Source organism: Nostoc sp., from assembly GCF_036919555.1.
Taxonomy (GTDB): Bacteria; Cyanobacteriota; Cyanobacteriia; order Cyanobacteriales; family Nostocaceae; genus Nostoc.
Window position 1 is genome coordinate 57672 of sequence record NZ_JBALCS010000073.1, and the last position, 57671, is coordinate 115342.

Consider the following 57671-nt stretch of genomic DNA (forward strand, 5'->3'; position numbering starts at 1 on the left):
TGAAATACAGTTTGCCAAGGAAGACCAAATCCATCGCCAAAGTTACGCATATACATGACTTTCTTTTGAATGAAGCGATCGCGGATAGTTGGATTAATCCGCTCAAAAACTTTTCGACAACTACCAATTGGGGTTTCTCCTCCCTCCTGCGCTGGACTCATACAAAAGAAGAATATTTTTAACGGAAAGGTAGGAGAGTAAGCGTGTTCATTGTGAGGAAAGATACTTTGCTCAGGAGGGTAGTCAGTTGAAGTATAAATTCTACCGCCTACTTGAGTTCGTGGAGATGCCCGATAACGATACTCCATTGCTTCTCCACAAATAGCTGCGATGATTTGCTCTAATTCCTCTACTGATTTAACTTTAAAATCCCGAAAAAGTATAGCTCCATATTTCAACAATTCGGTTTTGACAAATTGACAATTGTTCTTAGCCCAGTTTTCCAGATTCACACCTTTGATGCTAGGTTTTATCACTAAAGGAAAGTTAGTGTCAGACTGAATAAACTCTGTTTTTATTAAGTTTTCTGGCGATAGATTGACACTCTTACGTCTGACTATTCCTAAATGATTGATATTGTATCCTTGAGATTCAGTTCTTGTCATAATTTGTATTTCCTTAAGCTTATAATCTGCTATTAGTTCTGCGTTTAACGTTCATTAATTTTTGTTGAATAGTGTTTTGATAAACTTGTTCTTGGGCGAGATTATGCTGCTTGTCTGCTTCAGAGAGAATTGTTTTTAGCTCATTCAATTTAGCTTCTGGATGTGTCGAAATCTTGCCTAAAAGTATTTCAAAATTTCTCGACATCTGGACAATACTGGCAGTGTCAAATAGCTCTGTATTATATTCCCATACACCAAATAGTCCTTTCTCTGTCTCATTTAGCTCTAGGAGCAAGTCAAACTGCACTGTTTTATTTTCGACCTTTAAGGAGCTTATAGTCAGATTTGGAAGTTCTAAAGACGGGGTTTGGGTATTTTCCAAAACTAGCTTTACCTGAAACAACGGTGAGCGATTCAACTCCCGTTTCGGATTCAGAGCATCTACCAGTTTGTCAAAGGGCAGATCCTGGTGAGCATAGGCTTCCAGGGTCATTTCGCGGACTCGTTCTAATAACTCTAGAAAGGTAGGATTTCCTGATAAATCGGTACGCAATACCAGTTGGTTGGCAAAGAACCCGATCAATCCCTTGGTCTCGGCTTGGTTGCGGTTGGCGATGTCAGTACCCACGACGATATCTTCTTGCCCTGTGTACCAGGAAAGCAAAGTCCCAAACGCTGCAAGTAGTATCATAAATAGCGTAATACCTTGCCGTTGATTCAGAGCTTTAAGCTTGTCGGATAAGGTTTTGGGTAACGCTAGAGATTCGCTTGCTCCTGAGAAAGTCTGAATTCTTGGTCGGGGACGGTCAGTGGGTAGTTCGAGTGTAGGTAGGCTATCACCCAATTCCTGCTTCCAGTAAGCAACTTGAGTTTCTAGTTGCTCTCCTTGTAACCATTGTCGTTGCCAAACGGCAAAGTCTGCATACTGGATGGATAGTTGAGGAAGTGGTGAGTGTTTTCCCAGAGAAAAGGCTTCGTAAAGGGTTGCGATCTCACAAATAAGCACGCCTAATGACCAGCCATCAGAGATGATGTGATGCATGGTCAACAATAACACATGATCTGTCTCCGTTAGCCGCAGTAGAGTAACTCGCAGTAAGGGACTTTTGGCTAAGTTGAAAGAGTGTTGAGCTTCTTCATGAGCCAGTCGTATAACCTCAACTTCCCTCTTGTCTTTGGGAAGTTGTTGCAAATCTACCACTAGTAGTCTGAAAGTAGGGGTCGGAGCAATAACTTGTATCGATTGACCATCCACTGTAGTGAATGTGGTTCTTAAAACTTCGTGACGCCTCACTACTTCTTTGAAGCTTTGCTCCAACGCCCCCAGATTTAGCCATCCTACCACACGCATGGACTGGAAGATGTTGTAGGCGCTATGACCAGGCTGCAACTGGTCGAGAAACCACAGGCGCTGCTGGGCAAAGGATAGGGGAAACGAGTTGGACTCGCGACTTTGAGGGACTATTTGCGATCGCAATAAGACGTCCCCTTTTTTATTGTTAAGCCGTTCCAGAAGAAGCTTGCGTTTCTCCGGCGAGAGAGCGGCAATTCGTTGGGAAAGGTCACTCATTTACTTAGTTTTCCAAAGCAAGTATTCTGTAATTAATGTAATCAGCAATAGTCGTTGCTCCCTGATTTTCTGTGCTGTCTTCTTTCACGTTAACTGTGATTGCTCCATATTTTGACCTGAAGAAATCAAAAATCCACTTTGTCATGGCTGTCCAGTCTTTCATCGCGTCAGTGATGATGACTGGCTTACCAACAAACGCATACTCCTTGACAAATTCATCATCCGAAAGGTTACTGCGACGCTCAACAGAATCAATTGGCATCCATACCAACTTACATTTAGTCTTGTGCCACGTTCTCTTCAGCAGATATATGACTAAACGCGTGACAACAATCAGCCCAATTGTCAAAAAACTCAACCCAATAATTTCAGAGAAAGAAAGTGGTGATTCAATAGTCATATCAAACTCAGTTAATTACTTAAGTTTTGTAAAGCAAGTATTGTCTGCGCCTCATCTTCTGATAGTTGTTCAATATCTGCTAAAGCTCTAGTTAAATCTTCCAAATCAGTCTGCTCTGCCAGCTTTTGTACAATAACCTCAGCTAACTCAGCTACTGTCGGCTGATTAAAAAATCCCTTATAAGAAAGTTCTATTTGGAAAGTTTTGCACAGTTGAAAAACTAATTGAGTGGCAAATAAAGAGTCTCCTCCCAATTCAAAGAAGTTGTCGTGAATGCCTACCTGTTCAATACCTAAAAGTTGTTGCCAAATGTCAGTAAGGTTTCGCTCAATTTCATTGCGAGGAGCAACATAAGCATTCGCAAGATTAGGGCGGGAGTGGGTTGATTTGGATTGACTCAGCTGGGCTAATTTTTCCTCTAAGGACTTAGCTGATTCCTTTGGCTTCATCAGGCTGGAAAAATCTTGAGTTGATACAATCACCTGAGGAACTGTGGTACTGCACAAAATACGTTTAAACGCTTCAATCCCCTCAAAAGAAGTCATTCCTCCTGTCAATTCTTCTCCTGTTATCTCCTGATGGCGTGCTTCGACCGGAACTGCCATTCCTAAACTGTTCCATCTATCCCAGTTAATAGATTTGATGAATGTGCTATGTTTGGAAGCACTGTACTGAGCGAAGGAATCAAGGAAGGCATTCTCGGCGGTATAATCTACCATCCCGGATGACCCAATAAATGAACTCATTGATGAACACAAAACAAAGAAATCCAGCTTGGTTTCTTTGAAGAGAGCTTCGAGTACTCGTGTTCCCTGAACTTTCGGTGCTAAAGCATTTGCTGCATCTTCTTTTGTTTTTAGTTGAATCATGCCTCCGCCAAGGACTGCTGCTGCATGAATTACTCCATTGATCTGACCAAATCGTTGATTGACTTTTGCGATCGCTACTGACATTTGTTCAGAGTCAGCAACGTCAGCACTAATGGTCATAACTTGTGAACCCAGTGCTTCTAGGCTTTGCAATTTGCGAATTTTAGAACTTATGGGATCTTGTTCATCATGAGTGCATAGCCATGTTTCCCACTCGCCTGGTTCCGGGAAAAGCGATCGCCCCAACAAGACTAATTTTGCCTTTACGCTCTGTGCTAAGTATTCTGCTAGTGTTAAACCAACTCCCCCCAATCCACCAGTGATCAGATAAACTCCTCTTTCTCTTAATTGAGGATTTTCGGCAACGGTTGCATCTAATCGGACTGGTTCAAAATCTTGCACCCAGCAGTGGAGTCCACGGTAAGCAATAATTTGGTTGGAAGGTTGGCTCACTAGTTCCGCTAGGAGTTGCAGGATAAGTTGCTGCTGTTGCCTACTTTCAGATTTTGGAACAACAATATCAATGCTACGGCAGCTGATGTTTAGATACTCTAACGGTATGACTTGACATGCTCCAAGAACTAGTGCCTTCTCTGGACACAGCACCTCTGCACCCGTTACTGCCTGCATATTGTTTGAGATAACTGTAACTTGAAAGGAATCAGCTGGATTGTGTTCTCCAATTGCCTGGGCAAGAAACAGTAAACTGTAAAAGGCAAGTGCCTCTATCTTCTGGTGTAACTCAATTTCTGATTCTGGTTCAATTTCGGGTGTGACGTTCCATAAGTGAACTATTTTGTTGGGAATCTTATTTAGTTTACGCAGTTCTTTAAACAGAGTATTGTAGTCATCCCGTTCTTGAGGATTAATCGTATATCTGCACTCACTCTCACGCTCAAATTGCTGCCCGATTTTTACAGTAACTACATTCTGACCCGCAAGTGCTAGCTGCTGCACCATTTTTTCGCTCAAGCCGCACTCATCCATAAATATTAACCAGTATCCCGATTGATTTTTCCCAATTGCAGGTATAAATGGTTGCGGCGGCATGGAGCGCTTCCAGGAAGGAATGTAAAACCAGTCGGCAAGATCAGGTCTTTTGTCTGGAGATAATTGAACATCTTCAGGTTGAAGCAAAACTGTAAATGCAGTAGGTGCTGAATCAGTTGTTGAAGCTCTAGCCAGAAATATTTCTTCCTCGAAAACTTCTGTTTCTGAGAAAACAGTGACCTCACCAAACCCATGCGATCGCAGTTTTTCTTGCCATTGCTCTTTGGACAAAAATGGATTACCTCGGCTGCGTTCTTCATCCTCTAAGGGATTCATCAGCAGACCGTCTGTGATGTCAAAATCTAATTGAGGTTTAGTTATCTCCCAGAGCAACAAAAATCCTCCAGGAGCTAACAAAGAGCGTAGGTGCTCTAGAGTTTCTGCAATATTACGGGTCACATGTAATACATTTACAGCAATGATAACATCAAAGCCGTGACTGGAGTAACCTTGCTCAGTGGGAGATTTTTGAATGTCCAGGAAACGATAATCGACGAAAGGATAAGCAGCAAATTTTTCTTTGGCTCGGTTCAAGAACAAACCACCCACATCCGTAAAGGTGTAGTTTGTTTGTTTTGGAGGTAATATAGGCAATAATTCTGTCGTGGCAATACCCTGTCCACCACCGATTTCCAAGATTCTTAAGTTCACGTCTTCCGGTAAGGACTTCACCACTTGTTCCAGACTTGCCCGGAGAATTCGTTTTAAGTAGGTATTTACAGAGAATTCAGATTCTGATGTTTTTGCCTTTTGATCTGCCGTAGCAAAGTACAACTCTAACGGTTCTTTTTCCCCCATCAGCAGGGCTGGCAGATTTTCGCCACACTGCTTAATTAAATCTAAATCTACCATTTGGGATGTGTCTGCCCATCTGTGGTTAATTTCTTCTAGCAGAGTATTTAAATACTCGGTAGAAAATGGCACAAACTTAGTAAACAGTTTCTGATCTTGCTGTAAGTGGCCTTGCTCTACCAACACATCCAAAAAGCGACATAACAATTGCTGATAGCGAGGAATAATATGGCATTGCTCAAATAACTCTTCAAAAGAATACTTGTCATCGGAGTTACCAAAAGCACCTAAACGTCTCAGAGCAAGGTTGATGTAGGCTGTACATAAACTATTCAACCACTGTTTGTTTTCCTGGTAGGTTTGAGCGTCAAACTCAGCTATTCCGGCACTAGCTTGGTTCTGACTTGCTTTTACCAGAAATTGCCAAAGCTCTGTTGCTTGCAACTGTTTTTTTGGAAGTAGCTGTTTTTGTTCTTCAATCCAAAAGCGCTGGCGCTCAAATGGATAGGTCGGCAAAGGGATATGATGGCGTTGTTCATTTGTATAAAAACCAGACCAATCTACTTTGACTCCTAAAAGCCAGAGCCGACCTAAAGTGTTGAGTAAAAATGCGACATCGGACTGTTGCTCTTGTGGATGGCGTATTGAGGTCAGTACCACAAGTTCATCTTTTTGATGTGCAAGTGCGAAAGTACTTAAAGTCCGCCCTGGGCCGACTTCCAGCAAGATGCGCTCAGGTGTTTTGACCAACTCAGCAATTCCTTCGCTAAAGCGCACAGTTTCCCGTATATGCTTTGCCCAATAATTGGGGTCTGTTGCTTCTGCTACAGTAATCCAAGTGCCACTAACGTTAGAAATAAATGGAATTTGGGGAAGATTGAGCTTGACTTTTTCTAGTTGCTGTGTATATGGCTCAATGATCGAGTCCATCATCTGGGAATGAAAGGCATGGGATGTATGCAGTCGCCGACAGATAACTCCTTTTTCCTCTAACTTTTGTTGCAATTCATCTACTGCCTCAGTCAGACCTGAAACCACACATGAAGATGGTGCATTGCTTCCTGCTATTTGTAGAGATGTTCCAGAGAACGTCTCTACATCCAAAAGGAGTTGAACCTCCGACTCCCTAAGTTGCACGGAGAGCATAGCGCCAGGAGCAAGTTGCTGCATCAATCGTCCTCGCTTCGCTACTAGCGCTAAGGCATCTTCCAAAGAGAAAACTCCAGCAAGAGTTGCTGCCACATATTCCCCAATACTGTGACCAATCATCGCTTCGGGACGCACACCCCAAGCCATCCACAATTCCGCCAGAGCATACTCAATCACAAACAGCGCCGGCTGGGTAATATGAGTCTGTGTCAATTGCTGTGCTGTTTCTTGCGCTTGTGCTTCACTTGGATACAGCAGAGAACGCAAATCAAGACCCAGATGCAGTTTGAGTAATTCTGCACACTTATCGACTTGTGAAGTGAAGATAGGCTCATTCTGGTAAAGTTCCAAAGCCATGTTCACGTACTGAGCGCCCTGTGGAGAAAACATAAACACTATGGGGCGATGACAGGGCTTTTGGTAATGTGTCAAAACTCGTTGATGCTCTGGAGATTTCAGGGACTTTACAGCATCCTCAAGATTCTGGCACACCAAAATTCGGCGATGATCGAAAGCTTTACGACCGACACCAAGAGTGTGAGCGACATCAGCGATATTCAATTCAGAATCTTGCTGTAAGTAATCTGCCAAATTTGCCGTGGCGGTTTCCAATGCTGTACTCGTCTTGGTAGAAAGTAACAACAATTGCCAGGTTCGAGAGGGGCTAGAGGCTTTGACGGCAGGAGCTTCTTCAATAATCAGATGGGCATTAGTCCCGCCAATGCCAAAGGAACTAACACCAGCACGGCGAGGAGTGCCATTAGTCTTCCACTCAGCAAGGAAAGTATTGACGTAAAAAGGACTGTTAGCAAAATCAATTTCGGGATTGGATTCCTGAAAGTGCAAGCTTGGTGGTATCTGTTTATGCTTGAGAGCTAGGACGGTTTTAATCAAACCTGTTACGCCAGAGGCGGCATCTAAATGCCCGATGTTGGTTTTTACCGAACTAATTGCACAGAAGCCCTTTTTCTCAGTCCCGATGCGAAAAGCTTGTGTGAGAGCGGCGATTTCAATGGGGTCTCCTAGTGATGTTCCTGTGCCATGAGCCTCAATATAGGTAATGGTTTCGGGTTCAACCTCAGCAACAACTTGAGCGGTTCTAATTACCTTGGCTTGACTATCTATACGAGGTGCGGTGTAGCTAACCTTAAAAGATCCATCGTTATTGATAGCGGAACCTTTGATGACTGCATGGATGGAATCTCCATCTGCTAGAGCATCTTCTAATCTCTTCAAAACCACAATACCGACACCTTCGCCGCTAACAGTTCCCTGTGCCTTGGCGTCAAAGACGCGGCAGTGTCCGTCAGGAGAGCCAATTCCTCCCTCTTTGTAAAAATAGCCACTTTTTCTGGCAGAACTTATGGAAACACCACCTGCTAAAGCCAGATCACATTCACCATTCAGCAGGCTTTGGCAGGCTAAGTGAACAGCAACTAATGAAGTTGAGCAAGCGGTTTGAACTGTATAACTTGGCCCGGTTAAGTTAAGTTTGTAAGAAACACGTGTTGTGAGATAATCTTTGTCACCTGCGATCGCAAGTTGGTGAGAATCTATAGAGCTAATAATATTTGGGTTTAAATAAACATTAAGTAAGTAGCTACTTAAGCTAGTTCCGGCATAAACTCCAATCGAACCTTTGTAGGTTTCTGAGTCATAACCGGCATCTTCAAGGGCAACACACGCACATTCCAAAAAAATCCGGTGTTGCGGATCGGTGATTTCGGCTTCTTTGGGATTGAAGCCGAAGAATGAAGCATCAAAAAGTTCTACATCTTCTAATACAGCCCGTGCTTTGACAAATTTGGGGTCATTGAGTATGGCTGGTTCTACCCCTGAAGATAACAGTTCTTCATCAGTAAAAAAAGAAATTGACTCTATGCCATTTTGGAGATTTTCCCAAAATTTATCAACATTTTTGGCTCCAGGAAAACGTCCGGCTATACTAATGACCGCTATTTCTGAACCATTTCTCGATGCAGATTCTATCTGAGTACTCATTCTTATTTAACTCCTTGATTATTCATTGACTTCATTTTATTCAGGCGTTTTTGTTGTTGAGATTTGCCAGCAGATATTTTTTCTATTTGAATATGAGTTTCATTTAAAGATGATGTTAGATTTTTCCCTTGATTGAAGAATTCTGCGAGAGAGCTGATGGTCGGGTATCTAAACAAATCGAGCAATGATAAATCGGTTTTGAACATTTGATGTAATTGAGTATGAACCCTAACCATAAGTAAGGAATGACCACCGAGTTCAAAGAAGTTATCGTGAATGCCTATCTTCTCGACATTAAGAGATGTTTGCCAAACAGTGGCGATGGCCTGTTCTATCTCAGTTTGTGGCATTACATAAGCAACTTCCAAGTCTGGGCGCAGACTTTCTGGTGCAGGTAGCGATCGCCAATCAAGCTTTCCGTTGGGCAAGAGCGGCAAGGTTGGGAGTACAATGAAAGCCGAGGGCACCATGTATTGTGGTAGCTTCTCCTGAAGAAAGCCACGCAGTTCAGTGACTGTAAGTGTCTGCTCTAGATGAGGGCTGACATAGGCTACTAAGTGCTTATCACTCTGCTCGTCTTCCCAAGCCAGTACTAACGCTTCCCGAACTTTAGCGTGTTGGCTCAATTTCGATTCAACCTCGCCTAGTTCGATGCGGAAACCACGGACTTTGACTTGATGGTCAATTCGTCCAATGTACTCAATCACTCCATTAGGCAGATGGCGTGCCTGATCTCCAGTTTTGTACAGACGTGTCGCCAGTTGTTCGCTAAAAGGGTTAGGAATAAATCTTTCTGCTGTTAGCTCAGGACTGTTTAAATAGCCCCTGCCCACCCCCACACCACCAATATACACTTCACCTGTTACGCCCACAGGAACAGGGTTTAGATGCCGATCAAGCAGATAAATCTGGATATTGGCAATTGGATGACCAATGGGAACTATCTTTTGATGGATGGCGCTATTTTCTTGGTTACTACTTTGTTGCACGCACGCCCAAAAGGTGACATCTACAGCGGCTTCAGTTGGACCATAGAGATTGTGCAATTCAGCATCCAGACGATCAAAGAAGCGTTTTTGAAGTTGGGCAGACAACACCTCACCACTCGTTATTACCCGTTTGAGAGACTTACAAGTTTCCAGACTTTCTGCTTCCAGAAATACTTGCAGCATCGAAGGAACAAAATGTAAAGTAGAAATTTGCTGCTGTCTAATTAAATTTACTAAATAGCTACTGTCTCGATGTCCCTCTGGTTGGGCTACCACTAAAACCGCACCCGTCATTAACGGCCAGAAAAATTCCCAGACTGACACATCGAAGCTAAAGGGTGTCTTCTGCAAAACTTTATCTGTTGCTGTCAACTGGTAAATGTCTTGCATCCAAAGTAAGCGATTGCAGATTCCCTGGTGGGTATTCATTGCTCCCTTTGGTCTACCTGTAGAGCCGGAGGTGTAGATGACGTAAGCAAGGTTATCGGAGGTGATGTTGCAGACAGGGTTTATTATCCTCTCAAGGGCAATAAGTTCCCAGCTGCCGTCTATGCAAATTACTTTAGCACTGTGAGTTGGTAGACTCTCTACTAGATGCTGTTGTGTTAATAATACCTTTGGTTGAGAGTTTTCTAACATGAAAGCTAATCTTTCTGCGGGATAGCTTGGGTCTAGTGGTACATAAGCACCACCCGCTTTGAGAATCCCCAAAAGTCCGATTACCATTTCGAGCGATCGCTCCACACAAATTCCCACCAGTACCTCTGGTCTCACTCCGAGAGATCGCAAATAATGCGCTAGTTGATTCGCTCGCTGGTTCAGTTCCTGGTAGGTCAACTGTTGGTCTTCAAAAACCACAGCAATGGCATCAGGCGATCGCTCCACCTGAGTTTCAAACAACTGATGAATGCATTGGTGTTGAGGATACTCAACCGAGGTATCATTCCACTCCACAAGCAGTGTCTTCTCAGCTTGAGTTAACAGTGATAACTGCGACAGGCGCTGCTGTGGATTGGCAACAATCCCAGAGAGCAACATTTGCAAATGCCCTACCATCCGGCAAATGGTACTTGACTCGAATAAATCAGTGTTGTACTCCAGAGTTCCAACTAGCCCCTGTACCGTTTCTGTCATATCCAGAGTTAAATCAAACTTGGCAGTGCTACTCTCACTTGCCAAAGGACTGAAAATCAAACCAGGCAACTCTAATGCTGACATCGGTGCATTCTGGAGCACAAACATTACTTGAAAGAGTGGTGTGTGACTCAAGTCTCGCGGTGGTTGCAGTTCCTCTACCAGCTGCTCGAAAGGCAAATCTTGGTGAGCATAGGCTCCTAGTGCCAATTCCCGCACACGAGTTAGTAGCTCCCTAAAGGTGGGATTACCTGCCATGTTAGTTCGCAGTACCAATGTATTGACAAAAAAGCCAATCAACCCTTCTATATCTGCACGGTTGCGGTTAGCTATAGGCGAACCCACCACAATATCTTCTTGTCCTGTGTAACGCCATAGCAGGGTCTGGAAAGCTGCCAACAGGGTCATAAATAAGGTAGCCCCTTCGTGCTGGCTCAATTTCTTCAGGGCAACAGATAGCTCAACAGATAGCTCAAATGAACACGTAGCACCCTGAAAAGTCTGAGTGGCGGGTCGCGGATGGTCAGTAGGTAACTCCAGTAATGTTGGTGCACCGTCTAAGTGCTTGAGCCAGTAAGATATCTGCGATTGTAGTACCTTTCCTTGTAACCATTGCCGCTGCCAAGCTGCGAAGTCTACATATTGGATTGGCAGTTCAGCTAACGGTGAGGGTTGCTCATCACAGAAGGCTTGATAAAGTTTTGTTATCTCACGCACCAGCACGCCTATTGACCAACCGTCAGAGGCAATGTGGTGCATTGTTAGTAGTACTATGTACTCTTCTTCCCCAAAGCGCAGTAGTTTCACCCGCAGCAGGAGGTCACTGTTGAGGTCAAAGGGTTGTTGCGCTTCAAAGTCTGCCAGTTGTCTGACTTCGGCTTGTTGTTGATTTGAAGGTAACTTACTGATGTCAAATACGGGCAACACTAGCTGTATGACTGATGAGATAATTGCTACGGGTTGCCCTTCTACGGTCTGGAAATTCGTTCGCAATGCTTCGTGACGACGTAGAATTTCATTAAAACTCTGTTGTAGGGCCTCTAGGTTCAATGATCCTTGTAGGCGAACAGCAGCAGAAATATTGTAGAAGGGACTGTTTGGTTCTAGCTGAGTAAGAAACCATAACCGCTGCTGAGCAAATGACAGGGGTAACTTTTGCGATCGTGAAATCCGCTCAATCTTAGGTGCTTCGAGTCCTAAACTTACCTTTCTGGTTTTTGCTATGTCTTTGGCTAGCCCAGCTATTGTTGCTTGTTCAAATAAGCGACGTAAAGGAAGCTCTTGCTGAAAAACTTGCCGCACTTGGGAAATCACGCGAGTTGCAAGTAGAGAGTGTCCTCCCAACTCAAAAAAGTTATCGTGAATACCTACTTTGTCAATACCAAGCACCTCTGCCCAAATTCCGGCTAGAATCTCTTCAATTGGTGTGGAAGGAGCGGTAAAATCGGATTCTGATAATAGCTGTGTTAACTCAAGTCGAGTTAGTGCTTTGCGGTCTATCTTGCCGTTAGGGGTGAGTGGTAGTGCTTCTAGCATCACAAAAGCTGCTGGCATCATGTAGTTTGGCAGCTTCAACTCTAAGAAGCTCCGCAGTTCAGTAATTGTTAGTGTTTGCTCTGTTTCGAGGACGACATAGGCGACTATTCGTTGTAAATCTGCTGAATCTGAGCGAACGATAACTACAGTTTCTCGTACTGCTGGGTGTTGGCTGATGAATGCTTCAATTTCTCCAAGTTCAATGCGGAAACCACGAACTTTCACTTGGTGGTCGATGCGGCCGATGTATTCTATTTCTCCATTCGGCAGATAGCGTGCTAAATCTCCTGTTTTGTACAGACGTGTCGTCGGTTGTTCGCTAAAGGGGTTGGGGATGAATTTTTCAGCAGTTAGTTCAGGGCGGTTTAAATAGCCACGAGCTAGTCCGTCCCCACCTATGTGTAATTGACCCGGTACACCAACAGGAACGGGTTGTAAATCTTGATCCAACAAATATATCTGTGTGTTGTTAATAGGACGACCAATCGGCAGAATATTGCTGGCACCCTTCTGTATCCAGGCAAATGTCGAATAAGTTGTATCTTCGGAAGGCCCGTAAAGGTTAAAAACTTGTCCTATATTATCCCACTGATAAAGTTGCTGTACAAGCTTATTCTGGAGTGGTTCACCAGCTATATTAATCGTGTACACTGAAACTGGAATACCGTCAGTCCTTAATAACTCTGCAATCACACTGGGAACTGTGTTGATTAAAGTTACACTTTTGGCTACAGATAAAGTTGGTAAATAGAGTGCATTGTCTATCAAGATGACTTTCCCCCCGCACCCCAAAGGAACAAATATCTCGAAGATTGAAAGGTCAAAGCAAATCGAGGTTGACGCCAAAACTCCAAGCAAAGCTTCAGCCGCAAAGATTTTTTTTGCCCAATCCAACATAGCAACCGTGCTATGGTGTTTGATCATTACACCCTTGGGTTTCCCAGTCGAGCCAGAGGTATAGATGACATAAGCCAAGTTGTCAGTAGTTACCTGAGTGACTGAATTTTCCTTACTTTCTTGGGCAATAGCCTGCCAATCAGCATCTAAACAAACGACTTGGGCTTTGTGTTCAGGCATTCCCTTCATGAGCCGTCTTTGAGTCAGCAGCACTGCCACTTGGGCGTCTTCTAGTGTAAAAGCTAATCGCTCTTGGGGATAAGTAGGGTCTAGCGGCACATAAGCGCCACCCGCCTTGAGGATACCTAATAACCCGATGACCATTTCGAGCGATCGCTCCACACAAATTCCCACCAGTACCTCTGGACTGACGCCAAGCGATCGCAAGTGGTGTGCCAGTTGATTAGCTCGCTGGTTCAGTTCTTGGTAGGTCAACTGTTGGTCTTCAAAGACAATAGCAATGGCGTCAGGCGATCGCTCCACCTGAGTTTCAAACAACTGATGAATGCACTGGTTTTGAGGATAGCCAACTTGAGTATTATTCCACTCTACCAACAATTGATGTCGCTCAGGTTCAGTCAACAGTGTTAATTCGGACAGCTGCTGCTGTGGATTTGCGACCATCCCCTCTAACAATGTTTTTAGATGCCCTAACATCCGGTTGATGGTGTCGGCATCATAGCGTTCATTACCATCGGAAGTAATTTTAAGCAACAACTCCTCAGCTGGGTTTACGCTTAGAGTCAGGGGATAGTTTGTCCTTTCAAATGCGCTAAAACTTTTAATCTCTAAGTTTAGATCCAGTTTCCGTAAGGAAGCGTCTACAGGATAATTCTCAAAAACCACGATACTCTCGAACAGAGGCAGACTTCTAGGAACTTCACTCCATCCCTGGACTTTTAGCAATGGACTATATTCATACTGACGTGTTTCAATTTGTTGAGTTTGGATCTGTTTGAGCCAAGGTAGAAGAAACTCTTTTGGTGATACTTTTACTCTTACTGGTAGAGTATTGATAAACAGCCCTACCATAGACTCTGCTTTGGCTAAGGTGGAGGGACGACCGGAAGTAGTAGCCCCAAAAACTACATCTTCCTCACCACTATAACGGCTTAATAGCAAAGCCCAAGCTCCCTGTACCAGTGTATTGAGCGTTAGCTGGTGCTGCTGTCCTAAAAATTGCAATGCTGCGGTTTTTTCTACTGAAAGCTTAATTTCTTGCTGATTATTGCCATCTTTTGAACTGAGCAATTGCCCAAAACCTTTGTCTACCCATAGCCGTGTTGGAGTTGTAAAACCCTTGAGCAGTTGCCGCCAGAATGCTTCAGCCTGGGATAGGTTTTGCTGCTGTAGCCAGACGATGTAATCCCGATAACAACGAATCGGCTCCAGGTATACGTCTTGACCTTTACTGAAGGCTTTGTAACAGTCAAAAATCTCTTTAAAGATTGTGGCATTAGACCACCCATCGATCAGCAGATGATGATGGCTCCAAGTGAAGTGATAATAGTTTTTTGCCAGATGGTGAAGTGTCAAACGTATCAACGGTGGGCGGGTCAGTTTAAAACCAACAGAGCGATCGCTTTTCAAAAAAGCTTCCAGCTGTTGTTGCTGTTCGACTGAAGAGAGATGCCGCAAGTCTAGCAGCACCCACGGTAGCGTCACTTGCCGATGCACAACTTGCACTGGTTCTTTTAAACCTTCCCAAACAAAGCGCGTTCGTAGAATTGAATGCCGTTCTACAATCTGCTGCCAAGCTTGCTGAAATGCCGCAATGTTGAAGTTTCCTTCCAGAGTCCAACTCAATTGCTCAAAATAAACTCCGGATTCAGGAGCAGCAATACTATGGAATAAAATGCCCTGCTGCATGGGCGATAGCGGATAAAAATCTTCGATGTTTTTATTTTTCACACTCATATCACATATCTCCAATTGCTCCTGTAATGGCATCAAGGTCGGCTTGACTCCATTGGCTTTGTTCAAACTTTGCAAAGTCAGAAGGCGTGAAACCGCCTGCATCAGGTGATTGGCAGTGGGTGATCAGCGATCGCAGTGCCTCAATAAACCCTTGAGCAAGTACTTCAACTGTGGTTTGGCGATGCAGCTTCTCGCTATAAGTCCAGCTCATTTGCAGCCGTCCCTGAGATATGCCGCCGTTAATTTGCAGCAAATGAGTTCGCTTGCTTCGTAAACTGTGACTGGGACCGATGGACTCCTGAGCTAAACTAAATAAAGAGGATTCCGGTAAAACTTGGTCAAACTGTCCCAAATAGTTAAAAATCACCTCAGCTTTTGGCAATAAACTTAGCTGCTCAGTAATTTCCTGATCCCTACTAAGGTAGTACAGCAGTCCATAACTAATACCTCGATTCGGAATAGCTCGTAGTTGCTCTTTAATTGCCATCAAAGATTTTCCTGGCTGGAAAGTGTTTTCTAGACTCAGATGTACCGAAAAGATAGATGTGAACCAGCCCACAGTCCGCGATACATCTACATTCTCAAACAGTTCTTCTCGCCCATGTCCTTCCAAGTCAACTAGTAGAGAACTTTTTCCTGTCCACTGGGCAAATGCTTGTACCAGTGCTGTCAGTAATACATCGTTAATTTGCGTCTGATAAGCTGCTGGCACCTTTTGCAGCAAGGCTTGAGTTTCCTCAACAGAAAGTGATACCGACACCTTGCAGGCTGTTGCTTCTCTGTTGTTTCCGCCTAGATAGTCTACGGGTATAGGCTCAACGGGTTGATCAAGGGTTGTGAGCCAATAATCTAACTCTGAACGTAGCGCTGAAGAACGTGCATATTCTTGCAAACGGTTAGACCACTGCTTGAATGAAGTTGTTTTGGGTGGCAACTGTATCACCTTGCCCTCAGAGAGTTGATGGTAAGCTGTTTGAAAATCTTCAATTAAGATTCGCCAAGAAACCCCATCAACAGCTAAGTGGTGGATAATCCAAAGCAGGCGACAAGGTTTCTCGCCACCCAGGTCAAAAAGGGCAACCTGAAATAATAGTCCAACTGAGAGATTCAAGCTAGCTTGAAGTTTAGCAGCTATTGCTTCCATAGCAGCCCCTTGTTCCTCTTTTGGCAGTGCTGACAAATCTAAGTGTGTTAGTGGCACTACATGATTAGGACTAGCAATAACCGCCTGAGTACCAAATTCCTCTTGTATAAATTGCAAACGTAGGACATCGTGATGTCTTTGTAAAGACTGCATCACTTGCTCTACAACCACAGGATCAATACTCTGCTTGAGTTCCAGCAGCACCGCCTGATTCCAGTGATCTGGTTCTGGTTGTTCTTGTTCAAAAAACCATTGCTGAATAGGTGTTAGTGGTAATAATCCAGTTACTGCACCCTGTTCGGCGGGAATTTTCTCATTTGTGCCAGCTACGGCTGCCAGTTGAGCGATGGTCTGGTATTGAAACAGCTGCTTAGGAGTTAAATACAACCCTGCTTGATTGGCTTTGGAGATGATTTGAAGGCTGAGGATTGAATCCCCACCCAACTCAAAAAAGTTGTCGTTTATACCGATATTTTCTAAGCTGAGTACCTGCATCCAGATCACAGCCAACTGTTTTTCAACCCTCGTCTGAGGTGCAATAAAGGCTTCTTCTAATTCTGGGCGTATTTGGTCAGGCACTGGTAGGGCCTTACGCTCTATCTTGCCGTTAGGAGTGAGCGGTAGTGCTTCTAGCATCACAAAAGCTGCTGGCATCATGTAGTTTGGCAACTTCGGCTCTAGGAAGCTCCGCAGTTCAGAAATTGTTAGTGTTTGCTCTGTTTCGAGGACGATATAGGCGACTATTCGTTGAGAATCGGCTGAGTTTGAATGAACGACAACTACAGTTTCTCGGACTGCTGGGTGTTGGCTGATGGCTGCTTCAATTTCTCCAATTTCGATGCGGAAACCACGAACTTTAACTTGATTGTCAATACGTCCTAAATATTTAATGTCTCCATTGGGCAAGTAGCATGCCTGATCGCCAGATTTATAAAGGCGTGCGTTTGGTTGATCACTGAAGCGATTAGGAATAAATTTTTGGGTGGTGAGTTCTGGTCGATTCAGATAACCTCGTGCTACACCAGCACCACCAATGTACATCTCACCCCTGACTCCAATCGGTACTAGTTGTTGATATTCATCTAACAAGTAAACTTGCAAGTCAGGAATTGGACGACCAATGACACTCCCAAAACCAGCTTCTAAGTCTGCCATCGTCAGTGGACGATATGTCACATGCACTGTTGTTTCCGTAATGCCGTACATATTGACTAACTGGGGAAACTGGTCGCCGTGGCGCTCAAACCAGGGTTTTAAACTCTGAAGTTCCAGAGCTTCTCCACCGAAAATCACCAGTCGCAGGCTCAACTTTTTGGCATCTCCCAAGGATTCCTCTGCTTGTATGAGTTGGCGGAAAGCAGAAGGTGTCTGGTTGAGTACTGTTACTTGCTGCGTTGACAACAATTTGTAGAAGTCTTCGGGTGAACGAGTCACCCAATATGGTACTACCACTAACTTTCCACCATATAGCAGGGCACCCCAGAGTTCCCAAACTGAGAAATCAAAGGCGTAGGAATGGAACAGTGAAAAGACATCCTGTTGGTTGAAGTGATACCAAGACTCAGTTGCTACGAATAAACGCACAACATTGGCGTGATTGACCAACACGCCTTTGGGTTGACCTGTTGAGCCGGAAGTATAGATGATATAAGCTAGGTTATCAGTTGTACAGTTACTGATTAAGTTCTGTTGGCTTTGCCCTGCGATACTTCCCCAATCTGTGTCTAGGCAAACAGTCCTTGTTTGAGATTCTGGCAAATTCTCCCTCAGACGCTGTTGGGTCAGTAGTACTGGTATCTGTGCGTCCTGCAATATGAAAGCTAATCTTTCGGCGGGATATGCTGGATCTAGTGGTACATAAGCACCACCAGCTTTGAGAATCCCCAAAAGTCCGATCACCATTTCTAGCGATCGCTCCACACAAATTCCCACCAGTACCTCTGGTTCTACTCCTAGCTTTTGCAGGTAGTGCGCCAGTTGATTGGCTCTTGCATTTAGTTCACAGTAGGTCAACTGCTGGTCATCAAACACCACTGCTACAGTATCGGGGGTGCGTTCTACTTGAGCCTCAAACAACTGATGGATGCACTGGTGTTGGGGATACTCAAGCGAAGTATCATTCCACTTTACTAGCAGTGCCTTCTCGGCTTGAGTCAACAGTGGTAACTCAGACAGACGCTGCTGTGGATTAGCAACTATCCCAGAGACCAACGTTTGTAAATGTTCAGCCATCCGGCTGATGGTGCTTGACTCGAATAAATCAGTATTATACTCTAAACTGCCAACTAATGCCTGTGCTGTTTCTGTCATCAACAGAGTCAAATCAAACTTAGTACTACCACTCTCACTTGCTAGAAGACTTAAACTCAAACCTGGCAACTCTAAGGCCGACATCGGTGCATTCTGAAGCGCAAACATCACCTGGAACAGTGGCGTGTAACTCAAAGAACGCTGTGGTTGCAGTTCGTCTACAAGCTTCTCAAAAGGTAAATCTTGGTGAGTATAAGCTCCTAATGCCACTTCCCGCACACGAGTCAGTAGCTCCCCAAAAGTGGGATTACTTGCTAAGTTAGTTCGCAGTACTAGGGTATTGACAAAAAAACCAATTAGCCCTTCTATTTTTGCTCGATTGCGGTTGGCGATGGGTGAACCGACCACAATATCTTCTTGCCCTGTGTATCGCCATAACAAAGTCTGGAAAGCTGCCAGCAGAGTCATAAACAACGTAGTTCCTTGCTGCTGGCTCAATTTCTTCAGGGCTTGTGATAGCTCGACAGATAGCTCAAATGAGTAACTGGCACCCTGAAATGTCTGAACGGCAGATCGCGGATGGTCAGTTGGTAACTCCAGTACTGATGGTGCACCTTCTAACTGCTTTTTCCAGTAAGATATTTGGGATTGTAGTACATCTCCTTGTAGCCATTTTCGCTGCCAAGCTGCGAAGTCTGCATATTGGATTGCCAGTTCAGCTAACGGTGAGAATTCTCCAGTAGAAAAGGCTTCATAAAGCGTTGCTATTTCACGAATAAGTATCCCTTTTGACCAGCCATCAGAGATAATATGATGCATTGTAAACAGCAACACGTATTCTGCCTCGTCCAGTCGTAGGAGAGTACATCGCAGTAAGGGACCTTCTACTAGGTTGAACGGCACTTTAGCTTCCTTTGTAGCGAGGCGCAGAACCTCTTTCTCACGATCTGCGTCAGGAAGTTTTTGTAGATCCACTACTGGCAGCTTTAATGCTAGAGTCGGAGCGATGACTTGGACTGGTTGCCCCTCGACGGTACTAAAGGTAGTGCGTAAGACTTCGTGGCGGCGTAGAATTTCATTAAAACTTTGCTCCAGTACGGCTAAATTCAGCGCTCCTGTCAGACGCACGGCCGCGGGTTGATTGTAAAAGGGGTTTCCTGGCTCCAACTGTTCAAGGAACCACAGTCGTTGTTGGGCGAAAGACAACGGGAAAATGTTGGAATCTCGACTTGGAGACGTGATTTTTGTTCGAGAGGCATTTTCTTTTTTATGCCTGAGTCGTTGCAGAAGAAGCTCACGTTTCTCCACAGAAAGATTAGCAATATCTTTAACTAAATCACTCATTTCCTGCTCTCCTCCCAATTGATTCACTGTTGTTCGCCAGCAAGTATTGCTTGAACTTCCTCTTGCGAAAGTTGCTCTAGTTCTGCAAAGGTCTGAGCCAGTAGTTCACTATCTGCCGCTTGAGCTAGCCGTTGTGCAATAGTCACGGCTAAATCAGCTATGGTAGGTTTCTCAAAAAGGTCGCGCAGGGCTAAATCTACCTCGAAAGTGTCGCGTAAACGAGACACAACTTGAGTGGCTAGCAAAGAGTGCCCACCTGAATCGAAGAAATTGTCATGAACACCGATGCACTCAAGCCGCAACAATTCAGACCAGATTTCTGCCAGATGTTTTTCAACAGGGGTTCGAGGTGCTACAAAAGTATCTTCTACATTGGGTCTAGCTGTGTCCGGTGAAGGTAGTGCAAGGCGATCTACTTTCCCGTTGGGGGTCAGAGGCAAATTCTTTAACAGTATAAAGGCAGATGGCACCATATATTCAGGTAGCTTGTTTCTCAGGAAAAGACGCAGTTCGCTAGTGCTAGAGCCTTTACCTTGTCTCGGAACAACATAGGCGACTAGGCGTTTGTCACCGAGTTTATCTTCGCGAGCTATAACTACAACTTCTCGCACCTGGGGATGTTGTCTGAGTGCCAACTCAATTTCTTCTGGCTCGATGCGGAAGCCCCGAACCTTAACTTGGTTGTCAATCCGTCCAAGAAACTCCAGATTCCCGCTGCTCAAGTAGCGAACTCTGTCTCCTGTCTTGTACAGCTTTGCTTTTAGTGTGTCACTAAAGGGGTTAGGTATGAACTTAGTGGCGCTTAGTTCAGGATAGTTTAGATAGCCTCGCGCTAGTCCTGCACCACCAACGTATAACTCACCTGACACGCCAATGGGAACTGGTTGCAGCTGCCGATCCAGCACATAAACCTCTATATTGGCTAGGGGTTTTCCTATGGGGACAGTTTCAGGATAATGATTTGTTTGCTGTTTTTCCACTAAATAGGTTAGCACACCCACAGTGGTTTCTGTTGGACCATAGTGGTTGAAAATTTCACAAGTTGGCAAGTACTGCTGAAGCTGTTCAATTAAGTACCAACTAGCAATCTCACCACCAAGAATCAGACACTTGCGGGGCAGGATTTTCTCTGAGTGAGAAGATGTCAGGAGAACTGCTAAGTGGGAAGGGACAATTTTGAGACAGTCAATAGGATAAAGCTCAAAGTAAGCTGCTAGGGCTGCTGGATCGGAAGCTCGCTCTTGGGACATCACATGGAGACAACCCCCATTACACAAAGCTGGAAAAATTGCTGTGTTGCCTAAGTCTGCTGCAAAGGAGGAAACTGTTGCAAAGCTGGCACTAGGCGGCAGCTCGAGTTTGTCTAAAATCGCATTGATATAATTGAGAAGTTGCCGATGTTCGATGGCAACTCCTTTGGGTTTGCCTGTAGAGCCGGAAGTGTATAGTACGTAGACCAGATTCTCAACTGTCGTCTCACTATTGGGATTTCCATTATTGTGCTGAGTGATCGCATCCCAGTCCTTATCCAAGCAGATTACCTGTGCTGCATTGATCGGTAAATCATTGACTAGCTGCTGTTGAGTCAGTAGCACGGGTACTTGGGCATCCTGCAACCGGAAAGCAAGACCCTCCTTTGGTAATGCGGGGTCTAGTGGTACGTAAGCTCCACCTGCTTTGAGGATACCCAGTAGTCCAATTATCATATCAAGCGATCGCTCTACATAAACCCCAACTAAAACTTCCGGCTTGACTCCCAGTGTTTGCAAGTAATGAGCTAGTTGATTAGCTTTGTGGTTAAGTTCTGCATAGGTGAGTTCTTGGTCTTCAAATATAACGGCAATGTTGTTAGGTGTTTTTTCTACTTGTTCTTCAAAAAGCTTATGTATACATTTATCTTGTGGATAATTAATCTGCGTTTGGTTAAACTCGACTAGTAGCTGTTGGCGATCGCTTTTGCTGAGTATCTCTAATTGACTGATTTTCTCATCTGGATTTGCAGTCGTACTAGTTAATAAAGTTTGAAATTGTCCAGCTAAACGCCCAATAGTATCTGCCCTGAAGTAATTGACATCGTAGTAAAATTCTGTAATTAAAGAGTTATCGCGCCGAGTACAAGTAAGTTTAACTTTGAATGGCTCTATACAGCTGTAATATTTATCAAGATAAAATGAGACGCCACCGACAAAGCATTTTTCCGGTAATTGGTCAAACTCGAAACCAATGGAAAAAGCTAAGGAATTGTCATTTTCTATAGGTTCAGGAACGAAATAATCCTGCCATTCCGTGGCATCATCTAGAGTTTTTTCAGCGAGTTTCAAGACTTCTTGAAAGCGCAAGTCTGGTGTCAAATGATTTTTAATTGGTATCCAGGTGGCAAGAAGTCCTAGTACGTCTTGAAGTTCTTCATAATCCCTGCGATCGCAACCCATGCCAATGACGATATCTGCCTGTCCTGTAAGTCGACAAATCAGTGTTTGCCAACAAGCTAGTAGGACAATAGCAACGGAAGTATTATACTTTTGGGCTAAAATTTCAATCTTGGCTGCCAGTTCCGGAGCTATTATCAATTTGGTAGAGTCTATCTCAAATCCTGATTTTTTTAAAGTTTTATTCTCAAAAGGTAACTTTAATGTAGCTAAGGAAGATAATTTTTGCTGAAACCAGTATTTATTAGCAGTTGTTGCGTCCTCGTCTGCAAGTAACTGATGTTGCCATTCTGAGAATTGTAGGTATTGCACTACTTCATCGGACAATTCTTTTCCTTCTAAGCAACTAGAATATGAATTACTAATTTCATTAACTAGATTCTTGATTGTCTGAACATCTGCACAAAGTGCAGGCAAGGAGACCAAGAGAATATGTGTATTTGGCGACAGTTTCAGTAAATATAAACGCAATAAGGAAGCTGGCTCGAAGTCAAAAGCTTGATGTCTAACCTCCTGAAAAAGCTCCTCTATTTTGGATAACTGTTCCTGCTCAAAACAATCGCTTAAATCAATATCTTGCCATAAAGGGGGACTGCTATTGCCAACGACCATGACAGGAATCTTTACACTAGGCAAGCGAGAAAAATTTGTCCGAAGAATTTCATGCCTATTGACGACTTGCTGTAATGCTGCTTTTAAAATTTCTGGTTGAAGATTGCCTTGTATCAGAACAGTACCTTGAGTTAAGTAAGCAGAACTATCTTGCTGCAAGAACCAAAGGCGTTTCTGATGAGGAGATAGCCTAAAACCGTTAATAGTAGCGTCAGTTATCATTTACCTCCTCCTTGCCTGCCATGAAGTGTAATGTCTTGGCTTTGAATCATTTCTCTCATTGCTACCACAATCTTGCGTTGCCCTTCATAGGGGTAGCGCTCGTGTGCAGCAAACATATTATCTAGCACCAAAATGTCTCCTTTTTACCAAGGAAAGCTTGTCTTCGACTGCTGATAAACTTCATTAATTTCTGCAATGACTTCTTCTCAAAACGCTTGGGCATTGCTGCCGCCACTTGATGTTTCATTTGATATAAATCCTGTCGAGACTGACGTAAACATGGCTCTGTAGTTGCATTTTAGACTATTTTCATCCCAGTTTTTTATAAAGTCTCATTATTTGATTGTTTGCGACAAATGTAGCACATCCTATTAGCCCCAGAAGGGATTTCAAAATCTCGTTCTGCTTCATATATACAAACTTGATCCAATTACTTTATACCCTTTCATTAGCAGCTTTTGTACTAATTCTCCTTTGCCGCAACAGAGGTCTAAAATACGTGCCTTATCAGGAAGATGTTGTAGGAGAATTTTATCCAAACATGCCAGCCAAATATCGCTAGTTTCTGTACCAGAATTGTACGCCAAAGCAACCAAGTCATAGGTTTCACGATTTTCTAAAGACATTTCTAAAGACATAAAAATTTACCTCTTTTTTGACCTCAAATCCTAAACAGGAGCATCTCTTTAGCTAAAGATATTAGCTGATTTTTTAATACTTATTTACCTAAATCCTTACCGTAAATCTACTTCGCCAAGCAGTCATCAAAAGTTCGTTTTATTATTGAACATTCCCTGCCCTGCCACGAGTATGGGGTTTTCTTATGACTCATTAATAATTGCTATACACATAATTGAGGGATATATTGTTTGATCGCTTGTTGAAGTGTATCTGAATATTCTGGACGCTCTGTAACATCAAGGTAGTTTCTAACCATCTTGCAGTTAGTCTCATTTACAAAGTTTCCAGTAAGAGAAATGCAGTTTGTTTCGTTAATTACTTGATGCCACCAACCACTAGGAGTAAAGATAATTTCTCCTGGATTTTGAATACAAATTAGCGGTCTTGCTTGAGCAAATAAAGGGTATTTAGTCAAGTCAGGATTAAATGCATCTACTTCACCAGTATACAAGTAACACTCATCTTCAGGAGGATAAAAAAGCCAGCACTTCCTGCCAGAAATTACTGCGTTCCACGCACTAGTCATAAATCCATCTACGTGCATTCTGCTGCCTGTATTAGCTGGACCTATGAAAAGCCAACTACTAAATTGAGGTCTAATTTCATGTGGTAATTGCTCAAGCCAACTTTTAAAATATTCCGGAATATTGTAATCTTCCAAAATTTCTGGACAGTCATTAGGAAAATACCACGTTCTCAAATAAGAAGGATTTTCTTCTTTAGTGCTTTGCATATAATCGATATACTCACCCAATCTCATTGTACATTGCTCATCTGTTGTCTCAGTTTGTTTCACAGTGGTGACATGGATATCACCATACTTGGATTTAAAAAACTCTGGTGTCCAACACGTCTTCGCTTTCCAATTATCCATAATATCCAAAATTACTACAGGTTTATTAGGTATTGCGTACTTCTATAGAAATTCTTCTTTTGATAGGTTGCTCACTCGGTCAACATGCGGTATTTGAGAGTTATTGCTATTTTTCATTGATAAGTACTCCTAATTCAATGCAAAGATGATCGTATTATCGCAAGCATATCTATAGAACACTGACAACATTTTCATATTTTCCTCATGCCATGAGACTGCCCCCGATCTGAGGCTTTTTCAAGACATTATACTACTTTATGTCAACTCAAATTGAGATGTGCTTGCCCCGGTTAATAGTAGCGTCAGTTATCATTTAACTCCTTTTCCCCTGCCATGAAGTGTAATGTCTTGGCTTTGAATCATTTCTCCCATTGCTACCACAATTTTGCGTTGCCCTTCATAGGGGTAGCGTCCGTGTGCAGCAAGCATATTATCTAGCATCAAAATATCTCCTTTCTGCCAAATAAAGCTAGTCTTCGACTGCTGAAAAACTCCATTAATTTCTGCAATTACTTCGTCTTCTATGGGAGTCCCGTCCCCATAATAAACATTACGTGGTAGTTTGTTTCCTCCAAATAAAGACAACAGAGATTCTCGAACTTCTGCATCTAAATACGCTATATGGTGTAACTGTATTTGATTAAAAAATACCTTGTCACCCGTGTTAGGATGTACTGCTACTGCTGGACGAATTTGACGAGTCCCTAAACTATTATTATCATACCATTCAAAATCAATTCCAGTCTGACGACAGTAATTTTCTACTATAGATTTGTCATTGGTGCGAAAGAAATCTTGCCAACTTACATCTAGACCATCAGTATAATGACGAGTATACATTAATTGTTTTTCGGCCAATCGTTCTCGTAGTTTGGGATTGAGGAGTTGATAAGCTTTACGACAGTCTACAATCGGCGTTTCTCCACCTTGATTAGCAGGTTGTACGCAGAAAAACCAAATTTTTAAAGGAAACTGATGTAAGTGAGAGCTTTCATTGTGGAAAAGGATAGCTATATCGGATGGGTAAGGAGTAGAACCATAAACTTTACCGCTTTCTTCAGCACGAGGTAAGTCACCATACTCACCGAATAAGTCTGGACAAATTGCCTGGGCAACACTTTCAAATTCTGAGACAGAATCTACATTAAAACCTCGAAACAGAATCGCTCCATGTTTCAACAATTCTGTTTTTATAAATAATTTTTGATTAGTTTTAGCCCAAGCCACAAAATCAATCTCGTCAGTATTAGGCTGAATCACTAGAGGAAACGTTTGCCCTGATTCGAGATAATCGGTCTTGATCAAACTTTGTTGTGATTGGCTTACTACTTTGGGAGCAACGCTAATAAATTTTTCTCGCTTGGACGCTTTGCGCTCTCTTTTTTGTAAAGCTTGTTGTTCTCTTTCGGCGTGAGTAAGCATTTCTAAATTGCCGATTCGCGCATCAGGTTGGGACACAATGCTGTTGAGCAGCATCTGGAAGTTGTCTGTCATACGAGTGATGGTGGTGGCATCAAAAAGATCAGCGTTGTACTGCCATTCGCCCAAGATGCCCTGCTCTGTTTCTGTCAAAAATAGTGCTATATCAAACCTTGCTATTTTGTTTTCAACTTCTAACATGCTTAATGTCAGCCCTGACAATTCTAAGGGTGGGATGGGGGTATTCTGGAGGACAAACAATACTTGAAATAGTGGCGGCGTGTTGCTCAAATTACGCTCAGGCTGCAAAGCCTTAACTAATTGATCGAAGGGCAAATCTTGATGAGCATAAGCTCCTAATGCTACAGAGCGTACTCGTTTAAGCAACTCCCCAAAGGTGGGGTTTCCACTCAAGTCGATGCGTAAGACCAGCAGATTGACAAAAAAACCAATCAGTGGTTCAACTTCAGCCCGGTTACGGTTAGCAACATCAGTGCCCACAACGATGTCATCCTGATTTGTGTAGCGTTGTAGCAACACCTGAAAACCTGCCAGCAGGGTCATGAACAAGGTGACACCCTCTTGGCGCGAGAGTGTTTGCAGTGCTTTGGACTCTTTGGAGGGAATGATGAAGGATTGAGTAGCGCAAGGGCTGGTTTTAACTTCTGCGCGTGGACAAGCTGTAGGTAATTGCAATACTGGGAGGTTATTACCCAATTGCAGCTTCCAGTAAGCGAGTTGGGCTTCCAGAACCTCACCCTGCAACTGCTGTCGTTGCCAAACTGCAAAGTCTGCATACTGTATCAGCAGTTCTGGCAGTGGGCAGGGTTTTCCGGTAGAAAAGGCTTCGTAAAGTGCTGCCAAGTCCCGAACGAACACACCCCTAGACCAGCCATCTGAGACAATATGATGTATGGTGAATAATACTATATGCTCTTTCTCGCGGATATGCAGGAGCGTACATCGCAGTAATGGGCCTTGGGCTAAATCAAAGGTGCGTTGGGATTCCGCTGCGGTCAGTTGTTGAACAAAAGCTTCTCTTTCAGCTTCTGGCAACTCCCGCAAGTCCACAACTGGTAGTTTCATAGTTAGGCTAGCGAGGGCGATCGCCTGAAACGGTTGTCCATTTACCGCAGGGAAGGTAGTACGTAGAGCTTCGTGGCGACATACAATTTTAGTCAAAGCCTGCTCCAGCACAGGCACATTCAGAGAACCAACAAGGCGCACAACAATTGTTGAGTTGTACATAGAGCTACCTGGTTCTAATTGATCCAGCAACCATAGTCTGGTTTGAGCAAAAGACAGTGGTAGATTTCCATCTCGGAAGACGCGATTAATGGCAGAAAGTTGTTGTCCCAGTTCTGCCTTCATTAGCTCTCGAATACTTTTAGCTAATTCAACTACTGTCGGTGATTCAAACAAGAGGCGTAGCGGTAGATCTACCTCGAAAGCTTCCCGTATGCGGGAAATAACTTGGGTAGCTAATAATGAATGTCCGCCTAGCTCAAAGAAGTTGTCGTAGACACTTAACTGCTCTAAACAAAGAACTTGAACCCAAATTCCAGCTACCACTTCCTCAACTGGATCTCGAGGTGCAACAAAAACTCTTTCTAGATCAAATCTATCAATTTTCGTTACAAGCAAAGCTTTGCGATCTATCTTACCATTAGGTGTAAGTGGTAGTGCTTCTAGAATGACAAAAGCTGCTGGCATCATGTAGTTTGGCAGCTTTGACTCTAAGTGCTGCCGTAATAGGGGCACAAACTGAGTAGTAGACATCTGCGAAACTTGCTGAGTGTTCAAATCTGCTGCTGACATCTGTCCTTCTACAACAACATCAGATTTAATACTGGGAACTACATAGGCTACCAAACGTTTGTAGTCTGACACATCGATAGATATCACCACAGCTTCTTTAACAGCAGAATGTTGATTGAGTAAAGCTTCAATTTCTCCCAACTCAATGCGGAAACCACGGATTTTGACCTGATGATCGATCCGACCGAGAAATTCGATGTTGCCGTTAGGAAGGTAACGGGCTAAGTCGCCTGTTTTGTACAGACGATTGAATGGGGAATAGGAAATTGGAAATTGAGAACGTTCAAAGGGGTTGGGGATGAATTTCTGCGAGGTCAAGTCTTCTCGGTTGATGTAGCCCCGTGCAAGACCAACACCTCCAATGTGCAGTTCACCTGTAACTCCAATGGGGACGAGTTGGAGATGGCTGTCTAAAATATACGTTTGCGTGTTGGCGAACGGACGGCCAATCGGGACTAGCCCATAAACAGGGAAGTTGACCTTTTCACTCTCAAAATACGTACTGTCAATAGTGGCTTCACTGATCCCATAGGAATTAATCAAGCGAGTATCTGAACCGCACAAACGCTTAAATTCCTCATACTCCTGGAGATACAAACTATCTGAACCTACTACTAGCAACCGCATGAAGTGAAGATCTTGCTTGGTTCTCTCCAGATACTGAACTAAGTTCCTCATAACAGCTGGAACAAACTCTGCGCTATCAATCTTCTCTTGGCGCATGAGTTTATACAGTTTTTCCGGCTCTAAAAGCCACTCACGCAGGCACAACACTAACTTGGCTCCAGAACAAAGCGCGCGAATTAGATCCCCTGAAAAGACATCAAAGGAGAAACTAGCCATTTGAAGATGACTGGTAAGAGACCGAAGCCGATAGGCGTTTTCCCAAGCCTGATATGCATTAATCAGACTGCAATGATTGATCGCCACCCCTTTAGACTTGCCTGTAGAACCTGATGTGTAAACTACATAAGCTAAGTTTTGGGATGTAGCAGTATTAACCAGATTCGCTTCACTTTGCCGAGAAATTACTTGCCAGTCTTTGTCTAAACAAACCACGCGTGCATCCTGAACTGGAAGACTTTCAAGCAGTTTTTGCTGAGTCAACAGCATCGACACACATGCATCTTTAAGCATGAAGGCTAAGCGCTCTTTGGGATAAGTGGGGTCGAGCGGTACATAAGCGCCACCCGCTTTGAGGATGGCTAAAAGTCCTATGACCATAGAGAGTGATCGCTCCACACAAATTCCCACCAGTACCTCTGGTCTTACTCCAAGCAATTGCAGGTGGTGCGCTAGCTGATTGGTTCTAGCGTTCAATTCACAGTAGGTTAGTTGCTCCGATTCAAACACCAATGCGACTGCATCGGGTGTAAGCTCTACTTGAGCCTCAAATAGCTGATGAATACACTGGTGTTGAGGATACTCCAACTGAGTATCATTCCACTCTATCAGCAAATTCTGCCACTCAGGCTCGGTCAACAGTGGCAACTCCGATACGAGTTGCTGTGAATTATCCACAATCCCCTGAAGCAAGGTTTGCAAATGCCCTGCCATCCGGCTTATAGTGCTTGACTCAAATAAATCGGTATCGTACTCCAGAATGCCAACTAGTCCCTGTGCTGTTTCTGTCATATCTAGGGTCATATCAAACTTTGCCGTGCCACTATTACTTTTCAGGGGACTTAAACTCAAACCTGGCAATTCTAACGCCGACATTGGTGCATTCTGAAGCGCAAACATCACCTGGAACAGTGGCGTGTGGCTTAAGTTTCTTGGTGGTTGCAGTTCCTCAACTAGCTGCTCAAAAGGCAAATCTTGGTGAGCATAGGCTCCCAGAGCCACTTCCCGTACGCGAGCCAGTAGCTCCTCAAAAGTGGGATTACCTGCAAAGTTAGTTCGCAGTACTAGGGTATTGACAAAAAATCCAATTAACCCTTCTATTTGTGCACAGTTACGGTTGGCGATGGGCGAACCTATGACAATATCTTCACTGCCCGTGTAACGCCATAGCAGCGTCTGAAAAGCTGCTAACAGAGTCATAAATAAGGTACTTCCCTGGTGCTGGCTCAATTTCTTCAGGGCTTGTGATAGCTCAACAGATAGCTCGAATGAATAACTACCACCCTGGAATGTCTGAACAGCAGGTCGTGGATAGTCAGTGGGTAACTCTAGTACCGCTGGTGCGCCCTCTAAGTGCTTTTTCCAATAAGATATCTGAGATTGTAATACTTCTGCTTGTAACCATTGTCGTTGCCAAGCCGCGAAATCTACGTATTGAATTGGTAGTTCGGGCAACGGCGAGAGTTTGCCATGACTAAATGATTCGTAAAGTGCAGCCACTTCATTCACTAGCAAACCTGCTGACCATCCGTCAGCAATTATATGATGTATCGTGAATAGCAATATGTGCTCGTCTTCTTTCAGTCGTAAAAGACTGCTTTTGAGCAAAGGACTTTGAGTTAAGTCAAAAGAATATCGCGCATGTAATTTAGCTAGTTGTCGAACCTCAGCTTCTCGTTTGTCTAAAGGTAATGCCTGAAGATCCACTATTGGCAAGGTAATGTTTAGTGTTGAAGCAATAACTTGCACAGGTTGCCCGTTTGCGCTTGCAAAGCTTGTCCGCAAACTTTCATGGCGTCGCACAATTTCGTTAAAACTCTGCTCTAGAACTGGCACATTGAGCAAACCTTTCAATAGTAAAGCACTAGAAACGTTGTAAAAAGGATTGCCTGGCTCTAATTGGTCAAGAAACCACAATCGATGTTGAGCAAACGACAGTGCCAATTCGCCTTCCCGTTTCACCCGCTCAATAGCCGTAGTTGCTGAGTTCTGCCCAGCCCTCACTGCCGTTTCAATCAGTTCAGCTAGCCCTGCCACTGTTGGTGTTTCAAATAAACTACGTAGCCGCAGATCTACTTGAAAGGCCTCGCGGACTTGAGAAACAACCTGCGTTGCTAGCAAAGAGTGTCCTCCCAAGTCAAAAAAGTTATCGTGAATACCGACTCGCTCAATACCAAGAAGTCTAGCCCAAATTCCTGCAAGGACCTCCTCCACGGGCGTGCGAGGAGTTGTAAAGCTTGTTTCTAACTCAGGACGTACTTGGTTGGGTTCTGGCAGGGCTTGACGGTCTACTTTGCCGTTGGGAGTAAACGGTAGCGCCTTGAGGATGACAAAAATTGACGGCACCATATACTCAGGCAACCTCGCCTGCATATAGTTACGCAGTTCATTAATAAGGATAGGCGATTCTTGAGATGGTACAACGTAAGCTGCCAGATACTTCTGACCAGACTCTGAATCTCTTGCTAAGACGACAACCTCCCGCACATTTGGGTGGAGACTGAGTACTGCCTCAATTTCTCCTAGTTCTACGCGGAAGCCCCGAATTTTAACTTGGTGGTCGATACGACCTAAAAACTCAATCGTGCCGTTTGGCAAATAGCGTGCCCGATCGCCTGTTTTGTAAAGCCGCGCTCCTTCTTTCTGACTGAATGGATTGGGAATAAATTTAACAGCTGTCTGTTCGGGCTGATTCAGATAGCATCTAGCTAGAGTTGTCCCGCCAATGTATATTTCGCCCTTTAGTCCTATGGGAGCAGGCTGCAAGTTCTCTTCCAAGACATATACCTGGGTGTTAGGAATTGAACGACCCAGGGGAACTGTTTGGGATTTTGGATAGCAGGAAAGGTGGTCATTAAGTTCTACTAGATAAGTAAGTACACCTACAGTTGCTTCTGTAGGGCCGTAGTGATTGAAGATCAGGCAATCTTGTGCATACTTTTGAATCTGCTCGATCAGTTCCCAACTGGTAGCCTCACCACCTAGTATAAGCCGTTCTCTAGGAAGGATAGACCCAGGTGAAGAAGATGTTAACAGAGAAGCAAGGTGAGAGGGAACAATCTTGAGACAGTCAATAGGATGTCTAAGACAGTATTCTGCCAAAGCTGCTGGGTCAGTTGCACGCTCGTAGGAGATTATATGCAGACAACCTCCCGTACACAGACAAGGAAAGATAGCTGTGTTACCTAAGTCTGCGGCGAATGTAGAAACCAGTGCAAAGTTAGCACCTGCTGGCAGGTTTAATTGCTCGATGATGGCATATAGGTAATTGAGCAATTGTCGGTGTTCAATTGCAACCCCCTTAGCTGTGCCTGTAGAACCAGAGGTAAACAGTACATATACTAGATTTTCACTTGTTACTTTGCTATTGGGATTAACATCATTTTCCTGAGTAATAGTTTCCCAGTCGCTATCCAGGTAGATTACTGTTGTTTGCTCTTTGTTATTCGTCATTGGTTCAAAGTTATTTACCAATGATGAATGACTAATGATTAATGACACCTGGGCATTTTGCAATCGTAATGCCAAACCTTCTTTCGACAATGCGGGATCTAATGGCACATATGCCCCACCAGCTTTGAGGATAGCTAAAAGTCCAACTATCATGTCAAGCGATCGCTCGACACACAGCCCCACTAATACCTCTGGTGCAACCCCCTGCTTTTGGAGGTAGTGAGCTATTTTGTTAGCCCGTTGATTCAGGTCGTGGTAAGTCAGTTCTTGGTCTTCAAAGATAACAGCAACTTTATTCGGGGTTTTTCCTACCTGTTCCTCAAATAGTTGGTGAATGCACTTGTTGTGTGGATAATCGCGCTTCGTGTTTACCTGGTCAAGCAGTTGTTGTCTCTCGATTTGACTGAGAATATCTAACTGACTAATTGCTGTCTCTGGATGAGCGATCGCACTAGCTAACAATGTCTGAAATTGCCCGACTAAGCGTTTGATATCTTCTACATTAAATAAGTTTGAGTCATAGTGAAATGCTACATTTAGCGTATCATTCTGACGAATGCAAGAAAGCTTGACTTTGAATTTTTCAATGCAAGTATATAGTTGGTTAATCGAAAAAGATACGTCAGCAGCTACATAATTTCCTGGCAGTTCTTCAAACTCGAAGCAAACTGGGAAAAAACGTAAGGTATTTTGATATGATTCTGCTATTATTTCCCAAGTAAAGTAATCTTGCAGCTTATAAATATTCTCTGCACATTCATTATTTTGATGAAAAATATCAATAAACTTCGATCCTAGTTCTATATTGGAAATTAACGGTAAGTATTTAGTAAATAATCCTATACTATTCTCTAATTCCTGATATTTACGTCCCTCATAAGCCACACCGATACTCAAATTTTGCTGTTTGGTAAGACGCGCAAGTAAAATCTGCCAGGAAGCTAAGAAAAACTCAGCTACTGAAACATTATACTGCTGAGTCAGGGTGTAAATTTGTTCTAACAAAGCAGGGGTAATTGTGAAACTTTGCGTTCGAGGCTGAAATTCTAATTGCTCTGTAGACTGTTTTTCAAAAGGCAGCTTTAATTTTGTCAGCGCTGAAAAATCCTGTTTTCGCCAATAGTCTCTGCCTGCTTCTGTATCTGCCCCTTCTAACAATTCGTTTTGCCATTCAGCCAAATCTGCGTATTGTAGTGGTTCATCGTCTAGTTCTTTACCTTGCAAGCAAGCTGCATAAGACTGGCTGATTTCTTGCACTAAAATTTTGAGTGTTGCTGCGTCTGCACAAAGTGCAGGTAAGCTAATGAGCAAAACATACTTAGATGACGACAGAGTTACTAAAAATAGATGTAATGCAGAACCTTCTACCAAATCAAACGGCTGTTTGTTAACCCCATCAAATAAGACGGATAAAAATACTTCTTGTTCTTGATCTGTGCAACCTCTCAAGTCGTGGTTTTCGTCCCAAGCAATACCGTTGTTTCTAATGACTTGCAAAGGTATAGTCATCCCAGGCAAGCAATGAAAATTAGTACGGAGAATTTCATGCCGATTGACAACTAGTTCTAAAGCTACTCTCAAGGTCTCGATATCAGGATTCCCTTCTATCAAAACAGCACACTGTGAAGAATAAGGGAAGTTGTCACTTTCCTGTAAATGCCAGAGATGTTTTTGTTGGGGTGAGAGTCGAAAACCCTGCATTTCATCTATCATTCTAATTCTCCGTACTTGGCACTAAATATCTTTACTACTGAATTGTTCTGCCATTCCTACTACGACCTTTCGCTGTCCGACAAATGGCATCCGTCCGTGTGCTGCTAGCATATTATCGAGCATTAAAATATCTCCAGCTTGCCAAGGGAAAATTATAGTTTCTTGTTGGTATACAGCACGAATTTCATCTAACACGATTTTTTCAATTGGCGATCCATCACCATAATAAGTATTGTGTGGCAAGTCTTCTTCTTGGAACTCAGCTAACAATGACTTGCGGATATTTTGTTCCAAAGTTGATATATGAAAAAATACAGCATGATTGAACCACACTTGTTCACCTGTTTGGGGATGGGTGGCAACAGCCTGTCTAATTTGGCGGGTTCTCAAGCGATTGCCCTCTTTCCACTCGAATTGTATGCCATTGTGACGGCAGAAGGTTTCTACTTCGGCTGGATTGGTTGTTTGAAACACTGTCTGCCAAGGTAAGCCAAAGCCATCGCCAAAGTTGCGGACATACATCACTCCTTTTTCGATGAAGCGATCGCGAATCTTGGAATCAATCCGTTTATATAATTTTCGAGTGTCAGCGATGGGTGTTTCTCCTCCCTGAATAGCTGGTGTCACGCAGTAAAAAAAGATTTTTAGAGGCCATGTGGCGGCGTATGAATTCTCGCTATGTAGAAAGATAGTTTGGTTCGCTGGATAGTCAGTTGAAGTATAAATATTGCCTTGAATTAGACTGCGGGGTGAAGAGCGATCGCGATATTCCAGCAAATCTCCAGAAACTGTCTGGATAAATTTTTCAAACTCTGCCACATCTGTTACTTGGAAGTTATGAAACAGGATACCGCCATGCTTCAGTAGATTTTTTGCAATTAATTCTTGATTACTTGCTGTCCAAGTTACTAAATTAATTCCTTCTACTATAGGTTGTAACAGCAAAGGTAAGGATTTCTCAGGCAACAAAGGTATTACTTTGATCAATTCTGCATTCGAGAGATTAACACCTTGCCGTCTTTTTGACCTTATTTGGTTGAGGCTGATTTTTGGATAGTCTGGAATCTTCATTATTTATCTCTTACAATTTTTACGCTTCCAGAATTCTCTTCCGTTTTTTATCTAAGGCAAAAATCTTGATTTATTGCTGTAATTTTGTTGCTTCAATGGTGGTGTATTCATTTATTGAATTATTCGCTTTGGAAAAATCTAAATCTAATTCCTCTAATGACTTTACACCTAGCGTTTCCAAAACAAATGGTTGCAATGTGTTGCTTTCAATAAAATTGCTTTTCTCATAATTTTTTCCTTTATAGAGGATGACTAAATTATGATAAAACTGTATGGAAAGAATGTTTTTATCAAAGTATGAAGGAGTGTATCCTGGATTTAAAAATTCCTCATAATTTAATCCATCAACCAGTCTTTTAAACATATTCATCACGGTTTTTGGATCGTTTAGGTCGAGGCTACCACCAATATTTATCCAGTTTTGTAACTCCAAACTATCTTTGGCTAAGTTTGACCACTTTTTATCTTTAAGACTTGGCCAGTATGAGTGGTGGATATTTTCTGCTGCATAAATGCCACCATCTTTAAGTGCTGGGAAAAAAGTGTGGAACGCTTTGATATGATGTTCATTTGCAGAACTACCATCTTCAATGATAATATCTAGTTCGCCAGTTTCTGCTAAAACTTCTTGGATCAAATGTTCATCATTTTGATCACAATTACAAATTTTAATACGGTCTTCTTCTAAATACCTTTTGTCTATTATATCAAGACCATAAACCATACTGTTTGGGAAATAAGTTTTCCACGTTTTTAACGATTCTCCTCCTATTGTGTGATCCTGATAACCTCCTATACCAATTGCAAGAATTTTTAGTTTTTTCCACTTCAACGGAGCAAAATAACTTTGATAGCGATGAGAAAACCGAAGTTTCCATTGCTCATGAGAATAAATAGCTGCTGTTTTACTTAAGTTATAAGGAGCGATAAATGCTGTAAATCTACGCTGAAAATTGTTGAAGCTTTTTTTTGATGACTCTATTAAGTTCATTGATGGTACTCCTAATTTAAATAAATTATCAAAAATTAAGTTGGAGAAATTTTCAGATTTTTTCATATTCCATAAACTGCCTTACGCTTTGTCAACTTGAGTTTTTGCATAGAGGTGTGTTCTAGTTCTTGTTCTTTTATTAGCTGTTTTTCTCTGTCAGCTTTGGCGAGGACTTTAGCTAGCTCGTTAACTCTAATATCAGGCTGTTTAACAATATACCATAGAAGGATTTCCAAATGACTTATCATTCGAGCAATAGTAGTAGCATCGAACAAGTCCGTTTTATACTCCAATGAGCCATTGAAACCTTCTGGACTTTCCCAAATACTTAACTTCAAATCAAACTTTGAAGTACCGCTATCGGCTTCCAACGGTCGCAGAGTCAGCCCTGGAAGTTCTATAGTTGGTATCGGGGTATTTTGGAGGATAAACATTACCTGAAACAGTGGGTTATGGCTTAAATTCCGTTCTGGCTGCAATCCCTCCACTAACTTCTCAAAGGGTAAGTCTTGATGAGCATAGGCTCCTAAAGCTACTTCGCGCACCCTGACTAATAATTCGCGGAAAGTGAGTTCGCCTGATAAGTTAGTACGCAAGACCAATGTGTTGAGAAAAAAGCCAATGAGTTTTTCTGTTTCTCTTCTGGTACGACCAACAACGGGCGAACCTACTATTATTTCCTCTTGATTTGAATAGCAGTATAACAAAGTCTTGAACACTGCCAGAAGCGTCATAAACTGAGTGACACCTTCTTGTCGATTCAAGTTGTTAACTGCTTCGCTTACAGCCTTAGGAAACGTAAAAAATCGTTTTGTGCCAGTGAAGGTTTGTATAGCTGGTCGTGGTCGATCAGTGGGAAGTTGCAGTACGGGTAAACTGCCACTCAATTGCTGCCTCCAGTAATTTACCTGACTTTCAAGTACTTCTTTTTGCAACCATTGTTTCTGCCAATAAGCAAAATCTACGTATTGAATTGGAAGTTTAGAAAGTGATGAGGGTAAGCCATCAGAGAAAGCTTCGTAAATCTCTGCCAGTTCTCGGATCAGAATGCCAATAGACCAACCATCCGAAATAATGTGGTGCATGACTAACAGGAGCATATGCTCCTGTTGTTTCAAACGTAGGAGTTTAGCTCGCAGCAGTGGTGCTTGGGACAAGTCGAAAGGCTGTTGGGCAAACTCAGTTGCAATGCCTAAAGCTGACTCTATATTTGCTCCCGGTAAATCTACAACTGGCAAGGTTATTTTTAAGGTTGGGGCGATCGCTTGGATTGGTCGTCCTTCTACTGCCGAAAAGCTTGTTCGCAATGGTTCATGACGTCCCACGACTTCGTTAAGACTTTGTTCTAAGATCGCTGTGTTTAGCTCCCCAGTTAAATGCACAGCGATCGGAACATTGTAAAATGGGTTTCCAGGTTCTAATTGGTCGAGGAACCATAAGCGTTCTTGAGCAAGGCACAGGGGTAGTTCTTGACTTCGGGGAATAGGCTCCAGCTTTGGCTCTAACGCTGTTTTCGTTGTTAGTTGACTCAGTATTTGCGTTGCTAACCGAACGACACTAGCATCTTTGAAGAAATCCTCGATAGATATTGTGACTCCAAAATCTACTTGAATCTGATTTTTGAGTTCAAAGACCATTAATGAATCGAGTCCTAAAGTACTTAGTGAGACCTCTTCCTTTACTTGAGATGATCCAACTTTTAGTACGCGAGCAATGTGTGTTTGAAGATAAGGTATCAACAGTGGCGGGCGTTTTTCTCGTGGAGTTGCAAGAATTAACTCGCGGCTGAGACTCACTTCCTTTCCCCAGTCATCTGCACTATCAAAGATACTGCTACCTATGATCTCCAATTCGCCTGCGAGAAACTGTGTGCGAGTTGCACGACGTTGAATCTTACCACTGGAGGTTTTGGGAATAGTACCTGGTTTAATTAGCATTACTGCATAGACTTGCACCTCATGTTCTTCTGCAACCGCCTGACGAATCGCACCAGTAACTTCTTCTATATTAGGTTTAGCGCGAAACTCTAATTCTTGTACTACTACTAGTCGTTCTTCCTTCTCTACCTCAACCGAGAAGGCTGCACCACTACCTGAACGCAATGATAAATAGCTACGTTCTACAGTTAACTCTATATCTTGTGGGTAGAGGTTGCGACCTCGAATAATGATTAAATCTTTGGCTCTACCTGTAATGAATAGTTCACCATTATGCAAAAAGCCTAAATCTCCCGTCCGTAGGAATGGGCCTTCTCTGGTATCTGATAGATGAGCGCGGAATGTCTCTTCTGTCTCTTGAGAACGATTCCAATAACCTTGAGCAACACTCAATCCAGATACCCAGATTTCCCCGATTTCACTCCATTGAGAACTCTTGAGTGTTTCTGGATTGGCAATTACTACCTTCTGTTCTGGTATGACTCGGCCGCAACTAACAAAATGATGAACGTTATCATCTTCAACAGATGACTCAACTACTTGATTAGATTCTAATGCAGATTTCTGGATCGTTTTCACAATAGGTAATGTAACCTTTTGCACACCGGAAACAATCAGCGTGGTTTCAGCCATTCCGTAACAAGGGTAGAATGCCTCTTTACGGAAGCCACACTGTGCAAAAGCTGCTGCAAATCGCTCTAAGGTATCGTGTCGAATCGGTTCAGCACCATTAAATGCTACGCTCCAACTACTCAAGTCAAGAGTTTCTTTTTGCTCAGGAGTAATTTTTGACACACATAAATCATAAGCAAAATTGGGACCGCCGCTAGTTGTTCCTTTATACTGGGAGATCGCCTGCAACCAACGATAAGGACGTTGCAGAAAGGAAGCTGGAGGCATGATGATGCAAGGGAAAGCTCCATACAAAGGTTGCAATATGCCACCAATCAGACCCATATCATGGTACATTGGCAGCCACGTCACGAACTTACTTTCTGCTGAATGCTCCATGAATTGGTAAGTTGTCTCGGCATTGTGCAGTAGGTTTCCATGACTAATCATTACACCCTTGGGTGTCCCCGTAGAACCGGAGGTGTATTGCAGAAAAGCTAAAGTATCTCTATGAATAAATGGTTTTTTCCAACTGTCTTCTATTCCTTGTGCAAGATTGTCGGTAGTTAGCCACTGCAACGATCGCACAGCTTTTTCTCTCATTAAAGACTGCACTGTGGACAAAATTTCTGTTGTCGTCAGAGCGATCACAGCTTGTGCATCTGTGAAAATCGCCTTTATTCTCACTGTGTTGCGCTGATTTCTGGGAGGATATGCAGTTACAGCTACAACTCCCGCATATAAGCAGCCGAAAAAAGCAACTAAAAAATCTAGTCCGGCTGGATAAAGCAGTAAAGCACGTTCCCCACTCAAACCCAATGCTTGCAATTGAGCCGCTACTGCGCGCGATCGCCTGTCTAATTCTTGATAGGTTAGCGTCGCTTTTTCTGTTTCCCCATCTGACAAGAAGGTGAAAGCATCTCGATTTGGCTGGGTAGAGCTGACTTTTTGCAGTAGTTCAACAACTGTAGAACAGTTGCGTAGGCGTTCGCGTAGCGTCTCGTAGAGAAGCCCGTCGAAGACATCGGCTTCAAGAAAGCTATGAGAATATTGATTCATTTTTATTTTCGATAGCTAGATGCACCCTAATACATTGCTTGTCTTCCTGTCACTCTCATAACAGAAAAATAAAGTTTAAATACCTCCTGTGAATACTAATTTTCATTTACCAGACTTATAAATCTCAAAATCTCAAGCCTAGTAGTCAACTAAACCAAGGTTTGTTAGTCGAGTTAGATAAAAAATATTTACTTCCTTAACTGTAGGTCTCGACTATCACCAGTAGTACCTAAATGCTAATGGTAGCGATTTAGTTATTGCAAATATTCTCAAAATTATTGCAACTATTTTTGTTTATTCCAGCTTACAATAACGAGAATTAGTGGCTATAGCAATAGGCTATTAATGAGAATTGCTTATAAATATTTTTTTATAAATTAGATATAATTATGTTGCTAATTACATATCTTTAGGCAGGTGATAAACTAAAATTGTTTAAATTTGTCTTAAACTCGATCTATAATCTACGTAATACCACTTAAAAATTGTCTTAATTAATCGAAATTACGTAATTGAGGAAAGTATTTTGGCTTTTTAAAATACTTATTGAGGAGGAGTTTAAACTAAGCTTACGGTCTTTAGTTATGTATCAAGCAAACACCTGCCTTGGAGTAACTGCTGCTTAGTATTCATTTAATTGAGATAAATTATTAACTATCTTGTGTCTTGGGTTACTTCATAATATTATTAAATTAACTTAGATTTAAATGATAATTGATTTCATTAATTATCTTTTGTTTTCGGGTATGGGCAAGTGGTGTTATTGAGTGTCGGGAAATAAATGAAGTTAGATAATTTGTTTCAAAGCCTGCTGCTGACAGGTGCAGTTGTTCTTTTGATCGGCACTCCCGCTAAAGGCAAGGAAGTACGAGAGGATGGAATAGGCGAATCTTCTACCCGATGGTTAGGAAAATCGACATTAGATGATAAAGTTGCAGTCACAGACACCAAATCTCCAGTATCAGCTCCCAGTTCCAGAAAACCCGGAAATTTCCAGTCTCAAATAGCAAGTTATCTGGGTCGGGTAAAGTCGGATAAACCAAGTCAAAACATTCCCCAACTGAGCAAAATCGAACTTCCGGCAACTAGGGCAATTATGCTGGTAGACACACCAACACCAACTAACACACGCCAGTCGCCACCCTTCGGCAATGGCTTCGACATAGAAGCCGGGGAACTCGTTCAAGGTGCTGGCTCCCCGAATCCAGAAACAAGAAGCGGGGAGCAAGTTGTACTGATTACGGGTGTTAAAGTAAATCCCACCGACAAAGGTGTGGAGGTGATTTTAGAAACATCCAAAGGGGAACAGTTGCAACTAGTGAATCGCAGTGCTGGCAATAGCTTTGTCACTGATGTTCCCAATGCTCAACTGCGTTTACCCAGTGGCGATGCATTTACATTCCGGTCAGAAAAACCTATTGCGGGTGTTACGGAGATCACGGTAACAAACTTTGATGCCAATACAATCCGAGTGACAGTGATTGGTGATGCGGGTGTACCAGCTGTCGAGTTGTTTGACAGTCCAGATGAGGGTCTTGTCTTTTCTGTTGCGAGTACTGCAACCTCCACGCCACCACAGCAGCAATCACAAACGCAACAAAAGCCTGAAGCAGCTAATCCTGAGAGTCAAACACAGCCAAGTCAACCACCAGCCGGCGATCAGCCCATTGAGTTGGTGGTGACGGGTGAGCAGGATGGATATAGCGTACCAGATGCGTCAACCGCTACAAAGACCGATACAGCACTGCGCGATATTCCCCAGTCAATTCAAGTAGTTCCACAGGAAGTTATTAAAGACCAAAAAATCACACGCATTACCGATGCAGTCCGCAATGTGTCAGGTGTCACGGTTCAAAAAGATATTAATGATACGACAGACAGCTATAATATTCGCGGGTTTTCTACGAATAATTTCCTTAAAGACGGGGTTTCTGTTCCGTTTCCATTGATAAATCCTTCGCCCTACAACATTGAACGAGTTGAAGTGTTGAAGGGGCCTGCTTCTGTGCTATATGGTCGGCTTGAGCCGGGTGGCATAGTTAACTATGTTAGCAAGCAGCCCCTAAGCGAACCCTACTATTCTGGCGAATTTGCGATGGGAAATTATGACTTCTATAATCCGTCAATCGATATTTCTGGGCCGTTAACTGAAGATAAACGACTGCTCTATCGCTTTAATGGGGCTTATGAATCTTCTGGTAGCTTTGTGGATTTCGTCAATCAGCAGTCGTTGTTTCTCTCACCCACTTTAACCTACAAAATTGGGGATGCAACGACCTTAAACTTGAGCTACAACTACGTCAATACCGATGCTGTCTATCATGGAGGGCTACCGACTGACCCAAGAAGTTTCGATGCTCCGAGAAATCGATTCCTAGAAGAACCAAATGATGGTATGGAGCATACTGAAACCCACTCAATCGGCTTAAACTTCTCTCATCGCTTTAACAAGCATCTGGAGTTTCGTAGCATTTTCTCTACCGAACTTCAAAATTACAATAATGGTTCAGGAGTTTTTCGGACTGGTAGCCTTCAGCCTGATGGTCGTACTGTTACTAGAGACTTCGCCAAAGATATAGCGGACATTGAAGTTTATTCACTACAAAACAATTTGATTGCTGATTTCAATACAGGTTCTATTGAGCATAAGTTACTGTTTGGTGTTGACTGGACAAAACTTAATGCCCTTCAACCATTTTTCCGTGCAGGTCAATTAGATATACCTGTAGCTTCTATCGACCTGTTTGACCCAAAATACGGGGCATCTGCGCCAACGGTATTTGATAGTGGTTCTTCTGTGAGTGGTACTTTCTCCGAAACCTCTGCCATTTATCTGCAAGACCAAGTAACCCTACTGCCCAATCTTAAGCTCCTACTGGGTGGGAGATACGACTTTGTGAACAATGCCAGCAGCGAACAGCCAGTCGATAAGGATGGCAATCCTACTGGTGAAAGCACACGCAACGAATTTTCTGGTGAAGCTTTTTCGCCCCGGATTGGCATTGTCTACCAACCGATAGAACCGCTTTCCTTATACGCTAGCTACAGTCAATCTTTTGTTCCTAATGACGGTCGTAGTCGAACCGGAGAAGTTTTTGAACCCTCACGGGGAACTCAGTATGAAGTTGGGATAAGAGCCGAATTGCTCGATCGCCGCTTGGTTGCTAACGTAGCTGCTTACGAAATTACCAAAACCAATGTGTTGACCACCGATCCAGGAGACAGAGATTTCTCGATCGCAGCAGGTGAAGTCACCAGTCGAGGTATTGAGTTTGACCTAGCTGGAAAAATTCTGCCTGGTTGGAATGTCATTGGATCTTTCTTCCTGAACGATGCCTTTATCAGTAAAGATAATACCCTTCCAGAAGGAGACAAATTAACAGGCGCTCCCAGTCAGGGTGGCAGTTTATGGACAACTTATGAGATTCAATCCGGCAATTTACAAGGATTCGGATTTGGTGCAGGAGTCTTTTTTGCGGGTAGCCGCGATGTCACTTTACCTAACACCTTTAAACTTCCCTCCTACGGAAAAATCGATGCTGCTCTCTTTTATCGACGCGATAACTGGCGCGTGGGGATTAATTTCAAAAATCTATTAGATACTAAGTATTATGAGTCAACGTCCTTTGGTGATATTCGTCCGGCGGCACCGTTTACTGTACTGGGAACAGTCTCCATAAGCTTTTAATACGCCACCCTAACCCTCCCCTTGTCAAGGGGAGGGAACTGGAAATATATCGGGGGGATTAAGGGGGGTGATCCGACTTGTGTTGGTATGACTCAATTGCTCAAGTCCTGATTTGTAAAGGAACTTCTACCATGAACAACAAAACCATTCGCACAATCACGTTTCAACTGCATCGCTGGCTAGGCTTGGTGGTTGGAATTCTGCTGTGTATTGCTGGGTTAACTGGCAGTGTTCTGGTATTTGAGCAGGAAATTGATCACTTCCTATTAGGACATCAAATAGAGGATGTGGTGCCAACAAGCGTTCGCCTCCCTCTCGAAACATTGGCTAAGAAAGTCAACACCACCTATGGGTCTGTGCCTAAGTTCAAACTCACCTATGTCGATATGGTTGAGGGAGAGCCGTATCAGTTCCGGGCGGAAACTGCAAATGGGAAAGATTTTCGGGTGTTTGTGAATCCCTATACTGGAAAAGTGATGGGCGATCGCATCTGGGATGACACTTGGCTTGGCTTTACCTTTAAACTGCACTATGAACTCCTTGCAGGTGCAACAGGAACCATAATTATGGGTATTGTGGCGCTCGTAACATTAATTCTCAGCGTTACAGGCATTGTGTTGTGGTCTGGATGGCGCAAACTCATTAGTGGTTTCAAAATTAAATGGGACGGTCATATTAAGCGCGTCAACTTTGATATTCACAAAGTTGCAGGGATTGTGACTGCGATTTTCCTCACCTTTATTGGCTTTACAGGTTTCGCTTGGAATGTGCCTCAAGCCAAAGTACAAGATGCGATCTACGCTGCAACGTTCACGCCCAAGCCACCAGACCCGGTTTCTCAATCCATTCCTGGCAAAAAACCCCTTTCCCTGACGGAACTGCTCCGACGCGCCGATGCTGCCTTACCCAATGCTCCTACCACTGGACTATTCTTCCCCACTAAGCCCGAAGACCCTTTATGGTTGGGTAAAAAACAGCCTGGAGAAACCAGCAAGGGGGGTAGCACACAACTTTATCTCGACCAATTTAGCGGCAAAGTGCTGCGAATACAAGATGCATTAAACCCAACTCACGCTGAGGTTGTACTCAACTCATTTTCCCCGTTGCATTACGGTACATTTGGCGGTTTACCCACACGCATACTCTATGTGTTTGTCGGACTTGCACCGTTAATTCTGTTTGTCACTGGTATTGTGATGTACTGGTATCGCTATCGGACAAAATTTAGTATGAGCGATCGTTCTATTGCACGATCAGAGAAGCTTTGAACTTAACTAATAACTGACCACCGCAAATCCAAAATCAAAAATAGATATAAGTGCGTACCCTCATTATTCTCTGGCTCGGTCAAATTCTTTCCATGATTGGCAGTAGCATGACCGGATTTGCTTTCACTATTTGGGTGTGGGAACTGACTGGTCAGGCTACCGCTTTAGCTTTGTTTGGTTTATTCTCACAAGTGCCGAAAATTTTAATTATTCCCATAGCTGGGGTGATTGTAGATCGCTGGAACCGTAAATACTTAATGATGCTTGGTGACACGGTAAGCGGACTGTTGACTATAACTGTGTTACTGCTTTACACAACTCATAATTTGCAATTATGGCATCTCTATGTGGCTATAGGAGTCAAGGGAACTTTTAACCAATTTCAAGATCTGGCATTCTCGGCATCAGTATCAATGATGGTGCCCAAGGAGCAGTACAGTCGCGCTAGCAGCATCGGTTTCCTGGCAAATTCCAGTTCTATGATCATCGCACCAGCACTGGCAGGTGTCCTCTACCCAGTCATTGGTCTTATGGGCATCTTAATTATCGATATCACTACTTTTGCGATCGCTGTCAGCACACTGCTGCTAGTAGATATTCCACAACCTACCATTACAAAAGTGAGTACGGGCAGTAGCACAAATCTGAAGCAGGATATCTACTTTGGCTGGCGCTATATTGCTGCACGCCCCAGTCTGCTTGCTATGCTACTATTGATGTTACTCTTTTTGTTTGCCGATCAATTTTGCAATTCACTTTTTACTCCCCTAATTCTGGCACGCACTGGTAATGATACTAAAGCATTAGGTATGGTCTATTCGGCAGCAGGGTTGGGCGGCATTTTTGGGGTGTTGCTCGTGGGCGCTTGGGGTAGTTTCAAGCCCCGAATACATGGAGTACTGCTGGGTATGGTGGGTGCTGGTTTCAGCCAAGCAGTGTTTGGTCTGGGGACAATACCGTTGATTTGGATTGGTGCCCAATTCTGTTCATCTCTTAATTTCCCAATCATGGGCAGTGCCGATGACGCGATATGGTTGAGCAAGGTAAAACCTAAAGTACAGGGGCGTGTTTTCGCGATGCGTTCTATGGTGCTGCCTGTGAGTTCGGCCTTAGCAAACTTGATGGCTGGACCACTAGCTGATCGTGTTTTTGCACCTGCAATGAAGCCTGATGGAAGTCTCGCCCCCATGTTGGGTTGGATATTTGGCACAGGAAGTGGTGCAGGCATAGCACTCCTGTATGTCATTTCTTCGCTAAGTATGTTAGTTGTTGGCTTAGGTGGATATACCTTTCGTGTGTTACGTGACGTAGAAATCATCTTGCCAGATTATGACGCTAATACAGAGTAGTCGGTGCCGGGGTGTAAGAGGATGTTTGAAAAGTAGGGGGCTATTGTAAGAAAGCTCACAAGGCTTATGCTGAAATTTGTAGACATCAACACCTTGTGAGCCAGTGACTAAATCATATCCGAATGATCTAACCTGGGAACAGTGGGAATTAATTGCGGATCTGTTTCCAAAAGCCAAATCTGGTGGTCGTCCTCTCCCAAGGGGAGACGCTCCGCGAACGGACTACAGCGATGTATGCTGTGATCAACGCCATTCTTTACGTACTGTGCCAAGGATGTACATGGCGTGCATTGCCAGGAGATTTTCCACCTTGGTCAACGGTCTATAGTTATTTCCGAGCATGGCGCAAAGATGGCACTTGGTTGAAGGTATATGACAAACTATACCATAAAAGACGTGAGTAATACATTGCTCATTGTTCAGTAGGCAAGAAACCAAACTCCGATTTAATATTCCAGCGCTTACCGTCGTGAAGCAGTAGCGTTAATTTGTGGGCAGTAAACTCAAAATGCAACTGACGCTTTTCAAACTCTGGCCAAGCAGCTTTAAAGTTTTGCTTTTTTAAATCCCGAAACGCAACCGTCATGTGGGGCGCAAAAGGGCGGGTTTTAAAAACCTTGTCAAGAATTCCCAAGTTGCTTTCTGTATAAGCCATTAAATCAGCTTGTAAAGTTAAAAGCTCTTGACTTATGACTACATTAATGTATATGACACGAGGCGCAAAGGCATCAAACCCCCTGAGTGTAATTGCTACTGGCTGTTGTCCACTGGCAAACTCCTTCAAAGATGCCTCTAGCAGTGGCAAGTTAGCATCTGCCCATTCAAAGGGCGGTTGCAGGGTAATATGAGGCGGAGACTTTAGCGCCCCGCTACTAGCATAGTGATCAGCAAAGTACTGCTTAATCTGATTGGCGTAGTCTTGAATGTCTTGCGGTGGTAGAAGGGCAATAAAAAAACGGCTCATCTATATATCTATATTAATTATTTTTATTTTGACTCCTAACTCCTTACTCAAGAACATTGGAATAGTCCTATTTTTATTCGCGTGAATCAGATTCTTACCCTGACCTGGGGGATTACCTTTGCGCTGAGTGCATTGATCAGTTGGCTGCTGCAGCTCAACGTTTCTACAGTCCTGCACATTGTCCTGGTTGTGATCGCCATCTTGATGACGATACGCTTCCCCGCTTGGTATCGCAATCGGGCATTATCAAAGATAGGAGCACAGAGTGATTCGTGACAAGTTAAGGAAAAGCAGGATTTGTCAATCAAAATCGCATCAAACAACCAAGTAGCCCAAACTTGCTTTCTTTTTACCATTGATTGAACCAGTCCATAAATAACTCAACCCCAGCAACCGTTTAGCAGTGTTAAACGCTTCCTGAATTCGCCAGATCAGGGATACCGTCGAGACCGTCTTACGCTTCTACTGCCACCTGAACGTAGTCGAGGCAGATTGTCCAGATTTTTGATTAAATGGCTACTTAAATGCTACTTGAAATAGTAATAACTTAAGCAGGATGTCTGTTGTAACTGGAGTTAACAAGCAAATGCCTTGGTTTGTAAAAATTGAAGAAGGCAAAGTCGATAAACCTACCTTTGACCAATATGTACCTGCCCACAAAGCCTACATTCAGGACTTGATTGCTAAAGGACACAAAGCGCGAACAGGGTATTGGGCAGAGCAAAGAGGCGGGATGTTGCTGTTTGAGGCAGCCTCAAAGGATGAAGCAGAAGCAATTGTAGCTGATGACCCCTTGGTACAACACGGCTGCGTCAACTATCAGCTTTATGAATGGCGAATTGTTATGGAATAACACACACTTACTGACTTTTAATGTTATGCTTTTAGAAGACCTGGATCTATGCGATCGCAACACCCAAATCTTGTCAGAACCGGAAGGTAGCAGCAACACGGGAGGCTTGTGGTAGGCGTAGTCTCCGGGTCGCCCTATTTTGAGGAGCATTCAGCAAAAATGCCTGGTTTTGGAGATATTGTTCAAAAAGCTTTTTACCTCGGTGTTGGATTAGCTTCTTACGCAGGTGAGAAAGCAGGGGGAAAATTAGCCGAAGTGCGATCGCAAGTCCAAAAACTGGCAGATGAAATGGTGGCAAAGGGCGAAATGAACACAGAAGAAGCCCGTCGCTTCGTTGAAGATATGATGAAGCAAGCCCAACAGCCCCAAGCATCTGGTGAAACCTCTGAGAAAACACCCCCTTCTGAACCTCGCCGCATTGAAATCTTAGAGGAAGATGAAGAACCAACTGTGAAAGAGGGATCAAGTGATCAGAACGTGGATAAATTACGCCAAGAAGTGCTAGATCTGCAAGACGAGTTGAAACGATTGCAACGCGATTAATAAAAAGCATTCTTTGATCGAAATATCAGTAATAAGTCGCGCTTTGACAGGGCACTTCAGATAGAAACTTGATAAGATAAATTACCTAGTGTGTACTCTAGTGCTTCAAGCCAGATAGCACAAACCGTCTTGTTTATAGCCTGTAAGGGCGTCAAGTTTATGGAACAGTGGCAAAAAGATTTAGTAGAAATCGTCGAAACAGTGGCTGATGAAGTAGAGCGTTTCTTCCTGGGAATGAGTGAAATGGTAGACGCTTTTTTTGAGATAACGGAAGAAATGACTGAGCAAGTCCCTAACATTGTTACTGAAGTCGATCAGTATTTACAGGATTTGGCTGAACCAATGTTAGAAGCTTACTGGGAACTGGAGGACATTGTAGCCGATGTAGATCCGGGTTTTCCTTATTCAGTAGAACCCACTGCCGAAAAAAATCCTGCCTGTATCGGCTGTAGTCACTATCACGGACAAGTCTATAGTGGTAATTTGTTAGTTTGTGCCATGCATCCCCACGGTTGCGAAGATGAAAATTGTCCAGACTGGGAAAAGGAAGAGTATTGAGGGAAGTTAGGAGTTTGGAGTTTGGAGTTAGGAGTTAATAAGCTATAAAATTACTAATGAATAATAATTAAATAACATACAATTTATGTCCGTGGCTTACCTCACCCTCAATCCCTCTCCTTATAAACTATCCATTACCCGGATCTTTATTAACATTTGCGAGAGTATTCACTCAGTTTTTATAACCCTTATTCGTTCGTTGTTCATTCTCAGTAAAAACGCATTTTTAGCGACAATAGTAAACGCGAATTTGTCAAGTATGCCTAACCCCTCAGCCTCTAAGATAGTTATAAAACGAGGGTTTCAAGATTGTAAAGAAAGATGTGGGTAAGGCATAGCCTTATAAAGGAGAGGGATCGTGAGACAGGATGAAGTTTTGCATTTTATTTAATCCACGTTGCTAAAAGGACGTAAAGACGGGTAAAATAACCAATGACAAATGATAAATGACAAATGACAACTGATAAATTACCTGAAACTGTATCCTGGGCAAGCCAAGAAATTAAGTATGGCGAACGCGACATTGCGGAAGGTAAACTAATTACCTTTCCGAATCCGCGTGTGGGGAGGCGATATGACATCAACATTACTTTGCCGGAATTTACTTGTAAATGTCCGTTTTCCGGTTATCCTGACTTTGCGACAATTTACGTTACCTATGTTCCTGATCAACGGGTAGTGGAATTGAAGGCGCTTAAGCTTTATATTAATAGTTACCGCGATCGCTACATTTCCCACGAAGAATCTGCTAATCAAATTTTGGATGATTTTGTAGCTGCTTGTGATCCGTTGGAAGTAACTGTGAAAGCAGATTTTACGCCTCGCGGTAATGTACATACTGTGGTTGAAGTACGGCATCAAAAGTAACATCATCACTGATTAGCGCAGACGGCATTAATCGGCTTTATTCAGCAATTTTCTTTGCAGCTGTCTGCACTTGCAGCACAACTTTTTTAGACAAAGGAATATATCCGAGTTCCAAACTGGATTTTTGTCCCTCAATTAAAGCCCAATTAACAAAGTTTTTCAGCACTTGCCCTTTGACTCGGTTTGGATATTGGTGATAAGTTAAAAGCCAGGTATAAGTGACGATGGGATAAGACTGGGCACCTGTAGGATCGGTGACAAAAGCAATCAAGTTATTGGCAGGTAATTTGATTGTCTCTAAGGTTTGAGCTACAGATTCTGGTGTTGGCGTAATATAATTACCAGATTTATTTTCTAAAGCAGCCACAGGAAGTTTATTTTGTTTGGCGTAAATATACTCGACATAGCCAATAGCTCCTGGTATCTGTTGAATCAGGGCGGTAACACCTTCGTTACCCTTTCCACCAATTCCCACTTGCCATGCTACAGATTTACCAGCCCCAATTTTACTTTTCCATTCTGGATTTATAGCACTTAGGTGTTGCGTTAACACGCTCGTAGTCCCACTCCCATCAGTTCTGTGTACTACCTGAATCGGTAAATCGGGCAAACTTACGCCTGGATTAGCTGCGGCTATTTTAGGATGATTCCAATTTGTAATTTTTCCGAGGAAGATATCTACGTAAACTTGGCGTGGTAGCCTGAGAGCAGTTGGCACATTGACTTGAGGCGACTGATGTGCAACTCGTGTGAGATTATAAGCCAGCACAATAGAACCGCCAGTTAGAGGTAAAGCGATTACTCCCCGTTTTATCTTAGCTGTTTGTTCATTTGTAATTCCCACATCACTAGCTGCAAAGTCCACAGTACCTTCGATGAGCTGTTGCACTCCAGCACTGCTCCCTATAGCTTGATAGTTAATTTCCACATTGGGATTTTGCTGGTGATAATCTGAAAGCCAGCGCTCGTACAAAGGCGCGGGAAAACTTGCCCCGGCACCTACAAGGGAAACACGGTTGATGTTTCGATTATTCGCAGTGCAAGAAGCAATACTCAACGAAACAGCGATTAGGGGTAGAAGGTAAACGCGCCTCTGGGATTGAAGTTGAGCAGATATAGAAATCTTTTGTTGCAATGTTTAATAAATACCTCTAGTGATTTCCCAATTTGTAGGCGTGTGGGGGTGATTAATTGTAATGTAATAAATAACTTTTAAACGCAAAGCAGCGCAAAGTAAATCGCAGAGGAACGCGGAGGATTAGTTTGCGTCCCTCTGGCTTTAAACTTCAATCGCCGTCTGTTTCTCCTCACCTTTTGGCTGTGAACTTAGCCAATCTAAAATCTCTAAAATCTCTTGTTCAAAAGCAACTTGGGCGCGATTAGTTTTGCCACCCACATACAAGCGATCGCCTTTTTGCAATGCCCATATTTGGGAGTGGGAAAAGTAACTCATCACCACACCCAACATTAGTAAGCCAAACCCTGAATAAACAATTGGTATGCCTGGATCAGCTTTAATTTGTAAGCCGGTGCTGCCAATGACATCGAGAATTTTGAGTTTCACGCCATTGATTTCGGTGAACATCCCAGCGCGGACGGTATCAACAAGTTTGCCAGTGGCATCATAAATTAATACCATCCCTTGCAAGTCTTTAGCTAACAGGGAGACACCCTCACTCAAATCGGGTTTAGTCGGAACCCACGTTCCCCAAATGCGCCCGTTACCGTTGGTGTTCAATTGCGCCATCGGTAGCTGAAAAATCGGGCTATTGTTAAATTGAACGCGAACAGCTGCGATTCCCCAATCAGTTTGATAGAAAGTTACGCCATGATAGCGCAAAGGCTCGTTGACAAAAATCTTCTTGTGGTCAACTTCCTCTCCCTGATTATTCAAGACAGACATATCCGAATAAAATTGATCAATGCCGCCAGATGGTGTGTAGTCAATCCAAAAACGATTGACGCGCACAGACCAATCTTTCGGGACTTGGGCTGCTGCTAAGGGGCCAGCATCGACAATATTTGTCACTTTAAATGTATCGCCACTGGCAACCATTTCCTGAGCCAGAAACCCAGTCATCGCCCCCCAAATTCCCCCTAATAGAATAGCAACGATGCCAATATGAACGATAATTGGGCCGATGCGTCCGACTATTCCCTTGCGGGCGTAGAGGAGGTTTTCTTTTTCTTGATCTTGAAAAATTTTATAGCGGCGTTTCTCTAATATTTTGTACAGAGAATTCAGGGAACCAGTATCTAGTTCTGCACTCAAAGCTAACTTTTGAAATTGCCGTGGTTCTTCGTAATATTTCCAGCGCTGGGCAGCTTTTAAGGCTGGTAACTGACGCGTAAAAGAACAAGCAGTTAAGCTAGTACCAAATAAGATGAGTAATGCCAGAAACCACCAGGTACGATATACGTGGTCTAACCCAACTACCTGAATTACCTTCCAAGTTAAGAAACCAAATAAAGCTGGATGTTCTGGATAGTTAGCCTGGTAGAATGCGGGTGACTGACCTTGTTCAATTACAGTACCGGTGGAGCTAAAGATTGCAATCAATAGCAGTAGTGCGATCGCTAGTCGTAAGTTAGTTAGTACAGGCAAAAGCTCTTGTCGTAAAAACTGCCCAGGTACTGCCCACCATTTTAATTCTTTTGATGCTGAATCTTCTAAAGTCATTACGTGTAAAATCTAAAAAAGGTGTTGATATAAATCCTGATCAAGGAATTAAATTAAAAACTGCCAAGGGGAATCCGAGAAATTAAAGAAAATACACCAAATCCTACCAACAGCGCCCCGCTAACTGGGTTAATCCAACCAGACCAGCGACGCAATTCTAGTAACTTTTTAATTGAAGCTGTAAAAGTACCCGCCAAAATCAATGGTGCTACATAACCGGCTGTGTAAGAAAGTAGCAAAACAGCGCCTAAAATTAAGTCTTGTGTATTGGCAATCCAACCTAGTAAGCTGGCTAAAACAGGCGTGCTACAAGGAGATGCCACTAAGCCGAAAGTCAGCCCCAGCAAATAGGAACGCAATCCTGCTGGTAAATCTGGCGAAATCCAATTTGTTTCACCCAAGGATGGAAATTGCAGAGGTAGTGCTTCCAGTAAGTTCAGCCCCATGAGAATGGCGATAATGCTGACGATAATCGGCAAACCAATTCCCACTTGACCATAGACTTTTCCGACAAAAGCTGCTATGAGGCCAAGTCCTGCCAATGTAGTTGCTAATCCGAAAGCAAACCAAGTTGATTGGGCAGCTGCTTGCAAGCGGCTTTTAGCTTCATAACCGCCGATGTAGCCAATGGTAATTGGTAGCATAGAAAGCATACAGGGTGTGAGACTGGTGAGCAAGCCAGCTGCAAAGATGATACCAATACTCATCACGCTAAGGTGTGTCAGTTGGTTAGAAACAAGGCTGTTGGCAAATTGTTCTAGTTGGTAAATTTGGGTTTGCAGATTATCAAGCATGGGAAATTTATGAGCGGGAAATGCTTACTCTGCTTGAATTGTAGCTTATTTTTGGATGTAGAGTCAGCATAAATAATTATCTGAACCTGATATCATCTAAATTTAAGCTGCCCAAAGAAATGTATCTAAAATACAATTAATCTCACATTATCCCTGAAGAACCACGCCTGGAGTATTTGGCATGATGATTGCATTACCCGGATTTAAAATTGTCACTTTGTTAAAAGCAGGGGTAAAAGCAGTCATATACCGTGGAATTCAGCTTAAAGATCAGTGTCCGGTAATTATCAAAGTACTACGTTCAGAACAGTGTACACCGAATAATATTGAACAACTCAAACATGAGTATGCGATCGCTCAAAGCTTAAACACCGCAGCAGCTCTCATTGCCTACGCCTTAGAGATTTATCAGGGAATTCCTTATTTAATTATGGAGGATTTTGGCGGGCGATCGCTCGACCAGTTGCTAGACCAATTTCAACAGCCTGTTCGATTTCTGAAGATTGCCATTGAAATCACCAACAAACTCGCACAAATCCATACTTATAACATTGTCCACAAGGATATTAAGCCGCAAAATATCTTAGTTAACCTCGAAACTAATCAGGTTAAAATCGCCGATTTTGGAATTGCTGCCTTCATTCCCTATGAACAGCAAAGGATTAGCAGTTCCAGTTGCATTGAAGGCAGTTTACCTTATTTGTCACCTGAGCAAACCGGGCGGATGAATCGAGGAATTGACCATCGCAGCGATTTGTATTCTCTGGGAGTCACCTTTTATGAAATGCTCACAGGTCAGCTACCGTTTCAAGGCAAAGACCCCTTAGAGTGGATGCATTGTCATATCGCCAAATCTCCGCCATCGCCGACAAAGCTGAACTCTGATATTTCGCAAATGCTTTGTGACATCATTATGAAATTGCTCTCGAAGGAGGCAGAACAGAGGTATCAGAGCGCTTTAGGTTTGCAATTTGATCTGGAACGGTGCTTAAAGCAATTGGAGACAACCACAGAAATCCAGTCCTTTGTTTTGGGTGAGCAAGATATCTCAGAGCGCTTTCAAATTCCCCAGAAATTGTATGGGCGAGAACAAGAAATTGCCAAGCTTCTCCAAGCATTTGAGCGAGTTGTTAGCCAAGGAAAACCAGAAATCATCCTCGTCTCTGGCTATGCTGGGGTTGGTAAATCTTCTCTGGTGAAGGAGATTCACAAACCCATTGTTAAAGAACGTGGGGTTTTTATCTGTGGTAAGTTTGATCAGTACAAACGAGATATTCCTTATTCCACCATTGTTCAAGCTTTTCAAACACTCGTTCGACAAATTTTAACACAGCCTAAAGATCAACTGGCCACCTGGAAAAAGCGAATACAAACAGCATTAGGGAACAATGGTAGACTAATCGCTGATGTAATTCCAGAAGTTGAACTAATCATTGGAGAACAGTCTCCTATACCAGAGTTGGGACCTGCTGAATCTCAAAACCGATTCAATTTGGTGCTTCAGAATTTTATCAGCGTCTTTGCTCAAAAAGAGCATCCACTCGTTATTTTCTTAGATGATATGCAGTGGACAGATAGCGCTACTTTGAATTTAATTCAAACTATCATTACTGGATCTAGTATCCACTATCTATGCTTCATTTTGGCGTATCGAGATAACGAAGTAGATGTTGTCCATCCCTTTAGTTTGATGATAGAGAAGGTTCGCCAGTATGGTGCTAGAACAACTGAAATTATTCTTGCACCGTTGAATCTTGCTTATGTAAATCAGTTGATTTCTGAGACTTTACATAGTTCAGCAAAACAAGCAGCACCCCTTGCCCAATTAATTATCCAAAAAACTGACGGTAATCCTTTTTTTGTCAATGAATTTCTCAAAACACTGCATCAAGAAAATCTGTTAAATTTTAATCGCCAACATCGGATATGGCAATGGGATCTAGCTGAGATTGAAGCCCAAGGTATTACAGATAATATTGTCAGTCTGATGATTGGGCGGATGCAAAAAATGCCACTTGCAACTCAACAGATGCTGAAGCTAGCATCCTGTATCGGTAATCGCTTTGATTTAGAAGTTTTGGCACTTGTTGGCGAACAATCTATTGAAGAAACGGCAAATGCACTGGTTGAAGCAATTTTAAGAGGATTAATTATTTGTATTGAGTCAGATGAAAGCGTTGATAAAAACTATCGTTTCTACCATGATCGAGTTCAACAAGCTGCTTATGCCTTAATTGCCGATGAATCAAAGTCGGCTGTTCACTTGAAGATTGGGCGAGTTTTGCTGAAGAATGCTAGTGATGAAAAAGTAAATGAGCAAATTTTTGATCTAGTTAATCAACTCAATCTCGCTGTGGATCTGATTGTTAAACAAACAGAAAAAGATGAATTGGTACGATTAAATTTAATCGCTGGCAAGAAAGCAAAAGCTTCCACAGCTTACACTCCTGCTAAAAGATTTTTTAGCGTAGCCATAAATCTTTTGGCTGAAAATGCCTGGATTGAACAATATGAACAAACATTTACTTTATTTAGAGAACTGGCTGAGTGTGAATTTTTAACAGGAAATTTAGAGCCAGCGGAAGAATTATTTGATCTCCTATTGCTCAAAGCAGAATCTCATGTGGACAAATCTAATATTTATATGCTGCAAATCAGACTCTACCAAGTTGCAGGTAGATATGAAGAGGCGCTGATATTGGGATTAGAAGCTTTAAAACTTTTTGGGGTGATACTCCCTGATTTAAATGAGCAAGTGCAAAGTGCGATCACTATTGAAAAAAACCAGATATTAATAAATTTAGGTGAGAGGCAAGTCTCTGATTTAATTAATGCCCCAGTAATCCAAGATCCGAATATTAAAACACTGATTAGTCTGTTGACGACTTTGGGACCACCTACTTATCTCGGTAGACCTGATCTCTTTCCGTTAGTCGTACTTAAAGCTGTTAACTACTCACTCAAGTTTGGGAATACAGAAAATTCCTGTTTCGCTTACAGTATGTATGCCATGTTGTTGGTTTCCATCTTCCATGATATTCCTACAGGCTACGCATTTTCGGAGATGACAATTCAATTGAATGAAAAGTTGCATGACTTGGAACTTCGAGGAGTTGTTCTACACATTCATGGAAGTCACATCAACGTTTGGTGTAACCATATTGCCACCGATATTCCCTTTTTAGAGCGGGGATTTATTGGCTGTGTGGAAGCAGGCGATGTGACGATGGCAAACTACAACGGTTATCAAGGCTCTTGGCAAATTATCCAGTTAGGCTCCCCACTTTCAGATACATACAAATCTCTAGAAAAATTCACCGCATTTGCCCGTCAGTCTAAACATGAGGCTGTCTATCAGACAATCAGATTAGAGCAAATGCTACTGATGAATCTGCGCGGACTCACTCACCAAAATCTTACTTTAAGTAATGATGAATTTGATGAATTACGCGCTTTGTCTATTATTACAGATGCAGGTTTTGTCAGTGGAATTATTTTTTATCAGATTATCAAATTAATTATCTTTTTTACTTATGGACAGTATGCAGAAGCAGTTAATTCTGCCTTAAAACTGTCCACTTTGCCAGTTAAGACCCTGGCATTACCAATTGAAACAGATTATATTTTATATTACTCACTGACTTTAACGGCTCTTTATTCAACAGTATCTTCTCAAGAGCAAGAACAGTTTTTACAAACCCTAGAATCCCATCAGCAGCAATTGCAATACTGGGCTAACCACTGCCCTGCAAACTTCTTACACAAGTCTCAATTAGTAGCTGCTGAAATAGCTCGGATTGAAGGTCGGGATTTGGAAGCAATGCGCCTGTATGAGCAATCAATTGCTTCAGCCCGTGAGCAGGGATTTGTGCAATATGAAGCTTTGGCTAATGAGCTAGGCGCTAAGTTTTACTTGGAAGGGGAGTTTGAATTAATTGCCAAAACCTACTTGCAAGCAGCTAAAAATGCCTATGTGCGCTGGGAGGCATTTGCTAAAGTCAAGCACCTCGAAGAATCCTATCCTCAGCTATTACCACAACAGCTTGTCTCTAACGGAACGTTTTTCACCACAGGTGAACATCTAGACTTTTTATCAGTAGTTAAAGCGTCTCAAACCATATCTAGTGAAATTGTTTTTTCGCGGTTGTTGAAGACATTAATGCAAATTGTCATCGAACAAGCAGGAGCAGAAATCGGTTATTTGTTGCTTGAAAACGAGCAAAATCTGGTGATTGAAGTAGAAGCTAAGGTTAATCTCCAAGCAGAAAAGCCCAATGTTTCTCGACCTGTATTAGAGGGTGAAATTTCACAGGTTATTCCTCAATCAATGCTGAATTATGTTCAACGAACTCAAGAAACAGTGATTTTGCAGAATGCTACTGAGCAGAATCTGTTTTCAAAAGACGAGTATGTAATTCAAAAGCAACCTAAATCTGTACTTTGTTTGCCGATCGCACGTCAGTCGAAATTACTTGGTATTTTATATTTAGAAAACAATCTTATCCCCAGTGCTTTTACACAGGAAAAACTTTCAGTCCTGGAGATTTTAATAGTTCAAATTGCTATTTCTCTAGAAAATGCTCGTCTTTATCAAGGTCTAGAAGACAGCCAAGCACAACTCAACTTGGCGTTAAAATCTGCCCAAATCGGTGTTTGGGGTTGGGATATTGTCAACGATCGCTTTGACTGGGATGAGCAGATTTATCAACTATTTGGGTTAACACCT

The 57671-nt window shown here is 42.9% G+C and carries 26 protein-coding genes, 1 other RNA gene and 1 pseudogene (2 of these 28 cut by a window edge); 10 read left to right on the plus strand and 18 right to left on the minus strand.

What is annotated here, in order from left to right; all coding sequences use genetic code 11:
* The 14 genes from V7K36_RS20040 to V7K36_RS20105 form a co-directional block, all read right to left on the minus strand.
* Positions 1–605, minus strand: the 5' portion of a protein-coding gene (locus V7K36_RS20040) for a TauD/TfdA family dioxygenase (RefSeq protein WP_335118574.1). It extends 442 nt beyond the left edge of the window; 605 of the gene's 1047 nt are visible here — the first part of the coding sequence; it begins with the start codon at positions 603–605; its stop codon lies off the left edge, out of view.
* Positions 606–624: 19 nt separating this feature from the next.
* The gene (locus tag V7K36_RS20045) at positions 625–2175 is read right to left on the minus strand and encodes a condensation domain-containing protein (protein WP_335118576.1); all 1551 of its coding nucleotides are present in this window, start codon (positions 2173–2175) and stop codon (positions 625–627) included.
* A gap of 4 nt (positions 2176–2179) precedes the next feature.
* Positions 2180–2575, minus strand: coding sequence for a cupin-like domain-containing protein (locus tag V7K36_RS20050; RefSeq protein WP_335118578.1), 396 nt, complete (start codon positions 2573–2575; stop codon positions 2180–2182).
* 11 nt (positions 2576–2586) lie between these two features.
* The gene (locus V7K36_RS20055; RefSeq protein ID WP_335118580.1) at positions 2587–8436 is read right to left on the minus strand and encodes an SDR family oxidoreductase; all 5850 of its coding nucleotides are present in this window, start codon (positions 8434–8436) and stop codon (positions 2587–2589) included.
* A gap of 2 nt (positions 8437–8438) precedes the next feature.
* Positions 8439–15011 (minus strand): amino acid adenylation domain-containing protein, encoded by a 6573-nt coding sequence (locus V7K36_RS20060; protein WP_335118582.1) that lies wholly within the window; start codon positions 15009–15011, stop codon positions 8439–8441.
* Entirely contained in the window at positions 14911–19647 is a 4737-nt protein-coding gene (locus V7K36_RS20065) for an amino acid adenylation domain-containing protein (RefSeq protein ID WP_335118584.1), read from the minus strand. The genes V7K36_RS20060 and V7K36_RS20065 overlap by 101 nt, the downstream gene beginning before the upstream one ends.
* Before the next feature lie 23 nt (positions 19648–19670).
* Complete coding sequence (locus V7K36_RS20070; RefSeq protein ID WP_335118586.1) at positions 19671–22910, minus strand: non-ribosomal peptide synthetase; 3240 nt, start codon at positions 22908–22910, stop codon at positions 19671–19673.
* Positions 22907–23038: a hypothetical protein gene (locus tag V7K36_RS20075; protein WP_335118588.1), complete on the minus strand. Its 132-nt coding sequence runs from the start codon at positions 23036–23038 to the stop codon at positions 22907–22909. The genes V7K36_RS20070 and V7K36_RS20075 overlap by 4 nt, the downstream gene beginning before the upstream one ends.
* 279 nt (positions 23039–23317) lie before the next feature.
* The gene (locus tag V7K36_RS20080; RefSeq protein ID WP_335118590.1) at positions 23318–23548 is read right to left on the minus strand and encodes a hypothetical protein; all 231 of its coding nucleotides are present in this window, start codon (positions 23546–23548) and stop codon (positions 23318–23320) included.
* A gap of 203 nt (positions 23549–23751) precedes the next feature.
* Positions 23752–24498, minus strand: coding sequence for a cupin-like domain-containing protein (locus tag V7K36_RS20085; RefSeq protein WP_335118763.1), 747 nt, complete (start codon positions 24496–24498; stop codon positions 23752–23754).
* Between the two features lie 276 nt (positions 24499–24774).
* Positions 24775–33711, minus strand: coding sequence for an amino acid adenylation domain-containing protein (locus V7K36_RS20090; RefSeq protein ID WP_335118592.1), 8937 nt, complete (start codon positions 33709–33711; stop codon positions 24775–24777).
* 21 nt (positions 33712–33732) lie between these two features.
* On the minus strand, positions 33733–34782 hold the full coding sequence (locus V7K36_RS20095) for a TauD/TfdA family dioxygenase (RefSeq protein ID WP_335118594.1): 1050 nt from the start codon (positions 34780–34782) through the stop codon (positions 33733–33735).
* 70 nt (positions 34783–34852) lie between these two features.
* A complete protein-coding gene (locus V7K36_RS20100; protein WP_335118596.1) occupies positions 34853–35839 on the minus strand; it encodes a hypothetical protein in 987 nt (328 codons plus the stop codon).
* Positions 35836–39381, minus strand: a complete 3546-nt coding sequence (locus V7K36_RS20105) for a condensation domain-containing protein (protein ID WP_335118598.1) — start codon at positions 39379–39381, stop codon at positions 35836–35838. The genes V7K36_RS20100 and V7K36_RS20105 overlap by 4 nt, the downstream gene beginning before the upstream one ends.
* A gap of 781 nt (positions 39382–40162) precedes the next feature.
* Here V7K36_RS20105 and V7K36_RS20110 point away from each other — a divergent pair.
* From V7K36_RS20110 to V7K36_RS20125, 4 genes and pseudogenes are all read left to right on the plus strand, one after another.
* The gene (locus tag V7K36_RS20110) at positions 40163–43069 is read left to right on the plus strand and encodes a TonB-dependent siderophore receptor (protein WP_335118600.1); all 2907 of its coding nucleotides are present in this window, start codon (positions 40163–40165) and stop codon (positions 43067–43069) included.
* Positions 43070–43200: 131 nt separating this feature from the next.
* Complete coding sequence (locus V7K36_RS20115) at positions 43201–44337, plus strand: PepSY-associated TM helix domain-containing protein (protein ID WP_335118602.1); 1137 nt, start codon at positions 43201–43203, stop codon at positions 44335–44337.
* Positions 44338–44387: 50 nt separating this feature from the next.
* A complete protein-coding gene (locus V7K36_RS20120) occupies positions 44388–45686 on the plus strand; it encodes an MFS transporter (protein WP_335118604.1) in 1299 nt (432 codons plus the stop codon).
* Between the two features lie 103 nt (positions 45687–45789).
* Positions 45790–46069: pseudogene (locus tag V7K36_RS20125) on the plus strand (transposase); the annotation flags it as partial.
* A 29-nt stretch (positions 46070–46098) separates the two neighbouring features.
* Here the strand turns inward: V7K36_RS20125 and V7K36_RS20130 are convergent.
* The gene (locus V7K36_RS20130; RefSeq protein WP_335118606.1) at positions 46099–46650 is read right to left on the minus strand and encodes a 2'-5' RNA ligase family protein; all 552 of its coding nucleotides are present in this window, start codon (positions 46648–46650) and stop codon (positions 46099–46101) included.
* Positions 46651–47236: 586 nt separating this feature from the next.
* Here V7K36_RS20130 and V7K36_RS20135 point away from each other — a divergent pair.
* The 5 genes from V7K36_RS20135 (at position 47237) to queF (ending at position 49471) form a co-directional block, all read left to right on the plus strand.
* A complete protein-coding gene (locus V7K36_RS20135; protein ID WP_292767049.1) occupies positions 47237–47503 on the plus strand; it encodes a YciI family protein in 267 nt (88 codons plus the stop codon).
* A 37-nt stretch (positions 47504–47540) separates the two neighbouring features.
* Positions 47541–47637, plus strand: an RNA gene (ffs, locus tag V7K36_RS20140) — signal recognition particle sRNA small type.
* Positions 47638–47662: 25 nt separating this feature from the next.
* Positions 47663–48046, plus strand: a complete 384-nt coding sequence (locus tag V7K36_RS20145; protein WP_335118608.1) for a phasin family protein — start codon at positions 47663–47665, stop codon at positions 48044–48046.
* Between the two features lie 159 nt (positions 48047–48205).
* Entirely contained in the window at positions 48206–48604 is a 399-nt protein-coding gene (locus V7K36_RS20150; RefSeq protein ID WP_334942952.1) for a hypothetical protein, read from the plus strand.
* A 453-nt stretch (positions 48605–49057) separates the two neighbouring features.
* The gene (gene queF, locus V7K36_RS20155) at positions 49058–49471 is read left to right on the plus strand and encodes a preQ(1) synthase (RefSeq protein ID WP_335118610.1); all 414 of its coding nucleotides are present in this window, start codon (positions 49058–49060) and stop codon (positions 49469–49471) included.
* A 37-nt stretch (positions 49472–49508) separates the two neighbouring features.
* Here queF and pstS read toward each other — a convergent pair whose 3' ends face one another.
* From pstS to V7K36_RS20170, 3 genes are all read right to left on the minus strand, one after another.
* On the minus strand, positions 49509–50606 hold the full coding sequence (gene pstS, locus V7K36_RS20160) for a phosphate ABC transporter substrate-binding protein PstS (protein ID WP_335118612.1): 1098 nt from the start codon (positions 50604–50606) through the stop codon (positions 49509–49511).
* A gap of 144 nt (positions 50607–50750) precedes the next feature.
* Positions 50751–52151, minus strand: coding sequence for a cytochrome c biogenesis protein (locus V7K36_RS20165; RefSeq protein ID WP_335118614.1), 1401 nt, complete (start codon positions 52149–52151; stop codon positions 50751–50753).
* 53 nt (positions 52152–52204) lie between these two features.
* Complete coding sequence (locus tag V7K36_RS20170) at positions 52205–52945, minus strand: cytochrome c biogenesis protein CcdA (protein ID WP_335118616.1); 741 nt, start codon at positions 52943–52945, stop codon at positions 52205–52207.
* 181 nt (positions 52946–53126) lie between these two features.
* Here V7K36_RS20170 and V7K36_RS20175 point away from each other — a divergent pair, with 181 nt between their 5' ends.
* Positions 53127–57671, plus strand: the 5' portion of a protein-coding gene (locus V7K36_RS20175) for an AAA family ATPase (protein ID WP_335118618.1). It continues 2538 nt past the right edge of the window; only the first 4545 of its 7083 coding nucleotides appear in the window; it begins with the start codon at positions 53127–53129; the stop codon falls past the right edge of the window.

Coding starts and splice junctions, on each gene's coding strand:
- V7K36_RS20060 (WP_335118582.1), bottom strand. CDS start 15,011: ATGCAGGCGGTTTCACGCCTTCTGACTTTGCAAAGTTTGAACAAAGCC.
- V7K36_RS20145 (WP_335118608.1), top strand. CDS start 47,663: ATGCCTGGTTTTGGAGATATTGTTCAAAAAGCTTTTTACCTCGGTGTT.
- V7K36_RS20095 (WP_335118594.1), bottom strand. CDS start 34,782: ATGAAGATTCCAGACTATCCAAAAATCAGCCTCAACCAAATAAGGTCA.
- V7K36_RS20165 (WP_335118614.1), bottom strand. CDS start 52,151: ATGACTTTAGAAGATTCAGCATCAAAAGAATTAAAATGGTGGGCAGTA.
- V7K36_RS20105 (WP_335118598.1), bottom strand. CDS start 39,381: ATGAATCAATATTCTCATAGCTTTCTTGAAGCCGATGTCTTCGACGGG.
- V7K36_RS20100 (WP_335118596.1), bottom strand. CDS start 35,839: ATGAAAAAATCTGAAAATTTCTCCAACTTAATTTTTGATAATTTATTT.
- V7K36_RS20050 (WP_335118578.1), bottom strand. CDS start 2,575: ATGACTATTGAATCACCACTTTCTTTCTCTGAAATTATTGGGTTGAGT.
- V7K36_RS20070 (WP_335118586.1), bottom strand. CDS start 22,910: ATGATAACTGACGCTACTATTAACGGTTTTAGGCTATCTCCTCATCAG.
- V7K36_RS20055 (WP_335118580.1), bottom strand. CDS start 8,436: ATGAGTACTCAGATAGAATCTGCATCGAGAAATGGTTCAGAAATAGCG.
- V7K36_RS20090 (WP_335118592.1), bottom strand. CDS start 33,711: ATGATAGATGAAATGCAGGGTTTTCGACTCTCACCCCAACAAAAACAT.
- queF (WP_335118610.1), top strand. CDS start 49,058: ATGACAACTGATAAATTACCTGAAACTGTATCCTGGGCAAGCCAAGAA.
- V7K36_RS20065 (WP_335118584.1), bottom strand. CDS start 19,647: ATGAGTGATTTAGTTAAAGATATTGCTAATCTTTCTGTGGAGAAACGT.
- V7K36_RS20130 (WP_335118606.1), bottom strand. CDS start 46,650: ATGAGCCGTTTTTTTATTGCCCTTCTACCACCGCAAGACATTCAAGAC.
- V7K36_RS20150 (WP_334942952.1), top strand. CDS start 48,206: ATGGAACAGTGGCAAAAAGATTTAGTAGAAATCGTCGAAACAGTGGCT.
- V7K36_RS20110 (WP_335118600.1), top strand. CDS start 40,163: ATGAAGTTAGATAATTTGTTTCAAAGCCTGCTGCTGACAGGTGCAGTT.
- V7K36_RS20080 (WP_335118590.1), bottom strand. CDS start 23,548: ATGTCTTTAGAAATGTCTTTAGAAAATCGTGAAACCTATGACTTGGTT.
- V7K36_RS20135 (WP_292767049.1), top strand. CDS start 47,237: ATGCCTTGGTTTGTAAAAATTGAAGAAGGCAAAGTCGATAAACCTACC.
- V7K36_RS20170 (WP_335118616.1), bottom strand. CDS start 52,945: ATGCTTGATAATCTGCAAACCCAAATTTACCAACTAGAACAATTTGCC.
- V7K36_RS20045 (WP_335118576.1), bottom strand. CDS start 2,175: ATGAGTGACCTTTCCCAACGAATTGCCGCTCTCTCGCCGGAGAAACGC.
- V7K36_RS20115 (WP_335118602.1), top strand. CDS start 43,201: ATGAACAACAAAACCATTCGCACAATCACGTTTCAACTGCATCGCTGG.